46 protein-coding genes and 3 tRNA genes (1 of these 49 running past the window's edge) are annotated in these 57671 nt (G+C 36.7%); 20 read left to right on the top strand and 29 right to left on the bottom strand.

Going from position 1 to position 57671, the window contains the following annotated elements; translation table 11 throughout:
* The 11 genes from lon to GX311_04650 all read right to left on the bottom strand — a co-directional run.
* On the bottom strand, nt 1–600 hold the 5' end (the start) of the coding sequence (gene lon, locus GX311_04700) for an endopeptidase La (protein ID NLK15677.1). The gene continues 1803 nt to the left of window position 1, outside the view; only the first 600 of its 2403 coding nucleotides appear in the window; its start codon is at nt 598–600; its stop codon lies beyond the left edge, outside the window.
* Between the two features lie 227 nt (nt 601–827).
* Entirely contained in the window at nt 828–2006 is a 1179-nt protein-coding gene (locus GX311_04695) for a glucose-1-phosphate thymidylyltransferase (GenBank protein NLK15676.1), read from the bottom strand.
* Nucleotides 2007–2154: 148 nt separating this feature from the next.
* Nucleotides 2155–2415 carry a type B 50S ribosomal protein L31 gene (locus GX311_04690; protein NLK15675.1) on the bottom strand — a complete coding sequence of 87 codons (261 nt, stop codon included), beginning with the start codon at nt 2413–2415 and terminating at the stop codon, nt 2155–2157.
* Between the two features lie 284 nt (nt 2416–2699).
* Nucleotides 2700–3755 carry a redoxin domain-containing protein gene (locus GX311_04685; protein NLK15674.1) on the bottom strand — a complete coding sequence of 352 codons (1056 nt, stop codon included), beginning with the start codon at nt 3753–3755 and terminating at the stop codon, nt 2700–2702.
* Between the two features lie 116 nt (nt 3756–3871).
* The gene (locus GX311_04680) at nt 3872–5518 is read right to left on the bottom strand and encodes an ABC transporter ATP-binding protein (GenBank protein ID NLK15673.1); all 1647 of its coding nucleotides are present in this window, start codon (nt 5516–5518) and stop codon (nt 3872–3874) included.
* A gap of 3 nt (nt 5519–5521) precedes the next feature.
* Nucleotides 5522–5935 carry a hypothetical protein gene (locus GX311_04675; GenBank protein NLK15672.1) on the bottom strand — a complete coding sequence of 138 codons (414 nt, stop codon included), beginning with the start codon at nt 5933–5935 and terminating at the stop codon, nt 5522–5524.
* 71 nt (nt 5936–6006) lie between these two features.
* Entirely contained in the window at nt 6007–6525 is a 519-nt protein-coding gene (locus GX311_04670) for a hypothetical protein (GenBank protein NLK15671.1), read from the bottom strand.
* A 101-nt stretch (nt 6526–6626) separates the two neighbouring features.
* On the bottom strand, nt 6627–8657 hold the full coding sequence (gene metG, locus GX311_04665; GenBank protein ID NLK15670.1) for a methionine--tRNA ligase: 2031 nt from the start codon (nt 8655–8657) through the stop codon (nt 6627–6629).
* 18 nt (nt 8658–8675) lie between these two features.
* Nucleotides 8676–10511 carry a glutamine--fructose-6-phosphate transaminase (isomerizing) gene (glmS, locus tag GX311_04660; GenBank protein ID NLK15669.1) on the bottom strand — a complete coding sequence of 612 codons (1836 nt, stop codon included), beginning with the start codon at nt 10509–10511 and terminating at the stop codon, nt 8676–8678.
* Nucleotides 10512–10560: 49 nt separating this feature from the next.
* The gene (locus tag GX311_04655; GenBank protein ID NLK15668.1) at nt 10561–11826 is read right to left on the bottom strand and encodes a DUF4270 domain-containing protein; all 1266 of its coding nucleotides are present in this window, start codon (nt 11824–11826) and stop codon (nt 10561–10563) included.
* A 16-nt stretch (nt 11827–11842) separates the two neighbouring features.
* Complete coding sequence (locus GX311_04650; GenBank protein ID NLK15667.1) at nt 11843–12655, bottom strand: glycogen/starch synthase; 813 nt, start codon at nt 12653–12655, stop codon at nt 11843–11845.
* A gap of 204 nt (nt 12656–12859) precedes the next feature.
* On the opposite strand from GX311_04650, the gene GX311_04645 reads away from it, so the two are divergent.
* The 4 genes from GX311_04645 (at nt 12860) to sppA (ending at nt 20832) form a co-directional block, all read left to right on the top strand.
* The gene (locus GX311_04645; protein ID NLK15666.1) at nt 12860–16579 is read left to right on the top strand and encodes a T9SS type A sorting domain-containing protein; all 3720 of its coding nucleotides are present in this window, start codon (nt 12860–12862) and stop codon (nt 16577–16579) included.
* Between the two features lie 168 nt (nt 16580–16747).
* Nucleotides 16748–17209 (top strand): TonB family protein, encoded by a 462-nt coding sequence (locus GX311_04640; GenBank protein ID NLK15665.1) that lies wholly within the window; start codon nt 16748–16750, stop codon nt 17207–17209.
* Between the two features lie 206 nt (nt 17210–17415).
* On the top strand, nt 17416–18897 hold the full coding sequence (locus tag GX311_04635; GenBank protein ID NLK15664.1) for a TolC family protein: 1482 nt from the start codon (nt 17416–17418) through the stop codon (nt 18895–18897).
* 153 nt (nt 18898–19050) lie between these two features.
* Nucleotides 19051–20832, top strand: coding sequence for a signal peptide peptidase SppA (gene sppA / locus GX311_04630; GenBank protein ID NLK15663.1), 1782 nt, complete (start codon nt 19051–19053; stop codon nt 20830–20832).
* 115 nt (nt 20833–20947) lie between these two features.
* On the opposite strand, the gene GX311_04625 is transcribed toward sppA, so the two are convergent.
* Nucleotides 20948–21021 (bottom strand) — tRNA-Ala (locus tag GX311_04625).
* A 74-nt stretch (nt 21022–21095) separates the two neighbouring features.
* Nucleotides 21096–21728, bottom strand: coding sequence for a polysaccharide deacetylase family protein (locus GX311_04620; protein NLK15662.1), 633 nt, complete (start codon nt 21726–21728; stop codon nt 21096–21098).
* Nucleotides 21729–21825: 97 nt separating this feature from the next.
* Here GX311_04620 and GX311_04615 point away from each other — a divergent pair.
* Together GX311_04615 and GX311_04610 are read left to right on the top strand one after the other, a co-directional pair.
* A tRNA-Gln gene (locus GX311_04615) sits at nt 21826–21896 on the top strand.
* Between the two features lie 100 nt (nt 21897–21996).
* Complete coding sequence (locus GX311_04610; GenBank protein ID NLK15661.1) at nt 21997–22515, top strand: archaeosortase/exosortase family protein; 519 nt, start codon at nt 21997–21999, stop codon at nt 22513–22515.
* A gap of 86 nt (nt 22516–22601) precedes the next feature.
* Here GX311_04610 and GX311_04605 read toward each other — a convergent pair whose 3' ends face one another.
* The 3 genes from GX311_04605 to GX311_04595 form a co-directional block, all read right to left on the bottom strand.
* On the bottom strand, nt 22602–23336 hold the full coding sequence (locus GX311_04605) for a TPM domain-containing protein (protein NLK15660.1): 735 nt from the start codon (nt 23334–23336) through the stop codon (nt 22602–22604).
* 64 nt (nt 23337–23400) lie between these two features.
* Nucleotides 23401–23838 (bottom strand): TPM domain-containing protein, encoded by a 438-nt coding sequence (locus GX311_04600; protein ID NLK15659.1) that lies wholly within the window; start codon nt 23836–23838, stop codon nt 23401–23403.
* Between the two features lie 44 nt (nt 23839–23882).
* Entirely contained in the window at nt 23883–24470 is a 588-nt protein-coding gene (locus GX311_04595; GenBank protein ID NLK15658.1) for a LemA family protein, read from the bottom strand.
* A 291-nt stretch (nt 24471–24761) separates the two neighbouring features.
* On the opposite strand from GX311_04595, the gene GX311_04590 reads away from it, so the two are divergent.
* The 3 genes from GX311_04590 (at nt 24762) to GX311_04580 (ending at nt 30248) form a co-directional block, all read left to right on the top strand.
* Nucleotides 24762–25349, top strand: coding sequence for a YqgE/AlgH family protein (locus tag GX311_04590; GenBank protein ID NLK15657.1), 588 nt, complete (start codon nt 24762–24764; stop codon nt 25347–25349).
* Nucleotides 25350–25514: 165 nt separating this feature from the next.
* Nucleotides 25515–28127, top strand: a complete 2613-nt coding sequence (gene mutS / locus GX311_04585) for a DNA mismatch repair protein MutS (GenBank protein ID NLK15656.1) — start codon at nt 25515–25517, stop codon at nt 28125–28127.
* Between the two features lie 96 nt (nt 28128–28223).
* On the top strand, nt 28224–30248 hold the full coding sequence (locus tag GX311_04580) for a hypothetical protein (GenBank protein NLK15655.1): 2025 nt from the start codon (nt 28224–28226) through the stop codon (nt 30246–30248).
* A gap of 107 nt (nt 30249–30355) precedes the next feature.
* On the opposite strand, the gene GX311_04575 is transcribed toward GX311_04580, so the two are convergent.
* Nucleotides 30356–32314 (bottom strand): fructose-1,6-bisphosphatase, encoded by a 1959-nt coding sequence (locus tag GX311_04575; protein NLK15654.1) that lies wholly within the window; start codon nt 32312–32314, stop codon nt 30356–30358.
* A gap of 643 nt (nt 32315–32957) precedes the next feature.
* On the opposite strand from GX311_04575, the gene GX311_04570 reads away from it, so the two are divergent.
* From GX311_04570 to GX311_04555, 4 genes are all read left to right on the top strand, one after another.
* Nucleotides 32958–33449, top strand: coding sequence for a TlpA family protein disulfide reductase (locus GX311_04570; GenBank protein ID NLK15653.1), 492 nt, complete (start codon nt 32958–32960; stop codon nt 33447–33449).
* A gap of 87 nt (nt 33450–33536) precedes the next feature.
* Nucleotides 33537–35177 (top strand): hypothetical protein, encoded by a 1641-nt coding sequence (locus tag GX311_04565; GenBank protein NLK15652.1) that lies wholly within the window; start codon nt 33537–33539, stop codon nt 35175–35177.
* 11 nt (nt 35178–35188) lie between these two features.
* Nucleotides 35189–36010, top strand: coding sequence for an Omp28-related outer membrane protein (locus tag GX311_04560; protein NLK15651.1), 822 nt, complete (start codon nt 35189–35191; stop codon nt 36008–36010).
* A gap of 62 nt (nt 36011–36072) precedes the next feature.
* Nucleotides 36073–36774 (top strand): T9SS type A sorting domain-containing protein, encoded by a 702-nt coding sequence (locus GX311_04555; GenBank protein ID NLK15650.1) that lies wholly within the window; start codon nt 36073–36075, stop codon nt 36772–36774.
* A 127-nt stretch (nt 36775–36901) separates the two neighbouring features.
* On the opposite strand, the gene GX311_04550 is transcribed toward GX311_04555, so the two are convergent.
* A complete protein-coding gene (locus GX311_04550; protein ID NLK15649.1) occupies nt 36902–38071 on the bottom strand; it encodes an amidohydrolase in 1170 nt (389 codons plus the stop codon).
* Nucleotides 38072–38310: 239 nt separating this feature from the next.
* Between GX311_04550 and GX311_04545 the strand changes: the two genes are divergently transcribed.
* The 5 genes from GX311_04545 to GX311_04525 all read left to right on the top strand — a co-directional run bounded on the left by GX311_04545 (nt 38311) and on the right by GX311_04525 (nt 45103).
* On the top strand, nt 38311–39177 hold the full coding sequence (locus tag GX311_04545; protein ID NLK15648.1) for a UbiA family prenyltransferase: 867 nt from the start codon (nt 38311–38313) through the stop codon (nt 39175–39177).
* 212 nt (nt 39178–39389) lie between these two features.
* Nucleotides 39390–40427 carry a tRNA dihydrouridine synthase DusB gene (gene dusB, locus GX311_04540; protein ID NLK15647.1) on the top strand — a complete coding sequence of 346 codons (1038 nt, stop codon included), beginning with the start codon at nt 39390–39392 and terminating at the stop codon, nt 40425–40427.
* 101 nt (nt 40428–40528) lie between these two features.
* Nucleotides 40529–43174: a valine--tRNA ligase gene (locus GX311_04535; GenBank protein NLK15646.1), complete on the top strand. Its 2646-nt coding sequence runs from the start codon at nt 40529–40531 to the stop codon at nt 43172–43174.
* A gap of 157 nt (nt 43175–43331) precedes the next feature.
* Nucleotides 43332–44225 (top strand): SDR family oxidoreductase, encoded by an 894-nt coding sequence (locus GX311_04530; protein ID NLK15645.1) that lies wholly within the window; start codon nt 43332–43334, stop codon nt 44223–44225.
* Nucleotides 44226–44242: 17 nt separating this feature from the next.
* Nucleotides 44243–45103 carry a CPBP family intramembrane metalloprotease gene (locus GX311_04525; GenBank protein NLK15644.1) on the top strand — a complete coding sequence of 287 codons (861 nt, stop codon included), beginning with the start codon at nt 44243–44245 and terminating at the stop codon, nt 45101–45103.
* Here the strand turns inward: GX311_04525 and GX311_04520 are convergent.
* Together GX311_04520 and GX311_04515 are read right to left on the bottom strand one after the other, a co-directional pair.
* Nucleotides 45081–45872 (bottom strand): DUF885 domain-containing protein, encoded by a 792-nt coding sequence (locus tag GX311_04520; protein ID NLK15643.1) that lies wholly within the window; start codon nt 45870–45872, stop codon nt 45081–45083. The genes GX311_04525 and GX311_04520 overlap by 23 nt on opposite strands.
* Before the next feature lie 180 nt (nt 45873–46052).
* Nucleotides 46053–47264: an oligosaccharide flippase family protein gene (locus GX311_04515; protein NLK15642.1), complete on the bottom strand. Its 1212-nt coding sequence runs from the start codon at nt 47262–47264 to the stop codon at nt 46053–46055.
* A 283-nt stretch (nt 47265–47547) separates the two neighbouring features.
* Between GX311_04515 and GX311_04510 the strand changes: the two genes are divergently transcribed.
* Both GX311_04510 and GX311_04505 read left to right on the top strand, forming a co-directional pair.
* Nucleotides 47548–47623 (top strand) — tRNA-His (locus GX311_04510).
* A gap of 96 nt (nt 47624–47719) precedes the next feature.
* Nucleotides 47720–48319, top strand: coding sequence for a riboflavin synthase (locus GX311_04505; GenBank protein NLK15641.1), 600 nt, complete (start codon nt 47720–47722; stop codon nt 48317–48319).
* 173 nt (nt 48320–48492) lie between these two features.
* Here the strand turns inward: GX311_04505 and GX311_04500 are convergent, their stop codons facing one another.
* The 9 genes from GX311_04500 to GX311_04460 all read right to left on the bottom strand — a co-directional run.
* Nucleotides 48493–48948 carry a GatB/YqeY domain-containing protein gene (locus GX311_04500; protein NLK15640.1) on the bottom strand — a complete coding sequence of 152 codons (456 nt, stop codon included), beginning with the start codon at nt 48946–48948 and terminating at the stop codon, nt 48493–48495.
* Between the two features lie 69 nt (nt 48949–49017).
* On the bottom strand, nt 49018–50391 hold the full coding sequence (ftsZ, locus tag GX311_04495; GenBank protein NLK15639.1) for a cell division protein FtsZ: 1374 nt from the start codon (nt 50389–50391) through the stop codon (nt 49018–49020).
* A gap of 5 nt (nt 50392–50396) precedes the next feature.
* Nucleotides 50397–51728 (bottom strand): cell division protein FtsA, encoded by a 1332-nt coding sequence (ftsA, locus tag GX311_04490; GenBank protein NLK15638.1) that lies wholly within the window; start codon nt 51726–51728, stop codon nt 50397–50399.
* Nucleotides 51729–51732: 4 nt separating this feature from the next.
* The gene (locus GX311_04485; GenBank protein ID NLK15637.1) at nt 51733–52527 is read right to left on the bottom strand and encodes a hypothetical protein; all 795 of its coding nucleotides are present in this window, start codon (nt 52525–52527) and stop codon (nt 51733–51735) included.
* Nucleotides 52524–53891, bottom strand: a complete 1368-nt coding sequence (locus GX311_04480) for a UDP-N-acetylmuramate--L-alanine ligase (GenBank protein NLK15636.1) — start codon at nt 53889–53891, stop codon at nt 52524–52526. The genes GX311_04485 and GX311_04480 overlap by 4 nt, the downstream gene beginning before the upstream one ends.
* Nucleotides 53888–54994, bottom strand: a complete 1107-nt coding sequence (gene murG / locus GX311_04475) for an undecaprenyldiphospho-muramoylpentapeptide beta-N-acetylglucosaminyltransferase (protein NLK15635.1) — start codon at nt 54992–54994, stop codon at nt 53888–53890. The genes GX311_04480 and murG overlap by 4 nt, the downstream gene beginning before the upstream one ends.
* Complete coding sequence (locus GX311_04470) at nt 54969–56177, bottom strand: FtsW/RodA/SpoVE family cell cycle protein (protein NLK15634.1); 1209 nt, start codon at nt 56175–56177, stop codon at nt 54969–54971. Before GX311_04470 ends, murG begins: the two co-directional genes overlap by 26 nt.
* 13 nt (nt 56178–56190) lie before the next feature.
* Entirely contained in the window at nt 56191–57531 is a 1341-nt protein-coding gene (murD, locus tag GX311_04465) for a UDP-N-acetylmuramoyl-L-alanine--D-glutamate ligase (protein ID NLK15633.1), read from the bottom strand.
* A 9-nt stretch (nt 57532–57540) separates the two neighbouring features.
* On the bottom strand, nt 57541–57671 hold a 131-nt coding region (locus GX311_04460; protein ID NLK15632.1), incomplete at its 5' end, for a phospho-N-acetylmuramoyl-pentapeptide-transferase.

Raw genomic sequence — 57671 nt, 5'->3', positions numbered from 1 at the left:
CGATGCGACAAAATTTATCAGATATCGTTTGTCTTCTATATTGCGTAGAGCAAACCTTAGCTCATTTTGAAAATTATCAGATTCTTTGACTAATTTTAGAGCATAATCCTTGACTGAGCCTGCCAAAGCCTCAAATTCACGTTGCGAGGGGGTTTTCTCTTCAGCTTTTGTTACATGCCCTGTTAGGTATGGTTCTGTTGCTACAATTGAATTTATTTCCACGCGATGTTTCCCCTGTAGTACTACAGTTACCGAGTTGTCGGGCATCTCAAACATTTTGAGGATAACTCCAACAGTTCCATATTTATGCAAATCTTCGAAACCGGGATTTTCTGTGTTAACGTTTTTTTGCATAACAGCACATAAAATGCGGTTTCCTGCATTAACAGTATCAACTAATCTGCGGCTTTTTGCGCGTCCTACTATAATGGGAATAATAACCCCCGGAAACAGGACAGCATTACGCAATGGCATTATGGGCATTGGAACTGATTCATCATATTCCAAAGTTGATTGATCATCATTAATAATTGGGTACGCTCCGGGCGAATCGAGCTGGAACGTCATATCTTCTTCGTTGTGAATATCGTCAAATGTCATAGTAAATAAGTTTTCGGCTTTAATGTATAGCAAAAAGTAAACTAAAGATTAGAAACCTGTTAAAATGTCATGTTTCAAGGTGCTTTATAAGTATCCAACTGCTGCGTTACTTTCGATATTCGGACTCAGTCACGTACTTCAGGTACGCTCCTTCGTCCTCAATCTCAGTGCCTTGCATTTGGACACTTCTGAAATACCTTGCTGTTTTGTTTGTATTACTACGCTTCCTATTGTTCTTGTGATAACTGATAAATATGTCTCAAGATATCTTCATCTATTTCATTTAATATCAAGCCTCTACGTTCAAGAACAAGCCGTGCTGTATCGAGTGCTTGATTGATATCGTAATTTTTAAAACCAAGAGCACCGCCCCAACTATAAGACGGGATAAAAGAGCGCGGAAATCCCGAACCAAAAATATTTGCAGAAACTCCTACAACTGTTCCTGTGTTAAACATTGTATTGATACCGCATTTAGAGTGGTCTCCCATAATCAGACCGCAAAACTGTAGTCCTGTTCTTATAAATCTTTGTTGGGGATAGTTCCACACTTTTACCTCGGCATAATTGTTTTTTAAGTTCGAGTTGTTTGTGTCTGCTCCCAAATTGCACCACTCTCCGATTACTGCGTTGCCTAAAAAACCGTCGTGGGCTTTGTTGCTGTATCCGAATATAACCACATTGTTTAGCTCTCCACCAACCTTACAATTAGGACCTATGGTTGTGGCACCATAGACTTTTGCACCCATTTTTAGTGTTGATTCCTTACACAAAGCGAACGGAGCACGTACCATACAACCCTCCATGATCTCAGCTTTTGGTCCAATGTAAATATCTCCGTCATTCGTGTTTAATATCGATGCTTCTACAGTGGCTGTTGGGTGTATAAAAATGCGACCGTTACCTATTACTCTGTTTGTTTCAGAAATAGGAGCAGAAGTAGCACCCTCTGTAACGATGTCGAAATCTGACTTTAGTTCTATGTCGTTCAGTTTGAATATGTTCCAAGGGTATTCTATTTCGCGAATATTGTTCTCATATTCAAATTTCTCGAATGCTTCAGTGTCAAAACTACTATACTGAATATTCTTAGATTGTGTTGCCACTGCAATCCATTTGCCCTTATGAAACAAGGCTTGGTTTTGATTTAATTTATTTATTGCGTTAACCAAGTTTTTATCTGGCAAAACACCTGAACGTATTACTATGGTTTCGCCGTCTAGTGCTGTGGGATACTTTTTTTGCAGATATTCGGGAACAATTTGATAACCTTTTCGTGAAAGGAAATGTTCCCACTTTTCGATAATGGTAATAATACCAACTCTTATGTCTCCAATGCCTCGTGTAAATGTCAAGGGCAATAAATTGTCTCTGTTTGGTGCGTCGTGTAGGCAAAATGTTTTCATTGTCAAATTTGTTGTAGGGTTAGTATCATCTGTTCGTTTATGCAAAGTTAAGGATATTTTGTGGCTAATACGTAAATATTGTAAGTATACATATAAAAAAAGCTCTGCCGTTATGACAGAGCTATAAATATATAAGAAACTTATTACTCTATTTTTTTGTTTCGAGATGCTTAGCGTAACGGCTTCGGAATTTATCAACGCGTCCAGCGGTGTCAACAAGTTTCATTTTACCAGTAAAGAACGGATGTGACGTGTTTGAAATCTCTAATTTGATAAGAGGATAAGTCTCTCCGTCAATTTCAATTGTCTCTTTCGAGCTAGCCGTTGATCTAGTAATAAAGACAGTGTCATTTGACATATCGCGGAACGCAACTAAGCGATAATTTTCGGGATGAATACCTTTTTTCATTTTTATATGATATTTACAATTAATCTTTTATATTCGGGTTGCAAAGATAATAATTTTATTTATTCTATGAGCACAACATTTGTAATTTTTTTAATTTTTATTAAATCTACCTCAATAATTAATTACCTCAAGCTAACATTTATTGTTAACTAACTTAGTATCAAATATATTCTCAACACATTACTGTTGTATTGCTTTTTCGATTATTCGGTAACAATTCCAATAATTTTTGTTTTCGTATTCAGGTGAGCCCGAATAAATTAATTCTTTGTTTTTAAAAATAATCATTTTGGGGAAGATTGAATATTTAGCTTACTACAGAAAGATTTTTCAGCAAAATGTATCGGGAAACAGTACTTCTCTCTTACCCGTTCCACAGTATTGTGGGTACTGTCTCTTTTTAAAGGGACATTAACTGAATAAATATCCACGCGTGGGTTGTCTTTATACTTGTTAAACAACTTCTCATATTCTGGAAATTCTCTAAAACATACACCGCAAGAGGTAGACCAAATGTTAAGAACAACTATTTTCGAGGATTCTGAAATATCAATAGTATCATTTGTATCTGAGATTATGCATATTGAAGGGATCTCTTTTATATCATCTCTTTTTAATAAAAAAGTTGACCAATTGGGATGCACGATAAAGCCAATGAAAGCAAACACAATTACTAACGGAATTATACGAATTATCTTATATTTTCTTTGGCGTACCTTTAGTCCAATAAGAATAGAGATGGGTATTATCAAATTTATAGGTAAAGTGTACCAGTTCATTTCTACATGTGAACCATCGAAAAGTGGTTCCCAAAGCAGACTTAACGTATATACAACGAATATTGGAAAATATAGAAACAAAAAGTTTTTGAAAAAGCTATTATTCGGATTTAACGGCAAGTAAATACTCAATATTAGAAATATAGTACCAGCGATAAATGTCTGAAAATGCAAGCTGTAAAAGCCCGTAACAATAAACAGTGCATATGCAACAACTAATATTAAACCATTAAGTTTATGATGTTTGATAATTAGTGCGGCATAAATAAACACAGGGACTAAACCACTTAATATGAACGATATTTCGGAAAATGCAAATAGCTTTAATAAGTACTCGCTTTTAGTAAAGTTGAATATAATCAAGGGGATTGAATGTAGTACGAAAAAAGGTAAATAGATTAATAGCCAATTGTTTAGCATTCTGCTGGAAGCATTAGGCATCACTAAAGTAAAAAGAGCAAAAAACAGAATGGTTGCATACAATCCAATTGCCGGAAGGTAAATAACAAAAATCAGTGAGATTATTGAGATAACTGTAGAACTGAACAATATTTTTTTCATGATTAATTCTATTAGTTTAATTTTATTTGATATAGATTGCTAATCTACAGGCACTTATCATTCAATTCAACAGTCTGTGATTATCTGTTTAATCCGTGTCATCAGTGTTCCAATTGTTAATTATTCACTACTGAAAACTTTGGAATGCTTTCAATAAGCTCTTTTGTATATTCCGTCTCGGGTTTTTTGTAAATATCCTCAGCATTGCCTATCTCTACAAAGCGACCGTTCTGCATTATGGCTATACGATCAGACATATATTTAACGACTGATAAGTCGTGAGAAATAAATATATAAGTCAGCCCAAACTCTTTTTTCAGGTCGTTAAGCAGATTTAATATACGCGCTTGGACGCTGACATCCAACGCTGAAACGGCTTCGTCGCATATCAAAATCTTGGGTTGCGGGATTAGTGCACGTGCTATTACTACTCTTTGTCTTTGCCCTCCGCTTAGTTCACTTGGTAATCTTTTGTAATACGACTCATCTAATCCTACTTTTATTAGCCGATCGATAACTTTTAGGCGAATCTCTTTGCGCGTCATCTCGGGGCTATGTATTGACATAGTTTCGTGCAGTGCTGCACCAATAGATATTACAGGATTCAGTGATGAGTACGGGTCTTGATAAACAATTTGTATCTCTTTACTGAATTTCAGTCTTTTTGCAGCTATTAATTTTAGTGGCTTGTTTTGAAAAAATATCTCTCCGGACGATAGCTTTATAAGATTCAGAAGTGTTCGGCTAAGAGTTGTTTTTCCGCAACCGCTTTCACCAACTAATCCAAGTGTTTCTCCTTCAAATAGTTGAAACGATACATTGTCAACTGCTTTTACAACTTTCTCTCTTTTATGGTCGGCATATTCTACGCTAACACCCTTTGTCTCAATTATCTTATTATCAGATATATCTGATTCTATTAAAGTGGGGTCTTCGTGTAAAGTTGAGTTGCTATCAATAAGGTCTGATATTTCGGGTAGCCTAAACTTTTGATGTTGGAGCGTAGGTCTGCATTTTATCAGAGCCTTAGTGTATTCGTTTTGAGGATTATAGATAATATTTTTTGTCTCTCCACGTTCGACTATCACACCTTGGTACATTACGGCAATCTGGTCGGCAATTTGCGAAACCAAAGCTAAGTCGTGTGAAATAAATATCATTGAGAGATTCTCTTCCTTTGTTAGTGATAGCAACAGTTCTACAATCTCTTTCTGTACAGTAACATCGAGCGCTGTTGTGGGTTCGTCAGCAATTAGCAGTTGAGGTTTGTTGGCTAATGCCATTGCAATAAGCGCGCGTTGTCGCTGTCCGCCAGAGAGTTGAAAAGGGTATGAGTTGAAAATACGTTCAGCCGGCGAGAGTTTTACCTGTTCGAACAGCTCAAAAATTTTGTTTTGCGCTTGTCTGTACGTTGTTTTTTGATGAATTTGCACTATCTCAACTAGCTGTTTACCAATCCGTTTCGACGGATTAAAGGCAGTCAACGAATCTTGAAATATCATTGATATTTGGTTTCCGCGTATTTTTCTGTACTCTTGTTCGGTAAGCTTGTTCAGATAAACTTTCTGTTCTCCGAAAATAATATCGCCCGACATCTGCGCATTTTTTTGCAACAGCCCCATAATGCTAAGTGCCGTCATTGATTTGCCTGAGCCGGATTCGCCAACAATTCCAACTATTTGACCCTTCTGCAAATCGAGAGTCAGATTGTCGATTACCGTGTTATTGTCAAACTTAACTGTTAGATTTTCAATGTGTAACACCGTTTACCTTATCTGTTTTTTGATTGTTTGTATCTTATTCTCTCGTTTTAAAGAGTAAGTCTTACTTTTCGAGTTGCAAAATTCGTATAGTTGTAATGCCTTTTCAAGATGTTTTTTTGACTCATTTGAGGTGTCAGCAATGCAAATATCAAAAATTAAATCCGCTAATAATTCAATATTCTCACTACTAAAACCCTTAAAATCTGATATATATTTATTTGACTCTTCAGTATTTAATGACAAAAATTTATTCAGATTGAACTCTGACTCCTCAAACAACATGGTGGAAGCCGTATCAAACTTATTTTCAATGGTTAACGACGAGCTTTCTTTCCCGCCAAATAGTTTTTGCCGTATATAACTTAATATCAGCCCTATCTTTTCTATTTCACGGAGTATGTAGTCTTTTTGTTCCAATGTGATTTGTTTGATGTCTGACGTGTAGTTTTAATGCTCTACAGCGTTATTTATCTTGACTTCGCAACTCATCAAAATCGAACACCAAGTCTAATCGGAATTAACAACGATTGTTGTGTCATGGCAAATCCTGATTTTGCATAAATACCTATTTTTTCTGTCAGTCTATAGTTCAGTCCAACGGTAAACTCACAAAGTCCTGTGCCAGTGCCATTTTTATATTGATTCCAAATGTGACTGTATCCGAATTTTAAATTAACAAGTGGCGTTAGTTTGGTTTTTAAAGGCAAGTATTCAAAATCTGCAAATGCCGAAAATCCATCTATCCCCTCAAAATTCAAGTATCCTAATCCTATTCCCACAAATAGTTTGTTTTTTAAATTTATACCGTTTACAATGTTAAAGTCTATACCGTTTTGTTCGTACAAATTGTAACCTTTCCAATTTGGACCTGGGTCAACTTCTATTGTATTATTTTGGTATTTTAAAAATCCCGTCTCGGCTTTTATTGAATAATTAATTTGAGAGTATACATGATTAAAAGTCAGGATTGTAGTTAACCCTATGGCTATAAGCTTTAATTTATTCATCTGGTTCTCTTTTAAATTATTATTTATAGTTTTTGTGTTGTTATGTAGACAATGTAGAATTAACGAATCAAAAGCACAATTCCCTTAAATACATTCATATACTATTTAATAGTACTCCCGTTTTTAACTTCGGTCTGAGGAGATACAAATGTTAGTCTTCCGTCAGCATTCTCAGCCATTAAAATCATACCTTGCGATTGTATCCCCCTTATTTCGAGAGGCTCAAGGTTTATTAAAATGGAAACCTGTTTGCCAATCACATCTTCTGGCTCAAAATATTCGGCGATACCAGATACAACCGTTCTTTGGTCAACACCGGTATCGATAAGCAGTTTCATCAGTTTTTTTGTTTTGGCAACTTTCTCAGCCTGTAAGATTTTCCCAACACGGATATCCATTTTGGTAAAATCGTCGAATGTTACGCTTGGTAGCTGTTCGGCTACGGTGGCGTTTTGAACTTGATTTTGCGTTTTGATGTTTTTCAAACGGTTAATTTGCGCTTCAATTACGCTATCTTCGATTTTCTCGAATAGCAGTTCGGGTTCATTAATTTTGTGACCGATAGGGAGTAGGTCGGTTAGTCCTGCCTTTTCCCAACAGAGCCTTTCTGTGTTCAGCATTTTGCGCAGTTTTTCGGAGCTAAATGGCAAAAATGGCTCAAGTATAATTGTTAATCCGGCAGTAATTTGAAGAGATATGTTCAGTATCGTAGCTACACGACTTGGTTCCGTTTTGAAGAGTTTCCAGGGTTCGGCTTCTGTCAAATATTTGTTTCCAATACGTGCTAAATTCATGGCTTCTTGTAAAGCCTCTCTAAAGCGATAGTTCTCCAAAGCGTGTTCAACCTTGCCACGAACTTCGCCCATCTCTCTGATAATCTCATTATCATAGTCGGTAACCTCTAACACAGGTGGCACAACGCCCTCGAAATATTTATGAGTTAAAACTAATGAGCGGTTTACAAAATTGCCGTAGATAGCCAAAAGTTCGTTGTTGTTACGTGCCTGAAAATCAGCCCACGTAAAGTCGCTATCTTTGGTTTCTGGTGCGTTTGCTGTCAACACGTATCTAAGGACATCTTCTTTGCCTTTAAAGTCATCTAAATATTCGTGAAGCCAAACTGCCCAGTTTTTTGATGTAGAAATTTTGTCGCCTTCAAGATTTAGAAACTCGTTGGCAGGAACGTTGTCTGGCAAGATATAAGTGCCCTCAGCCTTCAACATTGAGGGGAATATAATGCAGTGAAACACAATATTATCTTTCCCGATGAAATGCACAAGTTTGGTCTCTTTATCTTTCCAATACTTCTCCCAATCTGGAGTAAGTTCCTTTGTAGCACTAATGTATCCGATTGGTGCATCGAACCAAACGTATAGAACTTTACCGCTTACTCCTTCAATTGGCAATGGAACACCCCAATCTAAATCGCGGCTAACTGCTCGCGGTTGTAAGCCTCCATCAATCCACGATTTGCATTGTCCGTAAACGTTTGACTTCCACTCTTTGTGACCCTCCAAAATCCACTCGCGTAGCCAGGGTTCATACTCATTTAGAGGCAGATACCAGTGTGTAGTCTCTTTCATTATTGGCTTGGCACCCGAAATTGTTGATTTTGGATTAATCAAATCAGTCGCATTTAACGATGAACCACATTTTTCGCATTGATCTCCGTAAGCAGCCTCGTTGCTACACTTTGGACAAGTTCCGGTAATATATCTGTCAGCTAAAAACTGTTTGGCTTCGGGATCGTAATATTGTTCAGATGTTTGTGTAATGAATTTTCCTTCGTCATACAATTTTTTGAAAAACTCTGAGGCTGTTTCGTGATGTATTTTATTTGATGTACGTGAATAGATGTCAAAAGATATCCCAAATCGCTTGAACGAGTCTTTAATCATAGCGTGATATTTATCAACTACGTCCTGTGGGGTTACTCCCTCGCTGCGAGCTTTTATGGTAATGGGAACACCGTGTTCGTCACTTCCTCCAATAAAAATTACATCGCGACCTCTTAAACGAAGATATCGTACATAAATATCAGCAGGCACATAAACTCCTGCAAGGTGTCCTATGTGAACAGGTCCGTTGGCATACGGCAGGGCAGAGGTAATTAAATATCTTTTGGGTTCCATTGTGGAAAAATGTATAGTTTATTCTACTGTTACTGATTTAGCAAGGTTTCGTGGTTGATCTACGTTGCAGCCTCGCATCGTTGCAACGTGATATGATAATAATTGCAATGGAATTACTGTCGTCAATGGTGACAAAAAGCCCATTGTTTGTGGGATCTCTATAACGTGGTCGGCAAGGTTTTTAATGATATCGTCTCCCTCGTTAATAACGGCAATAATTCTTCCTTTACGTGCTTTAACTTCCTGAATGTTTGAAACAATCTTATCGTGGCTTTTATCTTTTATTGCAATAAATACGACTGGCATATTTTCGTCGATCAGTGCAATTGGTCCGTGTTTCATTTCGGCAGCAGGATATCCTTCGGCATGTATATAGCTGATTTCCTTTAATTTAAGGGCTCCCTCTAAGGCAATAGGGAACAGATATCCTCTTCCTAAGTATATTGAGTTTGTTGCATCTTTGTAATGTTCTGCGATTTTGCGAATATCATCGTTTCTTTGCAAAATCTCTTCAATTATGTTTGGAACATTTCGCAACTCATCAACCATTTCATTAAATTGCTCGGTTGATATGGTTTTCTTTTTATGGCCAATAATCAGAGCCATCATGGTTAATACGGCTACTTGTGCGGTAAACGCCTTTGTTGACGCAACGCCAATCTCAGGACCTGCGTGAGTATATACTCCTGCATCGGTTTCGCGTGAAATTGAGCTTCCAACAACGTTGCATATTCCAAGAACGGTAATACCTTTTTCCCTAGCCATACGGATAGCTGCCAAAGTATCGGCAGTTTCGCCACTTTGACTAATGGCTATTATTACATCATCGGGATATAGTATGGGATCCCGATAACGAAACTCAGATGCGTATTCAACTTCAACGGAGATACGAGCAAGGTCTTCAATCAAATATTCGCCAACTAATCCAGCATGCCAGGATGTTCCGCAACCAATAATCAGAATTCGTCTTGCATTAACAAGCTCGTCCATTACTGCAAACAGACCTCCAAGTCGGATATCAGTATTGTCAGGAGCTATCCTACCGCGCAATGTATCCATTATAGAGCGGGGTTGTTCGAAAATTTCCTTCAACATGAAGTGGTCGAAACCCATTTTGTCTATATCACCTATATCTAAATCTAATTTCTGAATAATTGGAGTAAGTTCTTCGTTTTGTATGGTTTTTAGCTGCAATTCATTGCTTTTTATCACAGCCATATCGTTGTCATTCAGGTAAATAACACTATTTGTATGTTCAACAATTGGCGTTGCGTCCGATGCTATAAAGTATTCGCCACTTCCAATTCCAATAACCAAAGGACTACTTTTGCGTGCAACAATGAGTTTGTCGGGCTCATCGGTGCAAAAAACAACTAACCCGTATGTTCCTATAATCTTGTTTAGAGCAAGTCTAATAGCTGTTTCTGCATCAACTTCTCCTTTTATGTAAACGTATTCTATAAGATTTACTAAAACTTCGGTATCAGTATCTGATTTAAAAACATAACCGCGGTCTTCTAAACGTTTTTTTAACCTTGGGTAGTTTTCAATTATTCCGTTATGTATCAATATAAATTTGCCATTCATTGAAACATGGGGGTGTGCATTGATGTCGTTAGGCTCACCGTGGGTTGCCCAGCGGGTGTGACCAAAGGCAATATTGGCTTCCACGTTGCGATTTTCGACTAGTTTTTCTAAGTCGCTTACCCGACCCTTGCTTTTATATACAAACGGTTTGTTGTTCCATAAGGCAATACCTGCGCTGTCATAGCCCCTGTATTCCAGGCGTTTTAACCCATTTATTACTATTGGAAACGCTTGTCTTTTTCCGATATATCCAACTATTCCACACATTTTTAGTAAATTAATGATATTGTTGTTTTACAATTGAGCCTTAATTTGTTTATTTTGATCTTATGATATGAATAACAGGTCTAACACTATCATTGGCATGTTCCGGACCAGCTATGATAGCCCTGTTAGCTTTTGTTAAAGGACTTGTGGCATAAGTAGTAAGGGTAATTGATGACTGTTTTTCAATTAATGCCTTGTACAATAATTTGTTAATTCTAATCTTATAACCGTTGATTTTATTGTCGTAATCCTCCGGAGTTGTTGTTAATCCGCCAGGTCTTCCATAGTCAGGAGTAAATACTTCTTGTGAATTTTCAACCATTTTAACAATAATTGATGTTGGTGGAATATAATTATCAATATCGCTTTCAGGAGCTATCTTTAATATCAATTGAGCTGAGTTTATTGCCCAAATGTCGTCACTGAAAAGTGAATCTAATCCATTAATGTCAATTTTTATGCCTAATCCATTCATGCCTTGCATATATGCAAGAGGTTGATTTGTTGTATCAGTTAATGAGGTTGGTATATTTGTACTTGAGTAGTCGTGGTCAAAAATAGAGTAACTTTTTGTTGAGGTGCTTTTTGGAAGAAAATCGAAGTATGTTGTATCTGTATCATTTCTAAAGTGCAGTCTCATGCGAGTATCGGCTTGGCTTAAATCAATACTAATAATATTCCCGTTAGTACTCTGATTTTCAGCCTCTATTATCAAACCAGGAAAGTAGCTTTTAAAAATAGTATCATTTTTGAAATTTACAGAATCGTTCAGTAGTGTTGCAGCAAACTCTTGTGTAGACAACTTGATTTCAAAAGGAGTGGAGTCAGAGGGATTAAATATCATCTCTTTTTCGGCTAGCAGTGCACCTTTATAGCTGTTTAGAGTTGAAAAATTGACAACTGTGCTGTCAAAGTCATCTAAACTCATACCATCATTAACTCTATACACCCTAACAATTTGTGTAGCTGCAGAATCGAGACCGTAATATCCCGAACGTTCAATAAGTTTTAGAACAACGCTGTCTCCCACTGGATTGTTTCCAAGGTTAATTAACGTTGCTTTTGGAACTAACTGCAATGCCAAGGCCGCCCTTGTTCTTCCAAATTGGGGATCGTTATAATCGCCGATTAATCCAATAGTTGCACCAGCTAGCGACAAGCTATCGGCAAATTTGGTAGAAGTTTTTATAGTATGTAAGGTATCATACTTAACCGTGAATCTATTATCTTGTAAATGGATTCCGATAATTGAATCATCCTCTTTGCAAGCATAAATTGAGAGGAGGATAGCACTGATAATAAATAGTCTTTGCATTTAGTGATAGTTGGTGTTAAAGTTGATCGTAAAATTCGTTATGTAAATCAACGCATTTTTCGTCCTCGTGGTATTCCAAAATCGGTTTTTCTGACTTTTTTGCATACTCTAAAACCTCGGGATTGATGTTTTTATCACCAATTATAATAGCGTCTGTCGCATCTAGAGCTGTTTTCATCAAATTGATGTAAGAGGGATCTTTTTCTAACAATTTGATTGCAGATGCAGGAATATTCTCACGGGTAAGTTTTTTGAAAAACTCTTTGTTTAAAGAGTGCTCAAATGTTTCATCGTATAACGTTAGAACTGTTTTAGAGTTCTCATACAGCGGATTTTGATTATATACGTGTTTGACATAAAGTGTTACAATTGCTGATAACCATCCATGACAGTGAACAATATCAGGAGACCACCTTAGTTTTTTAACGGTTTCGAGAACTCCATTGGCAAACAAAATTGCTCTTTCATCATTATCGGCGAAAAATTTGCCATCATCATCAACAAGAACAGCCTTGCGCTGGAAATAGTCTTCATTATCAATAAAATAGACCTGCATTCTTGCAGATTGAATACTGGCAACTTTTATTATTAGAGGATGATCGGTATCGTTAATAACTAGATTCATTCCACTAAGTCTTATAACTTCGTGTAATTGATTTCGTCTTTCGTTGATACAGCCATATTTAGGCATAAAAGTTCTAATCTCTTTTCCTTTTTCCTGGATACCTTGCGGTAAATATCGGCAAGTGTTTGCTATGCTGCTTTCAGGTAGGTAAGGAAATATTTCTTGAGCAACATATAGAATTCTTGAATTTCCCTTTTTCTTCATTGTAATATATTCGTACTAATCTGTTATGTTTTGCAAAGATAAGAAATTTTTAGCTTTTTTTGAAATCCAATATTGTCTCTTTTTTATATAGTTGGCGTTATTATTTTGTTTTTATTCGTGATAACTTTTATGTACATTTGAACGTTTTTTTAAAAGCTCGAGAATTGATAATATTGTTTTTTCAACTAGATAAAATATTTTGTTATGAGACTATTTGTCATTGCCCTTTATTTTATTAGCCTTGCTGCAAATTTGCAGTCGCAGATACTTAAGCAGGAGTATGTTTTTTCAAATCCCGTCATTGTTGGCGACAGTCAAAAAAAGCTGATAGAGATTGACGGATGTTTAAATAAGGCTATTAATGGCTATCCGCTATTACCCTGGAGAGCGTGTAATTTGGTGCTTCCTGAAGGAACGCAGGTTGAAAGAGTTGAAATTATTTCTCATCACGCAAAAACCTTGAATGTAGAGGGAATTATATCACCGGCAGGAAACGTTAGACCGTTATCAGATTACGAAAACCGTGAAGAACCTACACCTAACGAGCATGTTTACTCCAAGTCGGTATATATGGGTCAAAATTTTGAGGAGATAAAGTATAGTGTTCATTATCTGAACAATACGCCCGTGCTTATGTTTGGATTGTGTCCGATTAAATATAATCCTGTAGAGTCAAAACTAATTTATCACAACAAAATAGAGGTTAAGGTGTATGGAACTGTCGGAACAGCTCCAACGGCTTTAACAGAAAACGATCTGTTTCTACTAAACTCATTTATCGACAATCCTCACGACTTGCCGAAAGTTTCATCTACGCCAAATATCGACAATAAAATTGATGTTTTAATTGTTACCTCAAGTGCTTTTGCCGATGAGTTAAATTCCCTCAAAGTAGCTTATCGAGCACGTGGTAAAAAATCTGCCATTGTTACAACTGAACAGATTAATAGTTTGTACCAGGGTGTCGATTTAGCAGAAAAAATAAGAAACTGTATTAAGTATTATTATCAATCGAAAAGAATAAATTTTGTTGTATTGGGTGGCGATACAGAGATAATTCCTACCCGAAAATTACGTTCATCTGTTCAATCTTCATCGGTTCATACCGGAGACATACCCTCAGATTTATATTATTCAGCCCTTGACGGAAACTGGGACAGTAACCAAAATGGAATATATGGCGAACCTGCAGAAGCAGATTTACTTCCGGAACTTGCCATTGGGCGCATTCCTTTTAGCAATACAACTGAGCTAAACAACTTTTTGTCAAAGATTACCAGATATGCTTTTTCTCCTGTGATTTTTGACACAAACAGACCTCTGCTTGCAGGGGAACACCTATGGGATAATCCGCTAACATGGGGTGCTCAATATCTTGACTTGATAGTTGGACTTCATGATGATAATGGTTATACCACTCAAGGTATACCACCTTCAGACCCTTATGATAGTTTATATGATAGGCATCAAACATGGAGTGCTACGCAATTGCGTAATAAAATCAATCAAGGAACATCATTTATTCATCATGTGGGTCATGCCAATGAAAACTATTTAATGCGATTTAACAAAGGAGACCTGACAGAGACTTACTTCTCAACTATCGACGGTATTTCACATTTGAATCCACTGGTTTATTCGCACGGTTGCTTGGCAGCTGCATTTGACGAAGATGAATGTATTGCAGAAAGAATGATTTTGTTGCCAAATTTTGCAAGTGGATTTGTGGGAAATAGTCGGTATGGTTGGTTTAATGAGGGACAAACCGAGGGACCTTCTACACACCTTCATCGCGAATTTGTACATGGATTATACGGATTAGAGTCTCAATATTTAGGCAAGGCACATCAGGTAAGTCAGTTGCGTACAGCAGCATGGGTTGATCTTCCGTCCGAGTACGAGCCAGGTGCTCAACGATGGGTGCATTATGCGTGTAATATTCTAGGAGATCCGTTACTTCCTGTATGGACATCACAGCCATCATCGTCAACGTTTTCGGTTGTTGGAGATGCATATGCAGGAGACAATCAAATAACCATCGTCAATACCACTGGTCCAAAAAATTATAACGTCTCATTGCTCGACAAAAATGGCAAACTGTATGGTAATAAATCAATTGTATCAGATACGACAGTTATGAGTTTTTACCCTACGGTAAGAGAGCCTGATACTCTGTTTTTGATTTCACATGGAAGAAATGTGTTGTCTGACACGGTTCCCGTTATTTTTCTTCAACCCACAGGACCAACTTTGGTTTACAATGGGTATGAGATTCAAGGGAATCCTCACAATTACGCTGTATCAGGCAAAACCTCAGAAATGACAATTGAGGTTAAAAATATTGGTCTTACAAGTGCAAATCAATGTATAGCTGTTGTTTCAGCAATTACAAATGGATTGCAGGTAGAAGCAAAAGAGCTGATTTTGGGAGATATTGAACCAAATGAAGTTGTTAACACTACAGAAACAATAAGTTTTAGTGTTCCATTTTCAATACAAAACGAAGGAAATATTGTGTTTCAAATAGATTTTTTAATTTCCGATAATATATTTATTACTGACTATTTTCACATTCCTGTGTTAGCACCAATTTTGTCGTTGGGAGAAGCTTCTTGGGACGACTGTCAAGGGGGTAACTGCAATCAGTTGCCTGAAAAAGGTGAGGTGGTAACAGTAAATATCCCCGTGTCAAATTTAGGAGGTGTTAAAACAGACTCTATTACCGCCTTTTTTACATTGCTATCAGGCAATTGTACAGTTATTAATTCAGAGTTCAAAACAGACACATTGTCTCCATTACAATCGTCAACATTAACTTGTTTTTTATTAATTAACGAAGACTCTCCTGTCGGAGACAACATTTCTTTAAGAGCGATAGTGTCTGATGGGACTTTTGCTGAGAGAATAATGGTAAATAACAGGGCAAATTTGCCAGTTGAAGATTTTAATAACTCATCATTTGATTTACCAATATGGACTAACAATTCATCAAGCCCATGGACTTTTTCCGGAGATGGATTACATGGCGGACATTGCATGAAATCAGGAACCATTGGTAATAGTCAAAGTACGGAAATCTCAACAACAATTACGTTAACTCAGCCGGACGTTATAAGCTTTTGGTTGAAAGTCTCGTGCGAAACTTCAAGCTCTTCTACCCCATACGACTATTTAGAGTTTGTTGTTAATAATCAACGTCTTGGAATTTGGGGTAATAATGAAAGTTGGACAAAAGTAGCTTTCTCATTAACAGAGGGCACACACAATCTTGTCTGGAGATATAAAAAAGATTATTCAGGTGTTGGTGGTGCCGATGCTGCATGGATTGACAGAATTGTTTTTCCGCCGGTTTTAGATATTCCGGCAATAATCAATCAAAGACCAATTATAAGCGGATTAGCCGACACTACATTACAAATAGATAATAACTTTAATATCCCGTTTACAGTAAGTGATGCCGATAATGATCCTGTTACTGTCAATATATTTAACAACCCCAACTGGGTTACATTGAATGAAAATAGTGGTCAATATCATTTAGTAGGCAAAGCACCTGCTTTACCAGACATTGAATATATTTTTCAAATAGTTGCAACAGACGGCAAACAGGCTGATGGCAAAAGTATAAAAATTACAACCTTTGACAACACAATAATTCTGTCGGAGACCGAATTGAAAACTATTACAGTTTATCCAAATCCGGCATCAACCTATTTTGTTTTAGATGGACTACCTCCTACAAGTAGCGGCACAATAACAATTGTTGACACAAAGGGAGCAATCGTTTATAGTAGAAATCATAATAGTGATGCTCAAGGAAGAATTATTGTTGAAAAATTTAATAATAAAGGTCAAAACGGAGTATATTTGTTGAACTATCAATTTGGAAATTACAAGGGAACGACTGTTTTGTTAATTAAATAGACAGGATTTAATGCCGTGAAGTTGTTTTTTATAATGTCAATAATTACAGTAATAGCATTAAATTAAGAATAACTCTTTAATCTAACTTTTTAGAAAAACAAGATAGACACAATATTTTATTTTAAAACACGTAAATAATAACTATATAAACCTAAAAAGATCAAAATTATGAACATCAAGTATTTAAAAATCAAATTGATTGCCGCAATAGCAGTTTGTGGCATTATCGTTTCATGTGGTTCAAACACAGGTAAACAGCAAGACCAACAAAGTGAAGAAGCTACGCAAACTGAACCTCAACAAATTGAGGAGTTAACGTCAGATTCAATTTATTTGGTAACAGAAGAACCAGCGGGTTGGGCTGGTACCGAAGAGGAGCGTTTAGAAAAACTTACTCCAGACCCTAAAAAGTTTAAAGTTACTGAAATGCAAGTTGTTTATGTAAAATTTGTAATCGAGAAAGACGGTACAGCAAGTTCAATTGGAATTGTGCGAGGAGTTAATGAAGAGTTTGACAAAGAAGCCATTAGACTTGTAGAGTCTGTAGAAAAATGGACACCTGCTGTTCATGAGGGGGAAATAGTTAGAAGCGCGTTTGTTTATCCCGTTGAATTTTTGCCGGAAGAGTAATAAGAAATTTGACAGTTATAATCTAAAATAAAAAGAGTATATTTATTGAATAATTTGTTTTCATAATTAATATTTTAGGCTGTCTCGGGTGCACAACGAGGCAGCCTTTTTTCTATTAGCCATCAACAAGTTGTAATTTCTTTTGTCTTTTACCTTTATATTTTTACCATATTTTGTTTACTTTGTGTGGATTAATAATGCTCCCAATGAAAAAGGTTAAGTCGTTGATTCTTATAGTACCATTATTGCTATTTGGAGAGGCTTTGTATTCACAAAAAGACACTATACTGCTTACTTTCGATCAATTAATTGAAATTGCACGCAACAAGTCGCCACATAGTGCCATGGCACGCCATACATTTAAAGCCTCTTATTGGCAATATCGCTCATACAGAGCAGGTTATTTACCCTCGTTATCGCTTACCTCGTTACCACTTGGAATAAACCGTTCGTTAACCTCATACACTCTGCCCGACGGTTCGGACACCTTTATCGAACGACGCGGGAACAACTCTTCCGTACAACTAAATTTAGCACAAAAGGTACCATTTACAGGAGGCGAGTTTTCAATTGGCTCGGCATTGCAGCGCACCGATTTTTTTACCGATAGTCTCACCGCTACATCGTATATGTTGAACCCAATAAACATATCGTACAAACAGCCACTTTTTACATTTAACCCTTATAAATGGGAAAGAAAAATAGAGCCAATACGTTACGAAGAGGCAAAAAAACAGTTCCAGTCAAGATTGGAGGATATTTCGCAACGCGCTGTCCAACAATTTTTTGATTTGGTGTTGGCGCAAATTAACACAGAAATTTCAAGAATTAACTACCAGAATAACGACACTTTGTACAAAATTGCACAAGGGCGTTATAATATTGGAACAATTGCAAGAGATGAACTTTTACAGATGGAGCTAACCTTTCTGAATTCGCAAAATGCTTATAAACAATCTCTTAACGATTACGAGGATTATCATTTTCGGCTACGCTCTTTTTTGGGATATCCAAACACAGTTATTTTAAAAATAGTTGTTCCTGACAGTGTACCAAACGTTGTCATTGATTCAGATAAAGCATTAGAGTTGGCTTTGAAAAATAATCCCAAGATGTTGGAGATACAACGTAACATGATTGAGGCTGAAAGAGAGGTTGCACGTACCAGAAGCGAACGCATTTTAAATGCTGACCTGTATGTCTCATTCGGGTTATCGAAAACAGGTAATGAATTAGAAGAGTTGACAAAAGATATGCTTGACCAGCAAATGGTAAGTGTTGGATTGTCAATACCTTTAGTCGATTGGGGGCGGGGCAAAGGACGTTATAAAATGGCTTTATCTAACCTTGATTTGACAAAAATTACTGGAGAACAGGAACAGCTCGATTTTGAACAACAAATTTTTTTGCAGGTTCTTAGGTTTAATATGCAAAAAGACCAGATTTTAACTGCCGCCAAAGCAGATACGATAAGCCAGTTGCGTTTTGAGGTAGCTAAACAGAGGTTTATGGTAGGCAAGGTAGCCATAACCGACCTGAATATCGCTGGAAACGAACGTGACGGAGCCAGAAGAAACTATGTAAGTGCAATTCGCGATTACTGGCTAAACTATTATGCATTACGAGGACTAACAGCCTTTGATTTTATCAGAAACGAAGAGATAAAAGTTGATTTAGAGATAGAGTAGAAACAGTACGTACACCACTCTACCATGTTGTATTTCAAATATTTTAAGAAATATTTTTTGATTTTTCTTTTAAAACTGTCGCTTATTGTTTAATTTAGTAGTCTCAATCGGAGAATAATTTTTAAGTAAATAAATCAATAAAAACATACACATATGAAAAGTTTTTTTAAATATTTTTTCGCATCGCTACTTGCAATGATTGTAGCACTTTTTCTATCGATATTTATTTTCGTTGGTGCTATTGCCAGTCTTATGACTTTTGATAAACCGAAAGTAGCTACAGTTAAACCTAACACAACGATTGTTTTTGAGCTAAATCGCTCTATTGTAGACCGAACATCAGACAATCCATTTGAAAATTTTTCGTTTGGAGAATTGTCAGGCAAGTCAGACAAATCTTCTGTAGGATTAAACAAAATCCTTGAAAATTTGAAAAAAGCTAAAGATGATGAGAATATTAAGGGTGTTTTACTACGTCCCGATATGCTTTCATCAGGAATGGCTACTGTAGAAGAGATACGAAATGCTTTGATAGAGTTTAAAGAGTCGGGGAAATTTTTAATCAGTTATGCCGATATTTATACTCAAAAAGCATATTACTTGGCATCGGTTAGTGACAAAATTTATCTTAACCCCGAAGGGGTCATGCAATTTAACGGATTAGCAGGAAATGTTATGCTTTATAAGCGCACTCTTGACAAATTGGGTGTTGAGCCACAAGTTATTAGACACGGACGTTTCAAATCTGCAGTAGAGCCATTTATTCAAGACAATATCAGTCCGGAGAACCGTTTACAGATTGAAACATACCTAGAGTCAATGTGGACACACATGCTTACTGGTATTGGTCAAGCGCGCTCAATTGAAGTATCAGCACTGCGGGATTATGCAAATCAGTTTGCTATGCTCAATCCAGAAGTTGCTGTAAACAACAAAATGATTGATGGAGCGCGATATTACGATGAGGTCTGTGACGAAATAAAATCGTTATCAGAAACTGACTCAACAGAGGATTTTAATACAATAAGTTTATATAAATATACAAATGTGCCGGGCAAGAAGTCGGATAAATTAATTATCGACCAATCGAAGATAGCTATTATTTATGCACAAGGAGAGATAGGTACGGGTAAAGGTAGTAATACCGAAATAGGCGTTGAAAACATATCAAAAGCTCTTGCTGAAGCACGAAAAGATAAAAGTGTTAAAGCAGTTGTTTTGCGCATAAATAGCCCAGGTGGTAGTGCCCTTACATCTGAAACAATTTTGCGTGAAGCCAAGTTGACACAAAAGGAAAAACCATTAATAGTATCTATGGGTAATGTAGCTGCTTCCGGAGGTTATTATATTGCTTGTGCTGCGGATACTATTGTTGCTAGTCCAAATACAATAACAGGCTCTATAGGTGTTTTCGGGATAATGTTTAATGCAGAAAAACTACTTAATTCTAAGTTGGGAATAACTGTTAATACCGTTAAAACAGATCAATATGCTGATATGGGTTCGCAAATGCGAAAGATGACGCATGCCGAAGAGCAGATTATTAGGCAACAAATTGTGAGAGTATATAAAACATTTGTTGGACACGTATCTGAGGCTAGAAAAATGAGTTTTGACGAAGTTGATAAAATCGGAGAAGGACGTGTATGGACTGGCATTGATGCCAAAAACGTAGGACTTGTTGATCTCTTCGGTGGACTAAACGATGCCGTTCGCATTGCAGCCGAGAAAGCAAAAGTTGAGGATTATAGAATTGTTGAATTACCAACGCTTAAAGACCCATTCAAGGTTCTTTTAGAAGAATTTGAAACAGAGGTGGTTGCAAGAATTTCAGGCGATAAAATAGTAGCAGCAAAATATTTGCAACATATCACAAGCGCACTTAAAATGAGTGGAATACAAGCCAGAATGGAGTACGACTTAGATATCAACTAACAAAAAGGGAAAAGGAGAAAGGTAAAAGTTTGTTTACTAAACCTTTACCTTTCTCCTTTCCTTTTTAAAACTTTCTCCTTGTACCTTTTACCTTGCACCTTTTAACTGTGCCGTGTGGAGATTAGGGGAGTCGAACCCCTGACCTCTTGCCTGCCAGGCAAGCGCTCTAGCCAACTGAGCTAAATCCCCGATAGAGTGCGCAAATTTAATAATTTATTTAATACAAATTGTAATTTTATAAAAGTCTAATCTTTTATAAAATTTTACAATTGTAAATACCGATGTCCAATCGGTATAATTGGGCAACAAACAAATCCGTTTTTTTGCAAAAACTCCAAAACCTTTGGTAAGGCATAACTCATGCGTGGAAAAGCTTTCAGTGAATCATGAAAAACAATAATGTCGCCTGATTTAACGTGTGGAATAACATTGTTCAAACATTTTTCGGGTGTTATTGTCTCTAGATAATCTTGCGATAATATATTCCAGAATATTAAACGATAATCATGTCTTAATCTTCTTATCTGCGACAACTTTATACGCCCGTATGGCGGTCTAAACAGTTTGCTGTCAATGTAGTGTGAAGCTAAATCAATGTCCTCGAAATACTCTTTGTTATTAGTTTTCCATCCTTTTAAGTGGCTATATGTGTGGTTTCCAGTAGAGTGTCCCTCGTTAATCAGTTTTTGATAAAGTTCAGGATTTCTATCTACATTTTTGCCGATACAAAAAAAGGTTGCCTTTGCATTAAAATTTTTTAAAGTTTCTAAAATAAAAGGAGTAGTTTCTGGATTTGGGCCATCATCAAAAGTAATATAAACTTCCCTTTTACTATTTGGGATTCTCCAAACAGTATAAGGGAAAAGGGAAGCAATTATTTTGTATAAGCTGGACAATAATCTACATGATGTTTTTACAAAAATGCTAAATTTTTAAATATTATTTTGATGTTTATAAAAATAATTATACTTTTGCACCCACATAAAATGGCACTGACCCATGGTGTAATGGTAGCACTGCAGATTTTGGTTCTGCCTGTTAAGGTTCGAATCCTTATGGGTCAACTCAGAGCCCTCGCAATCATTAAGTTGTGAGGGTTTTTTTATAACTCCGTTCCCAACAATACAATTAATTCTTACCTTTGACACTATATACGCATTCGAAGTGAAAATTTGGACAAAATATAAGGATAACACCATTTTCAGATTCGTTTTAAGCTTCGCAATTGGAACAGGCTTGAACTTATTAGTGACTTACTCTCCGATAATATCTAGTGCAATAAAAAACTTTATTACAAGTCTGAATCTTAGTACGTTGATGACGTATTTAACTACAAAACATTTAAATTTATTAGGGGTATCTGCTTTCATGACCGGCAATATGATTACTATTGGAGAGAATAGTATTTATTTCACGTATGCTTGTCTTGGAATTAGTAACATAGTCAGATTTGCAGGCTTTATTTTAACATATTTTGGACAATTTTATAAAAAGCTACTTTATATATTGGTAGGCATCTTTGTTTTATTGGTAGCAAATGTAAGTCGAGTCACTTTTATTAGCATAGTTATAAGTTATGATTTCGGTTTATTTGATTTTGTGCATAAATACGGGACAATTTTTTTCGTTTATGGAACGATTTTTCTTTTGTGGGTAGTGTGGTCTAAAATAAACAATAGATAGTTAAACTTAATGGATTGGAAGGTCCAAATTATTTTTCTTATAACAATGTTAAATCGTGGCAGTAGGAGATTTGTGAAATAATGTAGTTACCATCTTCCTCCTGCACCACCGCCACCAAAACTGCCGCCACCACCACCGCTAAAACCTCCGCCTCTACTATAGCCGCCACCTCCGCCACTATAGCCACCACTACTTGACGATCCTGCCGGTTTAAGAATTGCCATAATAATCAGGATGATTGCAAATATTATATATGCAGTCAGGTTACTGTCTTTTTCAATGGTGGAATTGTAATATTCATCTGCAGAATACTCCTGAGAGGCAAGTTGTATCATAACATCAACCGAACGATTGATTCCAATAGCGTAGCGATTACCCTCAATTGTATCGTTTTTGAGAATGGGTATAAATTCATGTTCAACAATGCGTTTCGCAATCGCATCAGATATAACGCCTTCGAGTCCATAGCCTGTTGCAATGAAAATTTCTCCGTGACGTCTTTTTGTTTTAGGCACAATTACTATAACTGCCCCATTGTCCTTGCCTTTTTGCCCAACGCCCCATTTCTCACCAATGCGTTGGGCATAGTCGCCAATCTCATAATCGCCAGTTGTGGCAACAACAATAACGTATATTTGAGTTGACGTAGAGTTATTAAATGCGAGTAGTTTTTGCTCCAAAGCTTGAGTTTCCTCTGCGTTCAAAATCCCAACAAAGTCGTTAAATAGTCGTGGGGGATACATTGGATCGGGCAAATCCTGTGAAAATATGAGGTTTGCAAACAATATGTATGTTAATAGAAAAAGAAGTTTTCGAATCATAATCAATTTCAATGTTTCAGGTTATATAATCTTTGAAAAGTGATTTATCTATAAACACTACTGTTTATCCAAAAGAAATTTTGTCGGGTAACTCATCAACATCGTCAGCTTGGTAAGGGAAAAACTCTTTTAGTTGCAAACCAGCAAGTTTTATACCTTCAGTTAGCCCAATTACCATTTCGCCTTTTTTGAAATGATCAATCATTAAATTTTTGGTATTATTCCAAAAATCGTCAGGCACTTTTTTGTCAATCCCCTCATCGCCGATAATCGCAAACTTGCGATCCAACACAGAAAGATAAATTAAAACACCGTTTTGCAAATCAGTTTTGTGCATTTCGAGTTTATTGAATATTTGCACGGCTCGGTCGATTGGGTTTTTCGTTTTACATTTCGTATCTATATGCACGCGAATTTCGCCCGAAGTGTTGAGTTCTGCTTCGCCAATTGCGTCAACAATTTGCTGTTTTTGCTCAGTAGTGAAAAAATCTTTTGAGTTCATTTTCAACAACTTAACAATTTTTATATAGATGTGTAAAAACAGTTCTAAAACTCAACAGTTGGTGCCTTTTCTGCACCTGTATCAGCCTCAAAATAAGCTTTTCGCTCGAAACCAAAAAGATTTGCCCAAATGTTTTTAGGAAAACGTCTGATATATGAATTAAAATCTTGTGCTGCCTCATTAAATTTTCTTCTCTCAACGGCAATACGGTTTTCAGTACCTTCAAGTTGCGCTTGCAACTCAAGAAAATTTTGGCTTGCTTTCAATTCCGGATAACGTTCCACTGTAATCATTAAACGAGATAATGCGCCACTCAACTCGTTTTGTACAGACTGAAACTGCTCAATATTCCTCTCGCTCAGGTTTGTTGGATCAATTGTTGTTTGAGTTGCTTTCGAGCGAGCCTCAACAACTCCCGTTAGAGTCTCTTTTTCAAAGTCGGCATAGCCTTTAACGGTGTTCACAAGGTTGGGAATCAGGTCTAACCTACGTTGATAAACGTTCTTAACATTGCTCCACTGCGTTGTTACGGCTTCTTCTTTTTTAGTCATTGCGTTATAAGATATTACGGGCGAAATTGCAATAAGTGCGATTAAAACAATCACAATTATCCATACTGTTTTTTTTCTCATTTTTCTATTTTTTAAAATTAATTTCCATCCAAAGTTACGAAAAAACTCATATATAATAAATAGCATAAGCACAATTGATATAGATATAAGTTATGACAACAGTTTATTTGATCTTGTTCATAAATACGGGACAAGATTATCTATGGAATAATGTTGTATGTGGGTAGTATGTATGGTCAAAGAAAAACAACCGATAGTCAAGTTTAACACGTTGTTAACGAAATTTTATACCATTGACACAGGGGAAAACAGATTTTTTTTGTTTCTTTGTTATTATTGCAAACAATGTCTATGGAAGAGTTTGACGACATATTTATTGTAAATGATGATTCAGCAAAGGTTCGCAAAGGTTCTATTCTTATTTCAGAACCCTTGGGACGTGATATGTTTTTTAAAAAATCGGTTGTCCTAATAGTCGAACATAATAGAAAAGGGACAGTTGGCTTTGTTCTAAACAAACCACTTTTCCTTCCAATGCAAGAAATTTTTGATAAATTTCCCAGTATTCCCGATAATGTCTCTTTGGGTGGTCCGGTAGAACTCAACTCCCTACATTTTATTCACACATTGGGCGACAGATTTGGAGAGGCAAAGAAGCTAAAATCAAACTTATACTGGGGAGGGGATTTTGAACAGATGCAAATGCTGATGAAAGCTGGTTCGGTTGACACAACACAAATAAAATTCTTTGTTGGATATAGTGGCTGGGAGCCAGGACAGTTAGACGACGAACTCTCTCGTTCACAATGGGTTGTTTCAAAATTATCTGCTGACAAAATAATTAATTCGCCACGCGATCTTTGGGACGAATGTATTGAATCGTTAGGACAACGATTTAAACCATGGCTACACGTCCCTGATGAGCCTGCAATGAACTAAAGCGGACCGTTGTGAATAACTCTTTAAAAATCATTTGCCGTTTTTTAGAGAAATCTGAATTCTAAACAGTAAATTTGGGGAAAATAATGAATGTATGAAACGAACATGCCAACCTAACTTGGCACGTAAGTTTCGTATGATCTTAGAAGAAAAAATTATAGACATATGAAAGGTTCTGCCGTTCAAACGCCATTGATGAGACAGTATTATAAAATCAAAGAGAAGCATCCCGATGCTGTTCTTCTGTTTCGTGTTGGCGATTTTTATGAAACCTTTGAAAAAGATGCTATAAAAACCTCCGAGATACTTGGAATAACATTGACACGCCGTGCAAATGGTGCGGCTTCATCAGTCGAGTTGGCGGGTTTTCCTTATCATGCTTTGGATACGTATCTGCCCAAACTGGTCAGAGCAGGACAAAGAGTAGCGATATGCGAACAGCTTGAAGATCCCAAACAAGCTAAAACAATAGTTAAACGTGGTATTACTGAGCTTGTTACCCCCGGAACAACCATAAACGAAAATATTTTAAATGGCAGAGAGAACAACTTTCTTGCCTCGGTCTATTTTGACAATAAATTAAGTAGCGTAGCATTTTTAGATTTATCGACAGGAGAGTTTTTTGTTGCAGAGGGTACAGTCGATTATATCGACAAACTTTTGCAAAGTTTTAATCCCAAAGAGATTTTATTCGAAAAAGATCAAAAAGCAAAATTCAAAGAGCTATTTGATACTAAGGCGTTTCCTTTTGGAATGGACGAATGGGCTTATGAATATAATACCGCATACGATATATTGACTAAGCGTTTTGAAACCCAATCTTTAAAGGGTTTTGGTATCGAAAACTTTAAGCATGGGGTTATCGCGGCTGGGGTTATATTGCATTATCTCGAGCTAACACATCATAAAAACTTAGGAAATATAACTTCTCTTTCGCGCATTGATGAGGATAGGTTTGTATGGTTAGATAAATTTACTATTCGCAACCTTGAGGTTTTTGAGGCTCTTCACGAAAAGGGAAAATCTCTTGTTCAGACTATTGATAACACCCTGACTCCAATGGGTAGTCGTTTGTTTAAACGTTGGTTTGCGTTACCATTAAAACAGGTTCAGACAATCAACGACAGGCATAATGTTGTCTCATGGTTCTTAGATAATAGGACTTCGATGGAAGATGCACAGTCTTATATCAGAAAAGTAGGAGATTTAGAGCGACTGATAACAAAGGTTGCCGTTTTGCGGATAAATCCACGCGAACTGGTTGCTTTGGGAGAATCATTAACCGCGCTTGAACCTCTAAAAGAGCTTCTAGGCAAAGCCTCCGAGCCTGTATTGAAGCGTATTGCCGAACAGATACAGCTCTGTAAAATCATGATAGAACGGATAGAGAAAGAGATAAACCCTACGCCACCGCCAAATCTTACAAAGGGAGATGTTATTGCTCATGGCGTAAATGCCGAGCTTGATAAATTGAGAAACATAGCCTTCACCGGAAAGGACTATCTGTCGCAGTTGCAGGAGAAATATTCGAGCGAAACAGGAATACCAAGTTTGAAAATAGCATTCAATAATGTCTTTGGATATTATATTGAGGTTAGGAATACACATAAAAATAAAGTACCGTCAGAATGGATTCGTAAACAAACCCTCGTAAGTGCTGAAAGATACATAACCCCCGAACTTAAAGAGTATGAGGAGCAAATCTTAGGTGCAGAAGAGAAAATTATTGAGTTAGAAAAGCAGCTTTTTAATGACTTGATTGTATCGTTGACAGACTATGTCGCTTCTATTCAGCTTAATGCAAACTTAATTGCACGTCTCGACTGTCTGCAGTCATTTGCGACTGTCGCCATATCAAATAATTATTGCCGCCCAGAAGTAACAGATAGTTTGGATATAGATATTAAACAAGGACGACATCCTGTTATCGAGACACATATGCCACTAGGCGAAGAATATGTGGCTAATGACGTGTTTATAAACAACGATGATCAGCAAATAATTATCATTACCGGTCCAAACATGTCGGGTAAATCTGCGCTTTTAAGACAAACCGCGCTGATTACTTTGATGGCACAAGTGGGTTGCTATGTTCCTGCAAAAGAGGCAAAAATAGGTGTCGTTGATAAGATATTTACTCGTGTGGGGGCTTCTGACAATATTTCGTTGGGAGAATCGACATTTATGGTTGAGATGAACGAAGCCGCCAGCATTCTTAACAATCTGTCGGAGAGAAGTTTAGTCCTTTTCGATGAGTTAGGACGTGGCACCAGTACATACGACGGTATCTCAATAGCTTGGTCGATAGTTGAGTATTTGCACGAGCACACAAAACATAGACCTAAAACCATGTTTGCAACTCATTATCACGAGCTTAACGAAATGGAATCGACCTTTAAACGAATAAAAAACTATAATGTTTCGGTTAGGGAGGTAAACAACAAAATAATATTTTTAAGAAAGCTTGTGAGAGGCGGTAGTGAGCATAGTTTTGGTATTCACGTTGCAAAAATGGCAGGAATGCCGCCTACAATTGTTAAACGAGCTGAGCAAATTCTTTCAGAATTGGAGGGTAGCGCAGGAGAAAAAAAACTGACCAAGCCAGTAAAAGATTTAGGAAGCAAGCGCGAAGGTTATCAGTTGAGCATCTTTCAATTAGACGATCCAACTTTGATGCAAATCCGTAACGAAATTAAAAACCTTGATATCAACAATATCACACCACTTGAAGCCCTTAACAAACTGAACGAGATTAAGAAAATAATTGGACTAAAATAGTTGTAGAGACGGAGTATGCACCGTCTCTACGTGTAAATCCGTTACATCTGAGTTATCCGTGTTCCAAAACTCGAACATAAAACAAATTTTAATAATATGAGAATCTCGGTATTTGCACTAACGTTGTTTGCCGTTTCATTTTTTCAAATGAAGGCATTCAGTCAACTTACTATTAAAGGTAGAGTTGTTGCAGAACAAAGTTTAGAAGCCCTGTCATTCGTCTCTATACAGATTAAAAACACAAGTTACGGAACAATTTCATCTTACGAGGGGTTTTTCTCCTTATTTATTGAAAATAAATACATTGGAGACTCAGTAATTTTCTCATTTATGGGATTTGAAAGCAAAACTGTTGCCATACAGGATTTTAGCAAAATCAGCGTTATCAAGTTAAAGCCTACAAGCATAATGTTAGACGAAGTAAAAGTTGTCGAAAAAGACCCGCATTTGATTTACAAAAACTTTTATTCAATCGTTGACAGTTATCGAAAATCTAAAAGCGGATATTTTGGTAAAACATTCTTTTCGTTAAGTAGCTTTAATGGGATATTGCCAGTCGAAATTATCGAGGGTTTGTATAATTGCGAATATACTGATAATTCAGGTATTGCAAACGCAAATCTCAAAATGGGCAGATATGGTCACGATTCAAATTCTTATTTCTATAGTTTAAATACGTCTGATATTCTGATAAACTACAAACTGTACAGCACCGACGACAACACATATTTACCTTTGTGGCCCGGAAAGATGAGCCTAAATTCAATCAAAAAGAACTATATAATAACTGCAAGAACTGGTGGTACAAATAGTTACATAATATATACATTTAAGGCAAAAGACAAAAATATTTTTAGCGGCAGTTTGACATTCGATATAGCTACTAAAAAGATAGTAAAAGTTGCCCTGTTAATCGAGAAACCTCAAAAGAGTGTTTTCGCGCCAATAAACCCACAACATAGATTAGAACTATTAAACATTGACATTCAGATTGTTTACAATCCACAAAACTTGCAACACATTAAATATATAACTGTCAATTATGATATCGATTATTTCTCATCGGAGCAGACGATGAAAATAAATACAAAAGCTCTGTTTTTGCTGTTCCACGAGGGAGCGTCTTATATCGACCCAGTTTTCACAAGCGATCCCTGTTTATCAAACGATTATGAAAGAATTCTTGCCGTAGGATTTGACTCCGTTTTTTGGAAAACAAACTATAATCTTCCTCTAAGCGATAAAACGGCAAGTGCTTTTGATTATTTAGTCAAGCACGGCTCAACCGTAAATTTTGATATCAACCAAGAGTTTAAAATAGAAGATAAAGAACATTTTAATCTCATGCCGTGGAGTGAACATCAAAGAATAAAATGGAGCGACTTTAACCATAATTCAAAGGACTTTGGTATAAGAGAAAAGAAAATTAATACTCCAAATAATTATTACACGCCAGCCGATTTATATAACATTGATTTTTCCTTTATGGTTAACCCAATTAGAACCGAGGGAGAGAATTTTCGTTATATTTCAAACACATTTTTTAACCGCAGAAAATCATACTATTTTCTTGAAAAGGACGAGAAAACTTTAGCATTGGTAAACATCTTGTTCGATATGAATAATGTTGAAAAAAACACAATGGATTCCATGCTAATGGTTGACAACACAGTTTTTAACCGAGGAATAGTCGAACAGGCATGCATACGCGCTAACAACAACACTATCAACATTATAAAACATACCGATAGAGGCAGAGATTTTGAAAAACTAAAAGAGATAAATAGAACTTATCTTCAAAAAACAGGTATTGACAACATCTCTCTTTTTGCTCGCAAATACAAAGAAGTTGTGTTGGATAACGAAACTTCAGCCGACAGCGATTACAATATAGGCACGGCTCTACTGCTCAAGAAAGATTATATAGGAGCTATTTTGCACTTAACCAAGGCTTTAGAAACATCTACAAATAACAGTCAAAAGAGAGACATCTATTACAACAGAGCTGTCGCCTTTATCGAACTAAACGATATTCCGAAAGCAAAGCGAGACCTTCAGAATGCAATAAATTTGGGAGATGTGGAGTCTCAAAAACTATTAGATAAAATTGAAGATAGATAAAAATTAAAAAGTAAAAGTTGAAAGTAATTGTCAATTTCTTTTACCTTGTACCTTTCTCCTTTCACCTTTTAATCATTACATCTGAGTTATCCGTGTTCTATACTTTCTTACACATTTTGCTCCCGTATAATCCCCTCGCGATAAGCCTTTAACAAGAACTCTAAGTCTTTAATCTGCTTTTGAAGCTCAATACCAATATCTGTATCGCCAACACGTTTGCGGCTTGTAACACGTTTCAATATGGTCTGCATGGTGCTTATATCAACCTCCTCTTCGATAGCTTTCTTTTTCGATTCAAAAGATTTATGAGCTACCAATATCAAACCATAAGAGTTGTATATCAGCGTGTAACCAGCTATTCCTGTAACAGGTTGATATGCTTTTGACATTCCACCGTCAATTACAATTAACTTTCCGTTGGCTTTAACAGGGTTTTCACCTCTTGAAAACTTAACTGGCGTGTGTCCATTAATAATATGGCTATCATCAGGGTTAAGACCAAATTCTTTTAAAATATTGTTGCAAACTGTTTCGTCGTCTCGTAGTTTGAAATATGAATTTTTCTCTTCCTCGTGAGTTTTTTTATCTTCAACAAGGTACATTTCAAAAGTTGCCATTTTTCTTTTTCCGAAAAGAGGAGAGTCGGGTCCCTGCCACAGATACCAAAAGTAATCAAGTTCGTATGAGTTTGGCAAACCTTGATTTGCATTAGCCATTGCTCTTCTCATGATTTTTTCAAGCTCATCGAACAGTGCTTTTCCTTTTAGTTTTTTATCCAAAACCTTAACCTCTTTCAGTGAGCCATCTTCATTTAAGGGAATACATCCGTGCACAAGCAAATTGGAGTTGTATGTCAGATACATGCTTCCCTTATCGAAAAGATACTGTATGTGTTTTCTTAACTTCTCTGATGTCAAAAACGCACTTTGCAATCTATCTATCACAGTCGTCTCTTCTTCAGTCAGCTTATATGGATTTTTAGGATCTAATGTTGGGAAACTCGTATCTTTTAGTGGATAGATTTCACCGTCAATTTCAACTGTACCTTTTTCTTTATCAATACGATGCATGCGTTTGACATGTTCCATATCAAATAATGGATTATTGTCAATAATTTGTCCGTCAAGTTTAAATTGAATAATGCTAATAGCTTTATGCATTCGCCTTACAAGCATCTCTTGTGATTCCGAGTAGTTGGTTTGGACTTTTGGTTTAAACGGGAGACACTCCTCACTTCCGTATGTTTCTATTGCAAATGTGGCTAAGGGCAACAGATTTATTCCGTAATTATCTTCAATTATCGCTAAGTTGTCGTATCTGGCAGCCATTCTAATTACAGAGGCTATACAAGCCTTAGAGCCAAGTGCAGCACCCATCCAAACAACATCGTGATTGCCCCATTGTATATCAACGTCTTGATACTGCATAAGTGTATCTATAACAACATCAGGACTTGGACCTCTGTCATAAATATCCCCAACAATATGCAAACGGTCTATTGTAAGTCTTCTTATTAGAACACAAATTTCGTATATAAACGCGTCTGCTCTACCGGTTTCGATTATTGCATTTATAATAGAGTTGTAATACTCTGATTTGTTGACATCTAAGTCGTGCTCGTGCAAAAGCTCTTCGATAACATAAGCAAAATCGGCGGGCAACATTTTTCTAACTTTAGAGCGAGTATATTTTCCACTGGCATTGCGACAAACTTCTATTAGTCTGTGTAGTGTAATTTTATACCACTCTTTGGGGTTCTCTTCGGTTCTGAGGATATATCGGAGTTTCTCTTTTGGATAATATATTAATGTTGCCAATTGTGATTTTTCCGACTGTCGCAAACTATCTTTGAACACATCATTAATTTTTCTTTTTATAACCCCCGATGCATTATTCAGTATGTGTGTGAACGCTTCGTATTCTCCATGAATATCGGAGATAAAGTGTTCTGTGCCTTTTGGCAGGTTTAAAATCGCACTTAAATTAATAATTTCGGTACTTGCTTTTTGAATTGTCGGATACCTTTGCGACAATGATTTTAGAAGTCTCAGTTCAGTATCGGTCATAGCTTTTTTTTAATTTTTACAAAGATAAGATTTAAGAACAATCTAACAAGCGTTTTAAGCTCATTGACAAGATTTAGTAACACAGTTTTATTAGAGAGGAGAAAATTATCAGCTTACAGTTGTAAAAGCTATCTGAACTTTTTGTCCTATTCGATATTTTGCCATTCTAACAGCTTTTGTTTTAATATTTTGCAGTGATGATGTTTTCCATTGAAGTGTAATTTAATTTACTTTAAGCAAGTAGTTGTGTTTCTGGATAATATAGGTCCGATGCTTTTTTTACAATGGAATTAATTATAGTGAGTTTTCAATTCTTTAATATGTTGAAAACATTAAAGTTTTAATATTTGACGTGGCAATTTATTGACTTAATAATATGTTGTTGTAGTGGTTTTGTAGCGGTAAAATAGTTGACAGTATTAAAAAATGGTGGTATTCTTGCATGAATTTTTTCTCAGCTATCCAACAAAATGCCCCGGTCCGCTATGATATTGTCACACTACACTTGAGCGCATTTTATGACAATTACGGGGCGTTTTGTTTTAAAGTAATGTAATAAACAATAAAATTTGGATTAGATTTGTGTAAATAATATCTAAGCGTTATTTTTCGTTAAACTTTAAACCAATAAAATTATTAAACAATGAAAAAACAAATTCTATTTTCTATTTTAATGATTGTAATTGCAACTTCGCTATCAGCTCAAAAAATACCATCAGTAGATTTAAAAACCATTAATGGTAAAACTTGCAATACCTCTTCAATAATAACAAATAAAGGGAAACCAATTGTTATAAGTTTTTGGGCAACTTGGTGCAAACCCTGTATTAAGGAGCTTTCTGCTTTTCACGATAATTATATTGACTGGCAAGAAGAGACGGGAGTTAAAATAGTCGCAATTTCAATTGACGATACCAGAAGTATGTCTCGTGTTGCTCCTTTTGTTAACGCTAAAGGATGGGAGTTTGAGGTTTATTGCGATCCAAATGGCGACTTTAAAAGAGCAATGAACGTAGCAAACCCTCCCCATACATTTTTGATTGATGGTTCAGGTAATATTGTTTGGCAGCATAGCGGATATGTTGAAGGAGACGAAGAAGAGCTATACAAAAAAATAAAGGGGCTTAAAAAGTAATTAGTAAGCTTCTTTTCATTTTATTATTGTGGTTGTAATATCAAATAGCTATTTGCAACTACTGTTAAATTAAATAACAGAATCGAAATGCGCATAAAACTACCGACAATAGCTATTGCACTATTGTTATCATATTCAGGCTTTTCACAAGTAGATGAGGAAATACGGGGTCAGTTCTCGGGAAACTTTCAACTTGATGGACAAACTTATGTTAAAGATAGTTTAACAGGAGCAGAAGAGGCACCGGAAGATGTTCTAATTAATGCCTACGGTAATTTGAGATACAATTACGGAAAGCTTACAGCAGGGATCCGTTTCGAGGCTTATTTGAACACAATGCAAGGAATATCAAAAAACTATGATGGGACAGGTATTCCGTATAAATTTTTCAATTATAAAAATAACGAATTAGAGTTTACTGTAGGAAACTTTTATGAGCAGTTTGGAAGCGGTATGGCTTTGCGCGCATATGAAGATAAAACTTTAGGTATAGATAATGCTTTTGAGGGAGTTTTGGTAAAACACAATCCTTATAATGGCATATATTTTAAGGGATTAGTCGGAAAACAGAGACTCTTTTTTGGTCAAGGTCCCGGTATTGTCAGGGGAATAGATGGCGAGTTTCAACTAAACGAAGCTTTTAAACTTGACAGTATGAAGACTCAAATAACCCTTGGTGGGAGCTTCGTATCTAAATATCAACCCGATAAAAATCCGTTATTAAAGTTACCTGAAAATGTTGCCCTGTTTGCATCACGTTTAAATATTCAAAATGGGGGTTTTACATTGGTATCTGAATATGCATACAAAGTTAACGACCCTTCTGCTGATAATCAAAACAACTATCAGCCTGGACAAGCAATAATGACTGATTTATCATACACAGTAGGAAGCTTTGGACTAATAGTTGGAGGGAAGTGGCTAAATAATATGAGTTTTAGGTCAGACAGAAACGCTCGTCAGAATGACTTGCTTATCAATTACTTGCCGGCTATATCGAGAAATCATACTTATAGTATGGCGGCAATGTACCCCTATGCAACAACACTAAACGGCGAAGCCGGTGTAAAAGGAGAAATATTTTATCGTTTTAAAAGAAATACACCATTAGGTGGTAAATATGGAACACTTGTTACATTAAGTTACAGCAGGGTTAACAGCATTGACACAACTAATTTACCAATGTTTGACTCACTTCGACCGCACTGGAACAGATATGAAACCAAGTTTCTAAGCGTTGGGGAGGAGAGGTACTATGAAGATTTGTGCCTAGAGGTGCAAAAGAGACTAACAAGCAAACTATCTGGTATTTTTACAGCGCAATATACAGCCTATAATAAACAAGTTTTAGAAGGAAAAGATGGTATGATAGAGGCGTTTATTTTTGTTGGAGACCTGTCATACCGTATACGTCCAAAACACACTCTACGAGCTGAATTACAGTATCTTGAAACAAAACAGGAAAACGGAAGTTGGTTGGCAGGAACATTGGAATATACCATCTCGCCTAATTGGTTCATCGCACTTATTGATCAATACAATTATGGTAATCCAGAAGTTGATAAACAGTTGCACTACTTTATGGTACGTGGGGGTTACACAAGGGGTTCAAACAGAATTCAAATAGGATATGGAAGGCAGAGTATGGGTGTAATATGTGTTGGAGGAGTTTGTAGAGTTGTACCTGCATCAACGGGATTTAATTTTTCTATATCAAGTACATTTTAAAAAGAGAGATTATGAGGACAATATATTTGATATTAGCAGTTGCTTTTGCAACATTTATATTGCATTCGTGTGATATAATAGAAGGAAATCCATATGAAGCGGTTGGTGGTGGCGGTCATGGTGATACGGTTTCTACTGATGTTACGAAAAGAGTGCTTTTAATTGAATTTACAGGCTTTCTATGTACAAGCTGCCCGGAGGCACACGCTCAAATTAACTTATTAAAAGATGCTTATGGAGATAAGTTGTTGCCAATCGCAATTCATGCAGGGAAGTTTGCAATACCTACTGCATCATTGCCATACGATTATAGAACCAATTTTGGTACCGCTTTGCATGATCATATTATTCCCAATGGTTACCCTGCCGGTATAGTATCATCTTTGTTATCATCTAACCAAAGTTCAGCAACAGATTGGGCAGGACAGGTAGAAGAGTCGTTAAAGGTATCAACAAGCCTTTCAATAGAAATTGAAAACAGTGTTGTTAGTAGTGATATCAAGACAAATATAAAAATAAAAAACACTAAACCTGAAATTGCGTTAAACGATTTAAAAGTATTTACTTTATTAGTTGAAGATTCAGTTGTAGGAGCACAACGTTTTCCGGGAGGTGAAACGGTAGACGATTACGTTCATAATCATATGTTAAGACACGGATTTACAACAAGTCATTTAGGAAACAATTTTGTTTTTAATGACCAAAATGAGTTTGATACTACATATTCTGTGTCTATTGACGGGGAATGGAGGGTAAATAAACTTTCTGTCGTTGTTTTTGTTACTAACATAGATGATGAGGTTTTACAAACAAATTACAAAAATATTGAGTAATAAAAATCAATATATAAGGCACGAATTTTGCAGCCATAATACTAACTAAAAAACATAAGCTTATGAAAAAACAACTACTATTTGTAATTTTTGTTTTGGCATCATTCTTTCTCGGTGCTCAAAGTATTGAAATATATGACTTAGATGGAAATATTATTCCAGCAGGTCAGAATTATGTTGTAAAAGGAAATGCAGGAGACTTTTTGGCTACATACCTGAAGGTGAAAAACGTAAGTGAAAATCCTGTTGAGGTCAAGTTCCGCAAACAAGTTTTAGAAACATTTGGAGAAATAGAGATCTCGTTTTGTTGGGCTGGTGCTTGTTTACCTCCACACATTAATGAGAGCCCCGGATTTGTAACGATTCAACCTGGTGAGTTTTCAGAAGAAAATTTAGGTGTTGAAATTTTTTCAGAAACTGCAGAAGAAGGTATTGCAAGAATAGCAATGACAGCCTTTGATAGTAATAATCCAAGTGATTCTACTCGTATTGTTGTTGTTGCCGATTATTTTACTTCTATCAAAGAAGCTGATAAAGTTCACATGAAAATTTATCCAAACCCAACAAATGGTGAGCTAAATATTACAGGAGGATACGGTAAAACGGTAAAAGTATTTAACGCTATTGGTCAGCTTATGTTCTCGCAGCAGCTTAATAGTGATCAAGAACTATTAGATTTAAGTTTTATAAAATCGGGAATTTATATGGTTCAATTAACTGATAACGGAAAAATAATAGAAACAAAAAAATTGATTAAGCAGTAGCTTTAAAGATAAGTTTTTTAAGTTTTCATAATTTTTGTGGTAAAAGTACTCTGCTGTTGTAAAAGCAGGGTACTTTTTACTTTTATACAAGTGACCATAATTAATGTGAGTTCTGCAAAGATGCTTTCTATTGAAAAATAACTGTTAATGGTAGCAACATTGCTGTTTTAAGAGCTGAAATATCAGGTAAAAATGTAGGGGAGTGTAAACCAACATCTTTCTTGTTTTTGTTTGTTACGCCAATCCTATAATAAACAGCAGGAATCAATTGAGCAAAACGAGAGAAGTCATCAGTTGTCATTCTAATTGGTAAATCAACAACCTTTTCTTCACCAAGAATGTTTATGGCAAGTTGTTTTAATTGTTCGGTTTCGTGCTTGTCGTTAATCAAAACAGGATAACCGTCACGGATATTAACGCTACCTTTGCAGCCAAACACTTGACTTGTTTTTTCGACTATATTGATTATCTGTTCTTTGGCAGCTTCGCGCCACGTTTCGTTTAATGTTCGCATTGTGCCATGCGCAGTTGCTGTTTCTGGCAATATGTTTGTGGCGCCGTTAGCTTCAATTTTCCCAAAGCTTAGAACAAAAGGTTCTGTTTGATTTACAAATCTTGATTTTATTTGTTGCAACGACACAATTGTTTGTGACAAAGCCAACACAACATCGTTTGCAAGGTGTGGCAGTGCTCCGTGACCACCCTTTCCCTCAATCGTAATTTCAATTTCGTCTCCTGAAGCCATATATGCTCCCGAACGAAATCCTACGTATCCTGTTGGCAGGTCGGGCAAAACGTGTTGTCCTATAATTAAATCGGGTTTTTTGGAGGCAAATAATCCTCGTTCTATCATTTGTAAAGCTCCACCAGGAAGAGATTCTTCCGAAGGCTGAAAAATAAATGTAACTTTACCTTTTAATGAATTTATGTTTTCACTGACAATTGTAGCAATTCCAAGCAGAGCAGCCATGTGAAAATCGTGTCCGCAGGCATGCATAACGCCTTTGTTTTTACTTTTATATTCTACTTTGGTCTTCTCTTCAATGGGGAGTGCATCGAGTTCGGCTCTGAAAGCAATATGTTTGCCGGGCTCTTTTCCTTGAATTTCGCAAACAATGCCTGTACCGGCAATATTTCTAATGCCCTTATGTGTTAATTTATTTAGCTTATCAACAATAAAATGATTTGTTTTAAACTCTTTTCCAGATAGCTCAGGGTTTTGATGTAACCACTTATACCATGACTCAACCTGTGGAATAATATCTTCAACCAGCTCTTTAATCTTATTTTGATCCATGTTTATATTGAATTTAAAAGCCTAAATTATTTGTAAAGATAGTCGAAATTAATAAAAGAGATAATTATTACAATTCTTAATTAATATTGTTTTTTTTCGGCTTTTGTCATTTGTTTTATGTAACCCATAATCCCTACGGGATTTTTTAATTGTTGTAACGTAAACAATACGATGATACTATAATAATCTCGGAAACACAAGGTTTTTTGCTAAATTTGTGCACTTGTACTATTTTTAAAATGGGTAAAATAAAACTCTATTTGTCGTTGGTAAAATTTAGCCACACGTTGTTTGCTATGCCTTTTGCAATAGTGGGTTTTTTCATGGCAACCAACTATTATAATTATGGTTTCGATATAAAAACGCTCATTTATGTTTTACTGTGTATGGTTTTTGTCCGCAATGCTGCTATGGCATTTAATCGCTACGTTGACAAACGTATTGATAAAGAAAACGAGCGCACATCAAGTCGTGAAATACCAAAAGGAGTTATAAAACCATCGAATGCACTGATTTTTGTTATAATCAATTCTGTTGCATTCATTGTTGTTACTTGGTTTATCAACAGATTGTGTTTCTATTTAAGCCCAATAGTTTTACTTGTTGTTTTGGGATATAGTTTTACTAAGCGTTTTACATTTATCAGCCACTACATTTTAGGTATAGGATTGGGATTGGCACCAATAGGCGCATTTTTGGCTGTTTCGGGCGAATTTAGAATTTTGCCGATACTTTTAAGTTTTGCTGTTTGGGCTTGGGTAAGTGGTTTTGATATTATCTATTCTGTTCAAGATGAGGAGTTTGACCGTCAAAACAGACTTTTTTCGATACCCGCTCATTTTGGGGTAGAACGAGCATTATGTATTTCACGGTTAACTCATTGTATGTCAGCAGCTTTCATTATTGCAACTATCTTTGTTGGTGGCTTTGGTTATAAGTATGTGTTGGCGGTATCTGTTTTTTGTGGATTATTAATCTATCAGCATATAATTGTGAAAGCCGATGATTTAAGTCGAGTTGATTTTGCATTTTTTAATTTGAACGGTCTGGCTTCTGTTCTTTTTGCTATTTTGGCTGTATGGGAGCTGTTGGAAATTGGAAATTAGAAATTAAAAGTTAGAAGTCGGAAATCGAGAGACAACAAAACTGAATTAATAATTAAAAGACTTATATCAATTGCCACGACTTTTAAGTCGTGGAGAGGTTATAGGCACACAAAATTGGGCTTCAGCCCAAACATAGAATTATTTAAAGACACTATTGTTTAAATTATAATATTTATACTTAGTTTAAAATCAAGATATTGTAAACTTTTTGAATGGTTAAAATAGGAAATATCGAGTTACGCGACAAGCCGCTTTTTTTAGCACCAATGGAAGATGTTACAGATATTACTTTCAGGTATATATGTAAACATTTTGGGGTTGATGTAATGTGTTCCGAGTTTGTTGCATCCGAGGCACTGATACGCTCAATTAAAAAGTCAACCGAAAAACTTGTTATGTTCGATTACGAGCGACCAATGGCTGTTCAAATTTTTGGGAACAATCACGACTCAATGGTCGAGGCGGCAAAGGTTGCAGAGTCATATAACCCTGATTTTATAGATATTAACTTTGGTTGTCCTGTAAAAAAAATTGCAACAAAAGGGTCAGGCGCAGGTATGTTGCGCACACCCGAGCTAATGGTTGAAATCGCAAGCTCGATAGTTAAAGCCGTTAAGCTACCTGTTACCGTAAAAACTCGACTTGGCTGGGACGAGAACTCAATAATTATCGAAGAATTGGCAGAGAAACTTCAAGACGTTGGTATAGCAATGCTCGCCATTCACGGAAGAACAAGGTCGCAGTTTTACAGGGGTGTTGCTGATTGGGAACCGATTGGCAGAGTAAAAAATAATCCTCGCATAAAGATACCTATTATCGGAAATGGCGATATAAAAAGTTCTGAAGATGCTAAAAATGCTTTCGATAAATATGGTGTCGATGGAGTAATGATTGGGCGCGGAGCTATCGGCAAACCGTGGATATTTAAGGAGATAAGACACTATTTAGACACAGGGGAACATCTGCCTCCACTAACTGTAACCGAAAGGGTTGAACTAACTCATATGCACCTTTTGAAAAGCATTGAGAATAAAGGCGAAAAATACGGAGTTTTGGAGATGCGTCAGCATTTTAGCAACTATTTTAAAGGACTTCCGAACTTTAAAGAGACAAGACTGAAGTTAGTTACAGCCCCAACGTATGATGAGGTTGTCGAAATCTTAAACCATATCAAACAAGAGTGGGGCGATATGCCACTACAGAATAATCATTTGGTTGACAATTGTTGTAAGAAATTAGAAAACTTATAGTTTAGTCTGAAAATGTGGCAGTAAACCCTTTTTCGCAAAATATCAATAAACTAAAATCACTATCTTTGTCAACTATTTTTTTATCGTAACAACATATAATTATGACCGAAATATCATCAAGGTATAATCCTGCCGAAACCGAAGACAAATGGTATAAATATTGGCTTGACAATGGCTTTTTTAATTCAGAACCCGATAATCGTGAACCGTATTGCATTGTTATTCCGCCACCAAACGTGACAGGTGTGTTGCATATGGGACACATGCTGAATAATACTATTCAAGATATTTTGGTGCGTCGTGCACGGATGCAAGGGAAAAACGCATGTTGGGTTCCGGGAACTGACCATGCATCTATTGCCACCGAAGCAAAAGTTGTGGAAAAACTTAAAAATGAGGGGATTGAAAAATCATCACTCACACGCGAACAGTTCCTCGAGCACGCTTGGGAGTGGAAAGAGAAACATGGCGGAATTATTCTCGAACAGTTAAAGAAATTGGGAGCTTCGTGCGATTGGCGAAGAACAAAATTTACTATGGACGAGCCTTTGTCGCAGAGCGTTTTAAAGGTTTTTGTAGATTTATATAACAAAGGACTTATCTATCGTGGCGTAAGAATGGTAAACTGGGATCCGCAAGCACTGACCGCAGTTAGCGATGAGGAGGTTGTTCATCGCGAAGTTGAATCGAAACTTTACTATCTGCGTTATTTTGTAAAGGATGACCCAACACAATATATAACCATTGCCACAACTCGCCCTGAAACAATTTTGGGAGATACAGCCGTTTGTGTTAACCCTAATGACAGCAGATTTAAAAATCTTGTTGGCAAGGAGGTGCTTGTTCCGCTAATAAACAGAGCAGTGAAAGTTATTGAAGATGAGTATGTTGATATGGAGTTTGGAACAGGAGCCTTGAAAATCACTCCTGCTCACGATATCAACGACTATGAAATAGGAAAGCGACACGAGCTCGATTTTATAGATATATTCAATCCGAACGGAACTCTGAACGAAAAAGCAATTCTCTATATCGGAAAAGATCGCTTTGATGTTAGAAATGAGATAGTTGCCGATTTGGAGAAAGCTGGAAATTTGGTAAAAACAGAGAATTATATAAATAAGGTCGGTTTTTCGGAACGCACGGATGCTGTTATTGAACCCAAACTCTCTTTGCAGTGGTTTTTGCGAATGAAAGACTTAGCCGAACCCGCACTTGAAGCAGTTATGAGCGACAGGGTTAAATTTTATCCTTCAAAATTCAAGAACACATACAAGTATTGGATGGAAAATATTCAGGATTGGTGTGTTAGCCGTCAGTTGTGGTGGGGGCAACGTATTCCCGCTTATTACTTGCCTGATGGTAAAGATTATGTTGTGGCTCTGACGATTGAAGAGGCACTTGTGTTAGCAAAAGAGAAAACGGGAAACAATAGTCTTACAATCAAAGACTTACGTCAAGACGATGACTGCCTTGATACTTGGTTTTCATCGTGGTTGTGGCCCATGACGGTTTTTGATGGAATTAATAATCCCGATAATCCCGATATCAAATACTACTATCCTACAAATGATTTAGTTACCGCTCCCGAGATTATGTTTTTCTGGGTTGCCCGAATGATTATGGCGGGATTGAAGTATCGAAAAGAGATACCCTTTTCGAGTGTCTATTACACAGGGATAGTGCGCGACCATCTGAGACGTAAAATGTCAAAATCGCTTGGCAATTCGCCCGACCCCATTGAGTTAATGAAAATCTATGGTGCTGACGGAGTGAGAGTTGGCATGTTACTCTGTTCACCTGCCGGAAACGATTTGCTTTACGATGATTCGCTACCCGAACAGGGAAGAAATTTTGGAAACAAAATTTGGAATGCCTTTCGACTTGTAAAATCGTGGAATGTCGATAATGCTGCAAATCAGCCACTTTCGGCAAAACAAGGCATTGATTGGTTTAACAACAAATTGAATCTTGCAATATCTCAAATTGATGACCATTTCAATAATTACCGTATCAACGAGGCTCTGATGACAGTTTATAAACTATTTTGGGATGATTTTGCAAGCTGGTATCTTGAGATTGTCAAACCTGCTTTCGGAACCCCAATGGACAGTATAACATATAGTGCAACTGTCGGATTTTTCGATAAAATGTTACGCTTGTTGCACCCGTTTATGCCATTTATTACCGAAGAAATTTGGCAAAATCTTGAACAACGCAAAGCCGGAGAGTCAATAATGATAAGCGAAATGCCTAAGTGTCAAACTTATGATGATTCCAAAATTGATTTGTTTGATATACATTGCGAAATTATAAGTGCAATCAGAACTATACGCACCGAAAAAAATATCCCTTTTAAACAGGCTATTTCGGCATCGTTGAAATCGGGGGACGACAATTTTAAACTCGAATACGGCGCAATAGTCGAAAAACTTACAAATATTGAGAATTTTGGCTTGATAAACGAGAAACCCGAAGGAGCTGTTGTCCAGATGGTTCGCACACACGAGCTTTTTGTTAACCTCTCTGGATTGATTGACAAAGACGAGGAGATAAAAAAACTTCAGGCAGAGTTGGATTATACAAAGGGATTTCTAACCTCAGTAATGAAAAAATTGGGCAATGAAAAATTTGTTAATTCAGCACCAGAAAAGGTTGTCGAAGCTGAGCGAAAAAAACAGGCTGATGCAGAGGCGAAAATTGAGGCAATTGAAAATCAACTTAAAGCAATTAGCAATGAACAATGAGCAATGAACAATTAAAATAGGGTTACTGATTTTTAATTGTTTTTCAGCTAAATTAATATGTGTTCTTATTTTTTTGACTTTATAAACTTTTTGTACAGACACAATTGCATTGTGTCTGTACTTTACAAACTTTTAACTTTATAAACTTTTAACTCTGATGAGGGTTTTAGTAACAGGCGTAACAGGTTTTATAGGAAGCTATATTTGTCAAGAGCTTGATAATTATAGAGATGTGGAGCTTGTGGGTTGTGTTAGAGGCGATAAGAGGCTTAACAGTTTGTATGCCAAAAGGATTAAGGTTGATTTTCTGACCGACGGGTTTGAAAACGTCATTGCTCAAGCTAAACCCGATGTAATTGTCCATTCGGCTGCAATATCGCGAGTGGATTATTGCGAAGAGAATCGTCAAGAGGCTTGGAAAGTAAATGTTGAAGCTACCGAAAAAATTGCGAAAACGGCATCAAAAATCGGTGCTCGAATGGTTTTTCTTAGCTCTGATTTTGTTTTTAGTGGACAAAATCAATTCGAGACCGAAGAGTCTGCCACTAATCCTGTAAGCTTTTATGGAGAGACAAAAGTAGCAGCTGAGCAAAAGGTTGTGGAAAATTGCGCTAACCATTTAATTATAAGACCTGTATTGGTTTACGGAATACCCTTACAACAAGGCGCTTACAATATTGTTACCATGATTGCGAAGAACTCGAAAGAGGGTAAACCTCTGAGAATAGTGTCAGACCAATATCGAACTCCTGTATTTGTTTTGGATTTAGCGAAATTTATTGTTAAAACAGTTTTTTCTACTGAAACAGGAGTTTTCCACGCCGGAGGAGTCGATTTTGTTTCAGTTTATGAGTTTGCGGTAAAAATTGCAGAAACATTTGGTTTAGATAAGGGATTAATTACTCCGGTAAGTTCAGCAGAGTTGTCCCAAGTGGGAACTCGTCCACCGATTACACGTTTTTCAAGTCAGAAAGCACGAGAAGTATTTGGATATAATCCTCAAAGCATTGATTCTGTGTTAGATTATATAAAAAGGTCTGATAAAAATTAACTTAAATTGATAATTGTATGAAAAGTTCACTATCAAACTTCAAGTCAATAATCGCACTATTTGCCTATGTACTTATAAGCACTTTGGTTGCCTCTCTGTTGATATTTCTTGCTGAAAAGATTTTTCCTGCCGGACTAAGTGCTGATAATCAATGGTCTAACTATGTTCAAGTTGCAATTCAAACCATTACGATTTTTGGGTTGCCTGTTTTGTTATTCCAATCCTTTAACAAGAGATTTGAGATAAGTATCTATCCCCAAAAGGGATTTTTAAAAATATTAGTGCTTGGCTTTGTTGCATGGGTTTTATGCTATTTCCCTGTAAATGCTTTGTGGGAAATAAACAAAGCGGTACAGTTTCCGGAATTTATGTCGGGTATTGAACAGACGTTAAAGACTATTCAACACCAGTCGGAGCAGTTTATTAACGAGTTTATGAAGTATCGGGGTGGTTTTCATCTCTTTATGCTTATTGTGCTTGTCGGGTTGCTTCCTGCGATATTTGAGGAGCTGTTTTTTCGGGGTTTGTTGCAACAACTTATCTCTAAAATGTTCAATAACATTTGGACACCAATAGTTATTACTTCAATAGTTTTTTCGGTTTTTCACTTTGAGTTTTACTCTTTTCTGCCGAGAGTTTTGTTGGGGATTTTATTAGGTGTAGCATTTAGCGCAACTGGGAAATTGTGGTTACCAATGATTCTACACTTTATAAATAATCTCTCGAGTATATTATTTCGCCAATTTATCCCCGAGCATAAATTTGAAGAATTGGCAAATGCTACGTTAGGGGGTTATCAGTGGATTGTCTCTATAGTTTCAGCGATATTGCTTTTTTACGTGTTAAAAACAATGCTTAAAGAACGCTCGTCTCATTAACCAAATCGTTACTGTTTTTTGCCTCCTCTTCGGCTTCTGCCTCAAGCTCACCTTTTCGATAGACGTAAACAACACCGTATGTTTTTGCTTTTTCGCGCATCTGCTTAGGTGGCAATTCTCCAAAAAATGCCTCAACTTGGTTCCATATCTCTACGATTAATTCGTCAGCTTCTTTGCGCATTTCGGCAACCTTTAGAGTTGCTTTGGCATAAATATCTTGTAGGCTTTTTTGGTTTCTATGGGTTCGAATATAATCTTCATAACGCACTTTTACCAATGCAATTGTGGGGTTTGTTATTGGTGCTACTCCAGTAGCCAATCGTTCGGCTTCACCTTTAATTAATTTTTCTCCCCATTCAATAATTTCTGCTTCCGTATTTAGGTCGGGGACTGTTTTTTGGTTTACTTTCAATCCATAATACTTTCTTGTTTCTGGTTTAAGTTCTCCGCGTACTATGGCTAAATTCAAAACTTGAATGAAATGTGAGATGTAGAGTCGGGCGCGTTTTTGAATATCAAGATAAGTCTTACTGTTCTGTGTCTGTCGTCTAAAAGCTTCTCGCTGATGATCGACAGTTTGTTTGAATAAGGGTAAAAAAGCACGCAGTTTTAGCAATAGTGATTGTGATATGGCTAAATCGGTGTGAAACAGAGTGCTTCCCATCTTTAGTGCAGCGTTCAAAGCGCGTAATCGTGCTATGTCTGTGTTTGGTAATCTGCGATAAGGCATTTTTCGGGTATTTGGGATTAGTATGCGAATATACAACATTTTTTAAGAAAGCAAACATTCTTCGCTATTATAGTTGGCTAATAAGTAAGATGTTAGCATTAACGGACTTTTTTATTTGATTAAATACTGAAAATAGGTTCTATACTAAAGTCGCACAAATAGTGTTGATTATCAATAATTTAAAATTTCCATGTAAATTAAGACAACATTGTAATTACTCTAAAATAAAAAATATTTTGCGAGGAAAACAGAAGTAATTGCAATAGAAAGAAGAGTAAAAGTTTTTACTGGAATATATTTCGATGGTTTTATATCTATATGTTTGTTGGTAAGGTATATCATAGTTATTTTCTCAACAATATAAGCAACTAACGTAGCGAGGGCAACTCCAAGTATTCCCCAAATTATTCCCCACCAAATACTTAAAGCAACGTTAGTAATAATCTCAACAATTGAAACCCAAACAAGCAAATTGTTGCGCTTGAAACCCACAATAATTGTTTGGGGCAGTAGCAATCTGGGTATAACTAATAGTAGGTAAACGTCAAAAATAATAGCTGACTGTTTGAAAGCCTCATTAAAAATATTTGCAAAAAGCCAATCGCTAAAAATTAAAAATAGTATCGATATGGGAACAAGCAGTATCAAAAGCCTTCGGGTTTTGTTTTTCAGTTCACTCAATTCAACGTCAGGGTTGGTTGTTGAGCTAAACATAGGTATCATAGCGTTACTTAAACCCAAGGCTAGTATTGAATTTAGCGGTAATTCGCGTGCGCCGTATCTGAATATGGCAAATGTTCGCTCGTCGAATAGTGAGTTTACTATAATGCCATCGATATAAATACTAGATTCTGCAATAACAGCCGACAAGACAAGCGGTGCAGAAAAAAGTAAAAACTTTTTTATCCACTGTAAATCAATTTTAGGAACTCCACTGCGGAAAACAATAGCCGAGGTTGAAATAAACCGCAATAAGGCGAATAATACCGTTCCAAATATTACACCATCAACAGATTGAGTTGTATATGCACCTGCTATGCTGAATATTAGGAAAAAAAGCGGTGTTATAATACCACTTAAATATAAAGGCAATGTCTGTTTTCTTAAAACAAAAGTATATTCCAACAGCATTGAAGGAGTCCAAAATAGGGAATAGACCACTGCGCCTGATAATATAACAACTCCTACGTTGTTGAAAATATTAAAGAAATATTGCCCAAACGCAAACAGCAATCCAAAAACTAAGGAGAGCGCGCCAAAAAGATAGAAAGCCTGTGCCAATTTGTTGTTAAGGCTTTGGAGGTTATCTGTGTCAACAAAACCTAACAGTCCTCGAACTAAAGCGTTAACCCAAAAGAAGTTTATAAAACCCGCAATAAAAACAAACAACTCATATTGTCCTATCTCTTTTATATCTAAGGGGTTTTGCATCCATAAATACGATTTTGCAAGCAATATTGAGACAAGCAAAGTGCCCGCAAAACGCCCCATAAGAAAAAACTGAAGGGAAAAGCTTCTATTTTTAGTTAATTTTCTAAACAATATTTTCAATTGTTGATATTTAATAACTCTGCAAGATACAATGTTGTTTTCGATTTATCCTGGTCTTAGCAAAAGAAAAAATATTTTTTTCGTTGCCACAGATTCAAGTGTTAAATGCAATATTTTTTTGCAAAATAACAATAAAGGTTTTATATTTGCACCCACAAAAAATGGTGGATGTAGCTCAGTTGGTTAGAGCGGCGGATTGTGGTTCCGTAGGTCGTGGGTTCGAATCCCATCTTCCACCCAAAAGCAGCATTCTTTATTGATTGTTGCTTTTTTTATATCTGTAAGTTTCTTTAGTTTTGTACTAAAATTTAATCATCAAAAAAATCTATAAGCATATGTTTTCAGGAATAGTAGAAGCAATGGGGAAAGTTGTTTCCATTGAAAAAAAACAGGAAAATATTGATATCACAATCACATGTTCGTTTGTTAATGAGTTGAAAGTTGACCAAAGTGTTTCACACAATGGTGTTTGTCTTACGGTTGTTCGTAAAACTGCCGATAGCTATACAGTAACGGCTATTAAAGAGACTTTGGACAAAAGTAGTTTGGGACAGCTACAAGTGGGCTCACTTGTAAACTTAGAGCGTTCTGTAAGTGCAAATGGTCGTTTCGACGGTCATGTTGTTCAAGGTCATGTTGATCAAACTGCTGTATGTAAAAAAGTTGAGGAGGCTGACGGAAGCTGGTATTACACTTTTGAGTATGATTTTAAAAACCCCGACCACGTAACCGTAGAGAAAGGCTCAATTTCTGTCGATGGGGTTAGTTTAACTGTTGTTAACAGTCGCGACAATTCGTTTCAGGTAGCAATAATTCCTTACACATACGAAAATACTATATTTCATACATATAAGCCCGGCACTATCGTAAATATTGAGTTTGATATTCTCGGGAAATATATTGCAAAAATAGTTCGTCAGGTTTTGGAGAAATAAAAACGGTTAAGTATTGAGTAAAGGGATTATACAATATTTTGTGTAAGTGAAAAACAGTAATATTTTATAATTTTTGCTGTTAAACTACTCTGAATATGTGGATTATAACATTTAGGGACATCCATTAAGTAAAAACTTAAAGAATACCCCTAAATAATTTATTCTCGCTCTATTTAGTTCCCCGACAAAATCCTCTTCGTAATCTCCGCAATAGTTTTCGACTCGGCTTTGCCAGCCAGTTCGGCGGTGGCTTGTGCCATTACTTTGCCCATATCTTTCATGCTTTGGGCACCTGTTTTTGCTATTATGGCTTTAATATGTTTTTCAACTTCCTGAACAGTAAGCTGTTTTGGCAAAAACTCGCGTATGACCGATGCTTCGAACTCCTCTTTTTCAGCAAGTTCGGGTCTGTTTTGTTGCCTGTATATTTCAGCCGAGTCGTCTCGTTGTTTAACCATTTTGGATATCATTTTCAAAAAATCCTCTTCGGATAGCTCTCCTGTTGCTCCCTCTTTTGTTCGTTCAAGCAAGATAGCTGATTTAATGGCGCGCAAAGCCTCAAGTCGTTCACGCTCTTTGGCTTTCATCGCCTCTTTTATCAGGTTGTTTATTTTTTCTTCAAAACTCATTATGTATTCAGTTAATTGTTTATAAAGTAAAACTACTTGTACCTTGTTCCTTGCACCTTTTGCCTTATGTTAGTCAACGTTTTCATCTAAGTACGAGTTGTTTTTTCTCAGTTTAATATTGCCATCTTCTTCTGTTAGTGAAAAGCGGCTAATCTCCTCGTCATTTACCAACGTGGTATTTTCATCAAACATTATCTTTCTTCTTTTGATAGCTGGTATTTTCTCTATTTCATCGATGTTGCGAACGTTTTTTAGATAATCTATGTTAGTAAATTGTTTTTGTGAGTCAAAAAGACTGTTATCTGTTGTTTCGCCGGTAGTTATGCTATGATTTAGTTCATTAGGAACAATGGGTTGTGTGGGAGTAATTGTTTCTGAAAAACTATAGTTTTCAACTACTGTGGGTTTGCTTGCATTTAGGTCGTGTTTTATTACTTTAGGTTTGCTAGCCCCGTGCAGTTCGGGTATAGCCTCAGCGTTAAATCCTGTGGCAATAACTGTTACAACTATCTCGTCGTCTAAAGATTCGTCGGTGTTTGCGCCCCAAATCATATCTGCTTCTTGACCTGCTGCATCTTGAAGGTAATCGGTAATAGTTGTCATTTCGTCAAGAGTTATACCGTTTTTGCCACTGGTAATATTTAACAGGATATCTTTAGCTCCGTTTATATCGTTATTGTTTAGCAGTGGCGATGTAAGGGCCTCTTGGATTGCATCTATAGCTCTGTTCTCCCCCTTCGCAGTAGCAGAACCCATAAGCGCAACTCCAGAGTTATTCATTACGGTGTAAACATCTTCAAAATCGACATTTACTAATCCTGGCACCGTAATAATCTCGGCAATACCTTTAGCAGCCGTTGTTAGTATATTGTCTGCTTTGGCAAAAGCTGTTGTATATTCTAAGTCGCCATGAATCTCCCGGATTTTTTCGTTGCTGATAACTAGCAGAGCATCAACGTTTTCTCTCATTTCTTCAAGTCCTTCAATAGCTTGTTTTAGTCGTCTTTTGCCTTCAAAAAGGAATGGAATACTTACAATTCCTACTGTAAGTATCCCTAAATTTTTTGCTTCTTGTGCAATTATAGGAGCAGCTCCTGTTCCTGTTCCGCCCCCCATACCTGCGGTAATAAACACCATTTTGGTATTGTGGCTGAGGAGTTCGGTTATTTGGTCAAGGCTTTCAATAGCTGCTTGTTTTCCTCGTTCGGGTCTGTTCCCAGCTCCGCATCCTCCTGTAATAGTGGGACCTAAGTGGATTTTTACCGGAACAGGACTCGAATTTAATGCCTGTGCATCGGTGTTACAAATTACAAAATCAACATTGGTAATCCCTTCACGAAACATATGGGTTACCGCATTCCCACCTCCACCTCCAACACCTATCACTTTAATTATTGATGATTTTTTTGTTGGTAAATCGAATTTCATTATTGTTTCACTCATGGTTGTTATTCCGTTTTTGTGTTCATTTCATGGTCTGGCACATCGAAACTTATCCCCTTAAATTTTGAAAATATAGAGGTTAGTTTGTCAATGTTAAATATAGAAGAATCCCTTTTTCTTGATTCGTTTTCAGATGAATCTTCTGTTGAGAAATCTTCATCCTCGGTTTTATTAAACAACTTGTCTTCGTACCCATTAAGTATTAGTCCAATGCTTGTTGAGTAAACAGGTGAGTTGATATTTTTGTTTATTTCTGATGATGCTAGAACCCTGGGAGCTGTAACTCGTACCTCTTTTCCAAGATAGAACGCCATTAACTGACTAAGGTTCTTTATCATTGAACCGCCACCAGTCAATACTATTCCGGCACCTAATCTATCTAACAGTCCGGTTGATTCTAATTCAAAACGAATAAGCTCAATAATTTCGCTCATTCTTGCTTCAATTATTCCTGCAATATGGTAGAACTCAAACTCTCTGGCCGGGCGGTCACCAATGCCAGGTATTGTTACTCTTTTGTTTAAAAGTGACTTGTCGTTTGCAATTGCGTAACCGTAATTCACTTTCATTTTTTCGGCTTGATGCTCTAATATTGCAAACTCTTTACGTATGTCGTCTGTAACGCACTGTCCGCCGAAGGGAATTACTGCAGTGTGTTGTATAACTCCATCACAATAAACAGCTATGTCTGTAGTTCCACCTCCAATGTCTATCAATGCCACGCCAACTGTTTTTTCATCTTCAGTAAGAACGGCAGCACTTGAAGCAAATGGCTCCAAAAATATTTTTTTCAACGATAACCCTGCTTTGGTTATACATCTTTTTAGATGATTTGCAGCGGTTATCTCTCCAATTACTATATGGAAATTCCCTTCAAGTCGTTTGCCTGCCACGCCTACAGGATTCATAATACCCATCTCTTTGTCAACATTATAGCTTTGTGGTTGAATGTGAATTACTTCCTGTCCAACATCAACAGAAATGCTATTCATTGTCGCTGCTAGCTTTTCAACTTCACTTGCAGTAATGGGTTCTTCGAATGATTCGCGGGTGATATACCCGCTTGAGCGCAATGACTTTATATGTTGACCAGCCATTCCAACATATGCGCTTTTAATTGTTAATCCCGATTGCGCTTCTGCTTTTTTTACCGCATTTTTAATGCTTCTGACGGTTTCGTCGATATTAAGAACAACGCCTCGTTTTACTCCAATGCTTTTTTCGTGTCCATAGCCTAAGACTTCAACTTTGCCATTTTCAAGAATTCTAGCAACGATTGCAACAATTTTTGTTGTTCCGATATCAATAGCCGTAACAATGTTTCTCTCTTTTATCATAGATCTAACGTTTTGTGCAAATTACTTGGTTTTGATATTTAAGATTTATAGCCTTATATTTTCGCCAGCCCAAGTTAGCAAATCCCTTATAATATATTGCTTTAAGATTAAAAAACTTATCCACATAGTTATCAATAGGTCCAAAATAGATTATGTGAGAACCTACCTTTGGAATCATTTCGTATTCGTTTCTGTTGACATATATCTGCTCTATCTGAGCATTTAAAAACTCGTCGTCATTAATATGTTTTGCAAGTATTATCAATTCCCTTAGTGTCTCTCGCTGTTTAATTTCAATATTAGTGTTAAGTGAGTCGATATGGATAGCCCTGTTTTTTTGTGATTTTTCAGCAATATCTCCATTTGCTACTAAAACTCTTGCGCTCCAGTGATCTGACAGTGGAATTAAATATCCTTCTGTATCGACATAATAGCTTTGGTTATATTTGTTGATTACGCGAAGAATTGGTTTACGTTGCTCAATATTTATGCAGATAGTGCCGTCAGTTGCCCTATACACTCCAACATTTTTAACCAACGCAATATTGTTAGTTATCAGTTTAGCAATTTGCATTTTGTTTATGTTAGAAAACCGATGTCCATACACCGAGTTCTTTTTATCCTCCATAAGTTTTGTGATATCGCGTGGCACAACCAATTGATTTACAGTATCATTAAGTGAAACCTCAACTTTACGGCAAACTTCCTCAGCCGACTTTTTAGCGACAAAACCAGCCGTAATAAAGACGTACAGTGCTAAAACAGAATATCCTATAATATATTTCATCTTTACACTCATGCTCTGTCGTTTATAATATCTTTAATTTGCAACGCTTTATCGCCAATGCTTCCTGCACCCATTGTTACCAAAATATCGAAACGTCGGTTTTTAACAAATGCGATTATATCATCAAAAGCCACGTACTTACCATTTTTTACTTTATTTGCCAACGCCTGACCCGTAATTCCTTCAATCGGTTGCTCGCGGGCTGGATAAATGTCGGTTATTATTGCCAAATCGCTTGTGTTTAAAGAGGTTATAAATTCAGACTCTAAATCCCTTGTCCGAGAATATAGGTGCGGTTGGAAAATAACTGTAATTTTCTTATTTGGGAAAATTTTACGTATCGATTTTATGCAAGCATCTATTTCGCCCGGATGGTGTGCATAATCGTCGATATAAATTTCGGGAGATTTGTTGTGCATTTCAAAACGTCTCTCTACACCTTTGAATGACAGAAGCCCCGTTCTTAGTAGGTCTTCATTCAATCCAACTTTTATAGCAAACGAAGATGCTGCCACCGCATTTTCAAAGTTGTAATATCCCGGAGCTCCCATTTGCAACGAATTAAACTTGCCAAACGGTGTCACAAGATCGAATTGATAACAGCCATCAACAATTTTGATGTTGTTTGCAAAAATATCGGCTGTATCGTCTTCGGCGTGATATGTGAGCAGTTCGGTGTTTTTATTGGGTTTCAATACTATTCCCCTTTTACAAATAATAAATCCCTCTTGCGATACCTGTCCAGCAAACTGATTAAATGCCGATTTTAAATTCTCCAAATTTTGGTAAATATCAAGATGGTCAGCCTCTACCGATGTAACGATTGCTGCATGTGGGTTCAGCTGTAAAAAAGCTCTGTCGTATTCGTCAGCCTCGACAACCATTTCGGCAGAGTTTGACAACAAAATATTTGTGCCATAGTTGCGCGATATTCCTCCCATAAACGAGTTTACTCCCTGCTCGCGTTGATTTAGCAAGTGCGAAAGTAGCGTTGTTATAGAGGTTTTCCCGTGCGTACCTGAAACAGCGTAAACTTTATGATTTGACGCAATCAGAGCTAACATCTGCGAACGGCGCATTACCGTTTTTCCGTAATCGCTCCAAATTTTTAGCACCGACAGATTATCGGGCACCGCAGGTGTCCTAACCACAAGTGTCTCTCCTGTAAGGAATTGCGATGGAATTAACTCTGTGTTGTCTGAATAAAAAACTTTAATCGACTCGCTTTCAAGCTTGCGCGTAAGTTTGGTTTCACGCAAATCGTAACCAGCAACATTTTTGCCTGCATGCTTCCAATAGCGCGCCAGTGCGCTCATGCCAATGCCGCCAATGCCAATGCAAAAAATGTTTTTAATATGGTTACTATTTTGTATCATCTCTTTTGTAAAGCAAGTTTTTCTATTTCGTTCGATATATCTCTGTCGGCATTTGCCAACGCAAGTTTTTTAATATTTGTTGACAACTCGTCTATAAGTTCCTTATCTTTAGTTAGTTTGCTTAACACGGTTGTTAGTTCATTGATTTTATTGTCAGGTAGCAATATCGCAGCCTGTTTTTCCGATAAAGCCTTTGCATTGAATGTTTGATGGTCTTCAGCCACGTTCGGACTTGGAATTAAAACAACAGGCTTGCCCACAATGCAAAGCTCCGAAATTGTGCCTGCTCCTGCACGCGAAACAATGATGTTTGCTGCGGTGTAGGCAAAATCCATTTTATCAATAAATCGCAGAACGCGAATATTTGTCAAGTCGTAACCTTTTGATTTCTCGACCATTTCGTTATAATACAAGTTTCCTGTTTGCCACAACAGCTGTATATTGTTTTCGATAAACCAAGGCAACGATTCAAGTATTTGATTGTTAACCGACCTTGCGCCTAAGCTGCCGCCCAAGACAAGAACAATCGGCTTGTCGCTTGTAACGTTGAAAAATTCAAGTGCTTCTGTAGTTTTCACACTGCCGAGAGACATAGATTTACGGACAGGGTTTCCCGTATAAACTATCTTATCTTTCGGGAAAAACTTCTCCATTCCTTCGTACGCAACGCAAATAGTTTTCGCTTTTTTGGACAAGATTTTGTTTGTTACGCCGGCATAACTATTTTGTTCTTGAATTAGTGTCGGCACTTTCATTCGTGAAGCCCAATACAGCACAGGTCCCGATGCAAAACCACCAAATCCGGCTGCAACAGTTGGCTTAAATCGTTTTACAACTTTTCGAGCCATTAACATGCTTTTAATCAACGAGATAATAAATGAAATCATTTTAAACGATAGCTTTCGTGGCATACCTTTTACAGGCAGTCCAACTATCTCGTATCCCGATTGCGGTATCTTTTCCATTTCCATTTTGCCCAATGCCCCAACAAACAGTATTTTACTGTCGGGATATTTGCTACGGAACTCGTTGGCTACCGCTAATGCCGGAAAAATATGACCTCCGGTTCCTCCGGCACTAATCAATAATTTTATCGGTGACATTTCCTTCATCTTCGACCTCATTATCAGTTTCATTTGTTGTCTGTACAGATGGCGCGTTTGCCGAACTTTGTTTCAATATCTCTTTGCTCACACTTAGTATAATACCTATCTGTATCCCGTTGATAATCATAGAAGTACCTCCCATGCTTATCATTGGCAATGTTTGCCCGGTTACTGGAAATACTCCTGTATTTACTCCTATGTGTGCAAAAGCCTGTAATACAATTAATATAACCATCCCCGCAACTAAAAATGCAGGAAAGGTGGTTGGACATTTCTTTATTAGTGCGACACTTCTGAACAGAAGTATCAGATATAGCGACATTATAAATATTCCTGTGATAAGCCCGTACTCCTCTATAATAATTGCAAAAATAAAGTCGGAATAGGGGTGAGGCAGTATATTTCTTTGAACACTTTGCCCCGGACCTTTGCCGAACATTCCACCTGTGGCGACAGCTATTTTTGCCTGATCGGCTTGAAAGTTCTCGCCATCTTTAGAGACAAAATTCTCTATTCTGCGCTTCCACGTTCCAACGCGTCCTGAGTCGGGCATGTTAAGTGCAACTAAAATAAAAATGCCGATACCTACAACCCCAACACCTGCCAATAGAGAGAGATGTTTTATTCGAACTCTGCCAATATATAGCAATACCATTGAGCTAACAAAAATTAAAGCCGCAGTTGAGAAGTTGGCAGGCAAAATAAGCATACATGTTAGCCCTATAGGAATCAACAGCGGAACGAAACCCTTTTTAAAATCCTTTATATCGGGCTGTTTTAGAGATATTTGTGTTGCCAAATACATCATTAACGCCAATTTTGCCAAATCGGAAGTTTGAAAAGAGAATCCTCCGGGAAGTGTTATCCAACGCGCAGCTTCATTTATACTTACACCACGAACCAATGTGTATATTAATAATGGTATAGAAGCGTAATATAAATATTTTGAAAGAGTGTATAAAGCCTTGTAATTTATTCGATGTGTAATAAAAACTGTTAATAATGAAATTCCTACAAACAGTAGCTGTTTACTCAGATAGTAAAATGTATTTCCACCGGCTTGTTTGTAGGCAAGTGTTCCGGTCGAGCTGTAAACTACCAATATTGATACAAGGCAGAGCATTATGGTAATTACCCATATTACTCTGTCTCCTTTCAAATATGTAAATACAGTCTTCATTCTATTGTTCTAATTATAAGTCTCTTACAGCATCTTTAAATTTTTTGCCGCGCTCTTCGTAATTTGAAAACAGGTCAAAACTTGCGCAAGCAGGGCTTAACAAAACCACATCATTGGGTTCGGCGAGCTTATAAGCTGCATACACAGCCTCTTTCATCGATTGCGTCTCAACAATAATGTTTACCCTGTCTTTAAAGTGGTCTACTATTTTTTTGTTGTCTGTACCTAAGCATACAATCGCTTTAACGGTTTTAGCCACAACGTCGTTTAATTCTGAATAGTCGTTGCCCTTGTCAACTCCACCTACAATCCAAACAGTTGGTTTAGTCATACTTTCAAGAGCATACCAAGTAGAGTTGATATTCGTGGCTTTTGAATCGTTGATATAGAGCACTCCATGAATTGTCAGGTACTCTTCCAAGCGATGTTCAACTCCAGTAAAGCTTGCCAACGATTCCCTAATCTTTTCATTTTTGATATTAGTTATGTCGGCTACTAAACTTGCTGCCATGGCATTGCACAAATTGTGTTTACCTTTAATAATAAGTTTGTCGTAAAACATAGCGAACTGATTATTATATTTTATTATTATTTGATTCTTTGATATATAAGCATTGCTTTTTGTGTCGTCTTTTAAACTGAATGTTAGCTTTTTAGCAACAATATTTAGTTCTGACATCTTTTTTTCTACCACTGGGTCGTCTGCAAAATATATGAAATAGTCAGACTGGTTTTGATTTTGTAAAATCCTGAATTTTGAATTTATATAATTGTCGAAATTATAGTTGTAACGGTCCAAGTGGTCGGGTGTGATGTTCATTAAAATTGCAATGTGTGCGTGAAATGTGAACATTGTATCAAGCTGAAAACTTGATAGTTCCACCACAAACCAATCGGGGTCTTCTGTAACAATTTGTCGTGCTAAGCTCTGTCCTACGTTGCCGGCTAATCCTACTTTTAACCCTGCTTGTTTTAATATGTGGTAGATTAAAAGTGTAGTTGTAGTTTTGCCGTTCGAGCCTGTAATGGCTATAAATTTCGCATTCGTATTACGCGCGCCGTACTCTATTTCGCCAATTATCTCTGCACCTGATTTTTTTGCTTGCACAACAATTTCACTCTCATCAGGTATTCCCGGGCTTTTGATAATTGTTTTTGCGTTTGTAATTATTTCAACCGAATGTTTCCCCTCCTCGAAATCTATTCCAGCCTCGATAATCTCCTTTTTGTACTTATCTTTAAGCGTTCCAAAATCAGAAATAAACACACTCTCGCCATTACGTTTGGCAAGCAATGCTGCGCCAACGCCACTTTCGCCTCCTCCAAGAACAACTATGTTATATCGTTTTTGCATATATCGTTATTATCTGATTTTCAATGTTATAATTGTAAGAACGGCTAATAGTAGCCCCACAATCCAAAATCGAGTAACAATTTTCGATTCATGAATATTCTTTTTCTGATAATGGTGATGCAGTGGCGACATTAAAAATA

The organism is Bacteroidales bacterium, assembly GCA_012519055.1.
In the GTDB taxonomy this organism is placed as follows: domain Bacteria; phylum Bacteroidota; class Bacteroidia; order Bacteroidales; family Salinivirgaceae; genus JAAYQU01.
Note: the sequence above shows the minus strand (reverse complement) of the source record. Positions and strands in the feature narration are given on the sequence as shown.

Coding starts and splice junctions, on each gene's coding strand:
- GX311_04520 (NLK15643.1), bottom strand. CDS start 45,872: ATGTTGTATATTCGCATACTAATCCCAAATACCCGAAAAATGCCTTAT.
- metG (NLK15670.1), bottom strand. CDS start 8,657: ATGGAACCCAAAAGATATTTAATTACCTCTGCCCTGCCGTATGCCAAC.
- ftsZ (NLK15639.1), bottom strand. CDS start 50,391: ATGAGTGAAACAATAATGAAATTCGATTTACCAACAAAAAAATCATCA.
- GX311_04645 (NLK15666.1), top strand. CDS start 12,860: ATGAGACTATTTGTCATTGCCCTTTATTTTATTAGCCTTGCTGCAAAT.
- mutS (NLK15656.1), top strand. CDS start 25,515: ATGAAAGGTTCTGCCGTTCAAACGCCATTGATGAGACAGTATTATAAA.
- GX311_04695 (NLK15676.1), bottom strand. CDS start 2,006: ATGAAAACATTTTGCCTACACGACGCACCAAACAGAGACAATTTATTG.
- murG (NLK15635.1), bottom strand. CDS start 54,994: ATGTCACCGATAAAATTATTGATTAGTGCCGGAGGAACCGGAGGTCAT.
- GX311_04595 (NLK15658.1), bottom strand. CDS start 24,470: ATGAGAAAAAAAACAGTATGGATAATTGTGATTGTTTTAATCGCACTT.
- GX311_04525 (NLK15644.1), top strand. CDS start 44,243: ATGAAAAGTTCACTATCAAACTTCAAGTCAATAATCGCACTATTTGCC.
- GX311_04485 (NLK15637.1), bottom strand. CDS start 52,527: ATGAGTGTAAAGATGAAATATATTATAGGATATTCTGTTTTAGCACTG.
- GX311_04505 (NLK15641.1), top strand. CDS start 47,720: ATGTTTTCAGGAATAGTAGAAGCAATGGGGAAAGTTGTTTCCATTGAA.
- GX311_04640 (NLK15665.1), top strand. CDS start 16,748: ATGAACATCAAGTATTTAAAAATCAAATTGATTGCCGCAATAGCAGTT.
- GX311_04515 (NLK15642.1), bottom strand. CDS start 47,264: ATGCAAAACCCCTTAGATATAAAAGAGATAGGACAATATGAGTTGTTT.
- GX311_04690 (NLK15675.1), bottom strand. CDS start 2,415: ATGAAAAAAGGTATTCATCCCGAAAATTATCGCTTAGTTGCGTTCCGC.
- glmS (NLK15669.1), bottom strand. CDS start 10,511: ATGTGTGGAATAGTTGGATATATCGGAAAAAGACAAGCGTTTCCAATA.
- GX311_04575 (NLK15654.1), bottom strand. CDS start 32,314: ATGACCGATACTGAACTGAGACTTCTAAAATCATTGTCGCAAAGGTAT.
- GX311_04635 (NLK15664.1), top strand. CDS start 17,416: ATGAAAAAGGTTAAGTCGTTGATTCTTATAGTACCATTATTGCTATTT.
- GX311_04570 (NLK15653.1), top strand. CDS start 32,958: ATGAAAAAACAAATTCTATTTTCTATTTTAATGATTGTAATTGCAACT.
- sppA (NLK15663.1), top strand. CDS start 19,051: ATGAAAAGTTTTTTTAAATATTTTTTCGCATCGCTACTTGCAATGATT.
- GX311_04545 (NLK15648.1), top strand. CDS start 38,311: ATGGGTAAAATAAAACTCTATTTGTCGTTGGTAAAATTTAGCCACACG.
- GX311_04685 (NLK15674.1), bottom strand. CDS start 3,755: ATGAAAAAAATATTGTTCAGTTCTACAGTTATCTCAATAATCTCACTG.
- GX311_04500 (NLK15640.1), bottom strand. CDS start 48,948: ATGAGTTTTGAAGAAAAAATAAACAACCTGATAAAAGAGGCGATGAAA.
- GX311_04480 (NLK15636.1), bottom strand. CDS start 53,891: ATGATACAAAATAGTAACCATATTAAAAACATTTTTTGCATTGGCATT.
- GX311_04655 (NLK15668.1), bottom strand. CDS start 11,826: ATGCAAAGACTATTTATTATCAGTGCTATCCTCCTCTCAATTTATGCT.
- GX311_04650 (NLK15667.1), bottom strand. CDS start 12,655: ATGAAGAAAAAGGGAAATTCAAGAATTCTATATGTTGCTCAAGAAATA.
- GX311_04670 (NLK15671.1), bottom strand. CDS start 6,525: ATGAATAAATTAAAGCTTATAGCCATAGGGTTAACTACAATCCTGACT.
- GX311_04600 (NLK15659.1), bottom strand. CDS start 23,838: ATGAACTCAAAAGATTTTTTCACTACTGAGCAAAAACAGCAAATTGTT.
- GX311_04555 (NLK15650.1), top strand. CDS start 36,073: ATGAAAAAACAACTACTATTTGTAATTTTTGTTTTGGCATCATTCTTT.
- GX311_04565 (NLK15652.1), top strand. CDS start 33,537: ATGCGCATAAAACTACCGACAATAGCTATTGCACTATTGTTATCATAT.
- GX311_04590 (NLK15657.1), top strand. CDS start 24,762: ATGGAAGAGTTTGACGACATATTTATTGTAAATGATGATTCAGCAAAG.
- GX311_04530 (NLK15645.1), top strand. CDS start 43,332: ATGAGGGTTTTAGTAACAGGCGTAACAGGTTTTATAGGAAGCTATATT.
- murD (NLK15633.1), bottom strand. CDS start 57,531: ATGCAAAAACGATATAACATAGTTGTTCTTGGAGGAGGCGAAAGTGGC.
- GX311_04550 (NLK15649.1), bottom strand. CDS start 38,071: ATGGATCAAAATAAGATTAAAGAGCTGGTTGAAGATATTATTCCACAG.
- GX311_04605 (NLK15660.1), bottom strand. CDS start 23,336: ATGATTCGAAAACTTCTTTTTCTATTAACATACATATTGTTTGCAAAC.
- ftsA (NLK15638.1), bottom strand. CDS start 51,728: ATGATAAAAGAGAGAAACATTGTTACGGCTATTGATATCGGAACAACA.
- GX311_04580 (NLK15655.1), top strand. CDS start 28,224: ATGAGAATCTCGGTATTTGCACTAACGTTGTTTGCCGTTTCATTTTTT.
- GX311_04470 (NLK15634.1), bottom strand. CDS start 56,177: ATGAAGACTGTATTTACATATTTGAAAGGAGACAGAGTAATATGGGTA.
- dusB (NLK15647.1), top strand. CDS start 39,390: ATGGTTAAAATAGGAAATATCGAGTTACGCGACAAGCCGCTTTTTTTA.
- GX311_04560 (NLK15651.1), top strand. CDS start 35,189: ATGAGGACAATATATTTGATATTAGCAGTTGCTTTTGCAACATTTATA.
- GX311_04535 (NLK15646.1), top strand. CDS start 40,529: ATGACCGAAATATCATCAAGGTATAATCCTGCCGAAACCGAAGACAAA.